Source organism: Gottfriedia acidiceleris, from assembly GCF_023115465.1.
GTDB lineage: Bacteria > Bacillota > Bacilli > Bacillales > Bacillaceae_G > Gottfriedia > Gottfriedia acidiceleris_B.
Window position 1 is genome coordinate 864,342 of the sequence record NZ_CP096034.1, and the last position, 57,671, is coordinate 922,012.

Annotated in this window: 59 protein-coding genes, 2 pseudogenes and 3 other annotated features (2 of these 64 cut by a window edge); of the genes and pseudogenes, 42 read left to right on the forward strand and 19 right to left on the reverse strand. The window is 32.4% G+C overall.

Annotated features, from left to right (window positions below):
- From MY490_RS04055 to MY490_RS04075, 5 genes are all read left to right on the forward strand, one after another.
- A protein-coding gene (locus tag MY490_RS04055) for an AraC family transcriptional regulator (RefSeq protein WP_248268090.1) crosses the window boundary here: on the forward strand, positions 1-197 show its 3' end. It extends 676 nt beyond the left edge of the window; 197 of the gene's 873 nt are visible here — the last part of the coding sequence; its start codon lies beyond the left edge, outside the window; its stop codon occupies positions 195-197.
- 403 nt (positions 198-600) lie between these two features.
- Positions 601-1,017, forward strand: a complete 417-nt coding sequence (locus MY490_RS04060; protein ID WP_248268091.1) for a GNAT family N-acetyltransferase — start codon at positions 601-603, stop codon at positions 1,015-1,017.
- Between the two features lie 106 nt (positions 1,018-1,123).
- Positions 1,124-1,900: an arylamine N-acetyltransferase family protein gene (locus tag MY490_RS04065; protein WP_248268092.1), complete on the forward strand. Its 777-nt coding sequence runs from the start codon at positions 1,124-1,126 to the stop codon at positions 1,898-1,900.
- Between the two features lie 156 nt (positions 1,901-2,056).
- On the forward strand, positions 2,057-2,494 hold the full coding sequence (locus tag MY490_RS04070) for an RrF2 family transcriptional regulator (protein WP_248268093.1): 438 nt from the start codon (positions 2,057-2,059) through the stop codon (positions 2,492-2,494).
- 219 nt (positions 2,495-2,713) lie between these two features.
- Positions 2,714-4,062 (forward strand): IS3 family transposase gene (locus tag MY490_RS04075; protein WP_248268094.1). Its coding sequence is split into 2 segments (ribosomal slippage): positions 2,714-3,158 and positions 3,158-4,062, totalling 1,350 coding nucleotides; the frame shifts between segments, so codons are not numbered across the junction.
- 78 nt (positions 4,063-4,140) lie between these two features.
- Here the strand turns inward: MY490_RS04075 and MY490_RS04080 are convergent.
- The 6 genes from MY490_RS04080 to MY490_RS04105 form a co-directional block, all read right to left on the reverse strand.
- Positions 4,141-4,383: a DUF3953 domain-containing protein gene (locus MY490_RS04080; RefSeq protein ID WP_248268095.1), complete on the reverse strand. Its 243-nt coding sequence runs from the start codon at positions 4,381-4,383 to the stop codon at positions 4,141-4,143.
- Between the two features lie 645 nt (positions 4,384-5,028).
- Positions 5,029-5,214, reverse strand: a complete 186-nt coding sequence (locus MY490_RS04085; RefSeq protein WP_248268096.1) for a hypothetical protein — start codon at positions 5,212-5,214, stop codon at positions 5,029-5,031.
- Between the two features lie 151 nt (positions 5,215-5,365).
- A complete protein-coding gene (locus MY490_RS04090) occupies positions 5,366-5,830 on the reverse strand; it encodes an NUDIX hydrolase (RefSeq protein ID WP_248268097.1) in 465 nt (154 codons plus the stop codon).
- Between the two features lie 272 nt (positions 5,831-6,102).
- A complete protein-coding gene (locus MY490_RS04095; RefSeq protein ID WP_248268098.1) occupies positions 6,103-6,654 on the reverse strand; it encodes a hypothetical protein in 552 nt (183 codons plus the stop codon).
- 166 nt (positions 6,655-6,820) lie between these two features.
- Entirely contained in the window at positions 6,821-7,276 is a 456-nt protein-coding gene (locus MY490_RS04100; RefSeq protein WP_248268099.1) for an NUDIX hydrolase, read from the reverse strand.
- 318 nt (positions 7,277-7,594) lie between these two features.
- On the reverse strand, positions 7,595-7,840 hold the full coding sequence (locus tag MY490_RS04105; protein ID WP_248268100.1) for a hypothetical protein: 246 nt from the start codon (positions 7,838-7,840) through the stop codon (positions 7,595-7,597).
- A gap of 311 nt (positions 7,841-8,151) precedes the next feature.
- Here MY490_RS04105 and MY490_RS04110 point away from each other — a divergent pair, with 311 nt between their 5' ends.
- Complete coding sequence (locus MY490_RS04110) at positions 8,152-8,784, forward strand: LysE family translocator (protein ID WP_248268101.1); 633 nt, start codon at positions 8,152-8,154, stop codon at positions 8,782-8,784.
- Between the two features lie 200 nt (positions 8,785-8,984).
- On the opposite strand, the gene MY490_RS04115 is transcribed toward MY490_RS04110, so the two are convergent.
- Entirely contained in the window at positions 8,985-9,290 is a 306-nt protein-coding gene (locus tag MY490_RS04115) for a hypothetical protein (RefSeq protein WP_248268102.1), read from the reverse strand.
- A 335-nt stretch (positions 9,291-9,625) separates the two neighbouring features.
- Between MY490_RS04115 and MY490_RS04120 the strand changes: the two genes are divergently transcribed.
- The 3 genes and pseudogenes from MY490_RS04120 (at position 9,626) to MY490_RS04130 (ending at position 11,290) form a co-directional block, all read left to right on the forward strand.
- On the forward strand, positions 9,626-10,000 hold the full coding sequence (locus MY490_RS04120) for a DoxX family protein (RefSeq protein ID WP_248268103.1): 375 nt from the start codon (positions 9,626-9,628) through the stop codon (positions 9,998-10,000).
- Between the two features lie 158 nt (positions 10,001-10,158).
- Positions 10,159-10,296 (forward strand): annotated as a pseudogene (locus MY490_RS04125) (pyridine nucleotide-disulfide oxidoreductase); the annotation flags it as partial.
- A 232-nt stretch (positions 10,297-10,528) separates the two neighbouring features.
- Positions 10,529-11,290 (forward strand): DUF2935 domain-containing protein, encoded by a 762-nt coding sequence (locus MY490_RS04130; protein ID WP_432707064.1) that lies wholly within the window; start codon positions 10,529-10,531, stop codon positions 11,288-11,290.
- A 263-nt stretch (positions 11,291-11,553) separates the two neighbouring features.
- Here the strand turns inward: MY490_RS04130 and MY490_RS04135 are convergent, their stop codons facing one another.
- Positions 11,554-12,027: a pentapeptide repeat-containing protein gene (locus MY490_RS04135; protein WP_248268105.1), complete on the reverse strand. Its 474-nt coding sequence runs from the start codon at positions 12,025-12,027 to the stop codon at positions 11,554-11,556.
- Positions 12,028-12,221: 194 nt separating this feature from the next.
- Positions 12,222-12,495, forward strand: a binding site (T-box leader).
- A gap of 53 nt (positions 12,496-12,548) precedes the next feature.
- On the opposite strand from MY490_RS04135, the gene metG reads away from it, so the two are divergent.
- From metG to MY490_RS04160, 5 genes are all read left to right on the forward strand, one after another.
- Positions 12,549-14,186 carry a methionine--tRNA ligase gene (gene metG, locus MY490_RS04140; protein WP_248268106.1) on the forward strand — a complete coding sequence of 546 codons (1,638 nt, stop codon included), beginning with the start codon at positions 12,549-12,551 and terminating at the stop codon, positions 14,184-14,186.
- A gap of 641 nt (positions 14,187-14,827) precedes the next feature.
- Positions 14,828-15,718 carry a PhzF family phenazine biosynthesis protein gene (locus MY490_RS04145; protein ID WP_248268107.1) on the forward strand — a complete coding sequence of 297 codons (891 nt, stop codon included), beginning with the start codon at positions 14,828-14,830 and terminating at the stop codon, positions 15,716-15,718.
- Between the two features lie 18 nt (positions 15,719-15,736).
- On the forward strand, positions 15,737-16,711 hold the full coding sequence (locus tag MY490_RS04150) for an HD domain-containing protein (RefSeq protein ID WP_248268108.1): 975 nt from the start codon (positions 15,737-15,739) through the stop codon (positions 16,709-16,711).
- 55 nt (positions 16,712-16,766) lie between these two features.
- Positions 16,767-17,441 (forward strand): GNAT family N-acetyltransferase, encoded by a 675-nt coding sequence (locus MY490_RS04155; RefSeq protein WP_248268109.1) that lies wholly within the window; start codon positions 16,767-16,769, stop codon positions 17,439-17,441.
- Between the two features lie 155 nt (positions 17,442-17,596).
- Positions 17,597-18,925 (forward strand): Na+/H+ antiporter NhaC family protein, encoded by a 1,329-nt coding sequence (locus tag MY490_RS04160; RefSeq protein ID WP_248268110.1) that lies wholly within the window; start codon positions 17,597-17,599, stop codon positions 18,923-18,925.
- A 62-nt stretch (positions 18,926-18,987) separates the two neighbouring features.
- Here MY490_RS04160 and MY490_RS04165 read toward each other — a convergent pair whose 3' ends face one another.
- Positions 18,988-19,275 carry a hypothetical protein gene (locus MY490_RS04165; RefSeq protein ID WP_248268111.1) on the reverse strand — a complete coding sequence of 96 codons (288 nt, stop codon included), beginning with the start codon at positions 19,273-19,275 and terminating at the stop codon, positions 18,988-18,990.
- Positions 19,276-19,588: 313 nt separating this feature from the next.
- On the opposite strand from MY490_RS04165, the gene MY490_RS04170 reads away from it, so the two are divergent.
- Entirely contained in the window at positions 19,589-19,849 is a 261-nt protein-coding gene (locus MY490_RS04170; protein WP_248268112.1) for a DUF1292 domain-containing protein, read from the forward strand.
- A 214-nt stretch (positions 19,850-20,063) separates the two neighbouring features.
- A complete protein-coding gene (locus MY490_RS04175; protein WP_248268113.1) occupies positions 20,064-21,272 on the forward strand; it encodes a dicarboxylate/amino acid:cation symporter in 1,209 nt (402 codons plus the stop codon).
- A 45-nt stretch (positions 21,273-21,317) separates the two neighbouring features.
- On the opposite strand, the pseudogene MY490_RS04180 reads toward MY490_RS04175, so the two are convergent.
- Positions 21,318-21,650: pseudogene (locus tag MY490_RS04180) on the reverse strand (SDR family oxidoreductase); the annotation flags it as partial.
- A gap of 121 nt (positions 21,651-21,771) precedes the next feature.
- On the opposite strand from MY490_RS04180, the gene MY490_RS04185 reads away from it, so the two are divergent.
- A protein-coding gene (locus tag MY490_RS04185) for an IS3 family transposase (protein ID WP_248268114.1) occupies positions 21,772-23,120 on the forward strand; the annotation gives its coding sequence in 2 pieces (ribosomal slippage) (positions 21,772-22,216 and positions 22,216-23,120; 1,350 coding nt in all).
- 59 nt (positions 23,121-23,179) lie between these two features.
- On the opposite strand, the gene MY490_RS04190 is transcribed toward MY490_RS04185, so the two are convergent.
- A complete protein-coding gene (locus tag MY490_RS04190; protein WP_025671369.1) occupies positions 23,180-24,295 on the reverse strand; it encodes an aminopeptidase in 1,116 nt (371 codons plus the stop codon).
- A 198-nt stretch (positions 24,296-24,493) separates the two neighbouring features.
- On the opposite strand from MY490_RS04190, the gene MY490_RS04195 reads away from it, so the two are divergent.
- The 12 genes from MY490_RS04195 (at position 24,494) to MY490_RS04250 (ending at position 37,851) form a co-directional block, all read left to right on the forward strand.
- Positions 24,494-24,991: a DUF948 domain-containing protein gene (locus MY490_RS04195; RefSeq protein ID WP_025671368.1), complete on the forward strand. Its 498-nt coding sequence runs from the start codon at positions 24,494-24,496 to the stop codon at positions 24,989-24,991.
- Positions 24,957-25,286 (forward strand): bacillithiol system redox-active protein YtxJ, encoded by a 330-nt coding sequence (gene ytxJ / locus MY490_RS04200; protein WP_248268115.1) that lies wholly within the window; start codon positions 24,957-24,959, stop codon positions 25,284-25,286. Before MY490_RS04195 ends, ytxJ begins: the two co-directional genes overlap by 35 nt.
- A gap of 322 nt (positions 25,287-25,608) precedes the next feature.
- On the forward strand, positions 25,609-26,889 hold the full coding sequence (locus tag MY490_RS04205; protein ID WP_248268116.1) for an ABC transporter substrate-binding protein: 1,281 nt from the start codon (positions 25,609-25,611) through the stop codon (positions 26,887-26,889).
- Between the two features lie 148 nt (positions 26,890-27,037).
- A complete protein-coding gene (locus MY490_RS04210) occupies positions 27,038-27,934 on the forward strand; it encodes a carbohydrate ABC transporter permease (RefSeq protein ID WP_248268117.1) in 897 nt (298 codons plus the stop codon).
- Between the two features lie 17 nt (positions 27,935-27,951).
- Positions 27,952-28,782, forward strand: coding sequence for a carbohydrate ABC transporter permease (locus MY490_RS04215; RefSeq protein WP_248268118.1), 831 nt, complete (start codon positions 27,952-27,954; stop codon positions 28,780-28,782).
- Positions 28,783-28,831: 49 nt separating this feature from the next.
- The gene (locus MY490_RS04220; protein ID WP_248268119.1) at positions 28,832-29,776 is read left to right on the forward strand and encodes a glycoside hydrolase family 43 protein; all 945 of its coding nucleotides are present in this window, start codon (positions 28,832-28,834) and stop codon (positions 29,774-29,776) included.
- A 94-nt stretch (positions 29,777-29,870) separates the two neighbouring features.
- Positions 29,871-30,854, forward strand: a complete 984-nt coding sequence (locus MY490_RS04225) for a LacI family DNA-binding transcriptional regulator (RefSeq protein ID WP_248268120.1) — start codon at positions 29,871-29,873, stop codon at positions 30,852-30,854.
- 217 nt (positions 30,855-31,071) lie between these two features.
- Positions 31,072-32,868 carry a glycoside hydrolase family 2 protein gene (locus tag MY490_RS04230; RefSeq protein ID WP_248268121.1) on the forward strand — a complete coding sequence of 599 codons (1,797 nt, stop codon included), beginning with the start codon at positions 31,072-31,074 and terminating at the stop codon, positions 32,866-32,868.
- 241 nt (positions 32,869-33,109) lie between these two features.
- Entirely contained in the window at positions 33,110-34,291 is a 1,182-nt protein-coding gene (locus MY490_RS04235) for a galactokinase (protein WP_248268122.1), read from the forward strand.
- Positions 34,288-35,277 (forward strand): UDP-glucose 4-epimerase GalE, encoded by a 990-nt coding sequence (galE, locus tag MY490_RS04240; protein WP_248268123.1) that lies wholly within the window; start codon positions 34,288-34,290, stop codon positions 35,275-35,277. The genes MY490_RS04235 and galE overlap by 4 nt, the downstream gene beginning before the upstream one ends.
- Positions 35,278-35,289: 12 nt before the next feature.
- Positions 35,290-36,783: a UDP-glucose--hexose-1-phosphate uridylyltransferase gene (gene galT, locus MY490_RS04245; protein WP_248268124.1), complete on the forward strand. Its 1,494-nt coding sequence runs from the start codon at positions 35,290-35,292 to the stop codon at positions 36,781-36,783.
- An 18-nt stretch (positions 36,784-36,801) separates the two neighbouring features.
- Entirely contained in the window at positions 36,802-37,851 is a 1,050-nt protein-coding gene (locus MY490_RS04250) for an aldose epimerase family protein (protein ID WP_248268125.1), read from the forward strand.
- 64 nt (positions 37,852-37,915) lie between these two features.
- On the opposite strand, the gene MY490_RS04255 is transcribed toward MY490_RS04250, so the two are convergent.
- Positions 37,916-38,305 carry a rhodanese-like domain-containing protein gene (locus tag MY490_RS04255; RefSeq protein WP_248268126.1) on the reverse strand — a complete coding sequence of 130 codons (390 nt, stop codon included), beginning with the start codon at positions 38,303-38,305 and terminating at the stop codon, positions 37,916-37,918.
- A gap of 232 nt (positions 38,306-38,537) precedes the next feature.
- Between MY490_RS04255 and MY490_RS04260 the strand changes: the two genes are divergently transcribed.
- Together MY490_RS04260 and MY490_RS04265 are read left to right on the forward strand one after the other, a co-directional pair.
- A complete protein-coding gene (locus MY490_RS04260) occupies positions 38,538-39,488 on the forward strand; it encodes an acetamidase/formamidase family protein (protein ID WP_248268127.1) in 951 nt (316 codons plus the stop codon).
- A gap of 33 nt (positions 39,489-39,521) precedes the next feature.
- Positions 39,522-40,355, forward strand: a complete 834-nt coding sequence (locus MY490_RS04265) for an alpha/beta fold hydrolase (protein WP_248268128.1) — start codon at positions 39,522-39,524, stop codon at positions 40,353-40,355.
- A 151-nt stretch (positions 40,356-40,506) separates the two neighbouring features.
- On the opposite strand, the gene MY490_RS04270 is transcribed toward MY490_RS04265, so the two are convergent.
- Entirely contained in the window at positions 40,507-41,031 is a 525-nt protein-coding gene (locus tag MY490_RS04270) for a DoxX family protein (RefSeq protein WP_248268129.1), read from the reverse strand.
- A gap of 835 nt (positions 41,032-41,866) precedes the next feature.
- On the opposite strand from MY490_RS04270, the gene MY490_RS04275 reads away from it, so the two are divergent.
- Together MY490_RS04275 and ccpA are read left to right on the forward strand one after the other, a co-directional pair.
- Positions 41,867-42,937 carry a bifunctional 3-deoxy-7-phosphoheptulonate synthase/chorismate mutase gene (locus MY490_RS04275; protein ID WP_248268130.1) on the forward strand — a complete coding sequence of 357 codons (1,071 nt, stop codon included), beginning with the start codon at positions 41,867-41,869 and terminating at the stop codon, positions 42,935-42,937.
- Between the two features lie 259 nt (positions 42,938-43,196).
- Positions 43,197-44,195 (forward strand): catabolite control protein A, encoded by a 999-nt coding sequence (gene ccpA / locus MY490_RS04280; protein WP_248268131.1) that lies wholly within the window; start codon positions 43,197-43,199, stop codon positions 44,193-44,195.
- Between the two features lie 453 nt (positions 44,196-44,648).
- On the opposite strand, the gene MY490_RS04285 is transcribed toward ccpA, so the two are convergent.
- Genes MY490_RS04285 through MY490_RS04295 form a run of 3 tightly spaced genes read right to left on the reverse strand, consistent with a single transcriptional unit; the run spans position 44,649 to position 47,130 of the window.
- The gene (locus tag MY490_RS04285; RefSeq protein ID WP_248269318.1) at positions 44,649-45,821 is read right to left on the reverse strand and encodes an acetoin utilization protein AcuC; all 1,173 of its coding nucleotides are present in this window, start codon (positions 45,819-45,821) and stop codon (positions 44,649-44,651) included.
- Positions 45,821-46,462, reverse strand: a complete 642-nt coding sequence (locus tag MY490_RS04290) for an acetoin utilization AcuB family protein (RefSeq protein ID WP_248268132.1) — start codon at positions 46,460-46,462, stop codon at positions 45,821-45,823. The genes MY490_RS04285 and MY490_RS04290 overlap by 1 nt, the downstream gene beginning before the upstream one ends.
- A gap of 35 nt (positions 46,463-46,497) precedes the next feature.
- A complete protein-coding gene (locus tag MY490_RS04295; protein ID WP_248268133.1) occupies positions 46,498-47,130 on the reverse strand; it encodes a GNAT family N-acetyltransferase in 633 nt (210 codons plus the stop codon).
- A 180-nt stretch (positions 47,131-47,310) separates the two neighbouring features.
- Here MY490_RS04295 and acsA point away from each other — a divergent pair, with 180 nt between their 5' ends.
- The gene (gene acsA, locus MY490_RS04300; protein ID WP_248268134.1) at positions 47,311-49,029 is read left to right on the forward strand and encodes an acetate--CoA ligase; all 1,719 of its coding nucleotides are present in this window, start codon (positions 47,311-47,313) and stop codon (positions 49,027-49,029) included.
- 42 nt (positions 49,030-49,071) lie between these two features.
- On the opposite strand, the gene MY490_RS04305 is transcribed toward acsA, so the two are convergent.
- Complete coding sequence (locus MY490_RS04305; protein ID WP_248268135.1) at positions 49,072-49,797, reverse strand: TPM domain-containing protein; 726 nt, start codon at positions 49,795-49,797, stop codon at positions 49,072-49,074.
- Positions 49,794-50,369 (reverse strand): LemA family protein, encoded by a 576-nt coding sequence (locus MY490_RS04310; RefSeq protein ID WP_248268136.1) that lies wholly within the window; start codon positions 50,367-50,369, stop codon positions 49,794-49,796. The genes MY490_RS04305 and MY490_RS04310 overlap by 4 nt, the downstream gene beginning before the upstream one ends.
- A 187-nt stretch (positions 50,370-50,556) precedes the next feature.
- Positions 50,557-50,787: a binding site (T-box leader), on the forward strand.
- A gap of 66 nt (positions 50,788-50,853) precedes the next feature.
- Here MY490_RS04310 and tyrS point away from each other — a divergent pair.
- The 6 genes from tyrS to MY490_RS04335 all read left to right on the forward strand — a co-directional run bounded on the left by tyrS (position 50,854) and on the right by MY490_RS04335 (position 55,896).
- Positions 50,854-52,110, forward strand: a complete 1,257-nt coding sequence (gene tyrS / locus MY490_RS04315; RefSeq protein ID WP_248268137.1) for a tyrosine--tRNA ligase — start codon at positions 50,854-50,856, stop codon at positions 52,108-52,110.
- Positions 52,111-52,114: 4 nt separating this feature from the next.
- Positions 52,115-52,359, forward strand: a binding site (T-box leader).
- A gap of 181 nt (positions 52,360-52,540) precedes the next feature.
- On the forward strand, positions 52,541-53,002 hold the full coding sequence (locus MY490_RS04320; protein ID WP_248268138.1) for a GNAT family N-acetyltransferase: 462 nt from the start codon (positions 52,541-52,543) through the stop codon (positions 53,000-53,002).
- 19 nt (positions 53,003-53,021) lie between these two features.
- The gene (nhaC, locus tag MY490_RS04325) at positions 53,022-54,401 is read left to right on the forward strand and encodes a Na+/H+ antiporter NhaC (RefSeq protein ID WP_248268139.1); all 1,380 of its coding nucleotides are present in this window, start codon (positions 53,022-53,024) and stop codon (positions 54,399-54,401) included.
- 57 nt (positions 54,402-54,458) lie between these two features.
- Positions 54,459-54,593 (forward strand): hypothetical protein, encoded by a 135-nt coding sequence (locus tag MY490_RS22055; protein ID WP_097979132.1) that lies wholly within the window; start codon positions 54,459-54,461, stop codon positions 54,591-54,593.
- 216 nt (positions 54,594-54,809) lie between these two features.
- Positions 54,810-55,391 (forward strand): YdcF family protein, encoded by a 582-nt coding sequence (locus tag MY490_RS04330; protein WP_248268140.1) that lies wholly within the window; start codon positions 54,810-54,812, stop codon positions 55,389-55,391.
- Between the two features lie 133 nt (positions 55,392-55,524).
- Positions 55,525-55,896: a hypothetical protein gene (locus MY490_RS04335; protein ID WP_248268141.1), complete on the forward strand. Its 372-nt coding sequence runs from the start codon at positions 55,525-55,527 to the stop codon at positions 55,894-55,896.
- 265 nt (positions 55,897-56,161) lie between these two features.
- On the opposite strand, the gene MY490_RS04340 is transcribed toward MY490_RS04335, so the two are convergent.
- Positions 56,162-56,968: a hypothetical protein gene (locus tag MY490_RS04340; protein WP_248268142.1), complete on the reverse strand. Its 807-nt coding sequence runs from the start codon at positions 56,966-56,968 to the stop codon at positions 56,162-56,164.
- A 118-nt stretch (positions 56,969-57,086) separates the two neighbouring features.
- Here MY490_RS04340 and MY490_RS04345 point away from each other — a divergent pair, with 118 nt between their 5' ends.
- Entirely contained in the window at positions 57,087-57,458 is a 372-nt protein-coding gene (locus MY490_RS04345; RefSeq protein WP_248268143.1) for a Rha family transcriptional regulator, read from the forward strand.
- A 126-nt stretch (positions 57,459-57,584) separates the two neighbouring features.
- Positions 57,585-57,671 carry the 5' end (the start) of a flavin monoamine oxidase family protein gene (locus MY490_RS04350; RefSeq protein WP_248269319.1) on the forward strand. 1,338 nt of this gene lie beyond the right edge of the window, so the window shows 87 of its 1,425 coding nt (coding positions 1-87); the start codon lies at positions 57,585-57,587; its stop codon lies beyond the right edge, outside the window.

Below are 57,671 nucleotides of genomic sequence, written 5' to 3' on the forward strand. Positions count from 1 at the left end.
CTACATGGGCAGTATTCGAAGCAATTGGTAAATTTCCAGATGCATTGCAAGAAGTGTGGGGACGAATTTATTCAGAATGGTTTCCATCTTCTAATTACGATCAATTAGAAGGTCCAGAAATTTTATGGAATGAACAGAAAGACATCACATCACCAACTTTTAAGAGCGAAATATGGATACCAGTAGCTAAAAAATAAAAAAAGAAAGAGACATACGCTCTTTCAGGTTTCTGAATGATTGTGTTTTATGTGATCTAGTTTATCTGAAATATTTTTAAGAATTTGATTTTTCTCTTGTTGAATTTTTAGGAATTTTAAAAGAAACCAAATCATAAAAACAAAAGGTGCTATGTAAAACAAAATCGGTATGATTGAAAATAGAGGAAAAAACACATTATCCATATCAATTTCACCCCTTTTGGAAGATTATACCATAATTATTAGATTAAAGCCTTCTTAGTATTGAAGGTTTTTTTATTTATAATTTATTCAGTTAGATTTTTGGTTAAGAATGATTTTAAAAGGAAAATAGCATTATTTAGAGAATGTACTATTAATTAAGAAATGCTATAAGTCGAATATAAAAGTAGGAGAAATAAACATGAAAATAGTAAAACAATGGGTACAAGAGGATAGTGATTTTATTAGACAAAAAGTAATTGAATTTAATGCTAAAAAACTTACTGATGAGAGGAAAGCACCGTCTGAAAATATAAGCTTTGTCGTTAGAAATGATCAAGAGGAAATAATAGGTGGAATTACTGGAAGGATGTATTGGCACCATTTATCTATAGACTTCTTATGGGTGTCAGAGGAATATAGACATGAAGGGTTTGGTAGTCAGCTAATCAATCAAATGGAAGAATTTGCTGTCGAAAATGGATGTCGTCTTATTAAAGTAGATACTTTTAGTTTTCAAGCTCCAAAATTTTATAAGAAGCACGGCTTTAAAGTGTTTGGACTAATTGAGAATCATCCAAAAGGGTATAATCAATATTATTTTGAAAAAAGATTATAGGAGACAATCTGATGGTATGAAGTTGCTTTTGCAGCTTATTTTTTTTAGCTTATAAACTTAAATGGTATGATTAATTAAAAGTTTGATGAGACAGGAGGAAACGTTAATGAGCGAGCTTAATTTATTGTTTCGAAAAAGGATTGGATTACATGATAATGAAGAGATTAACTTTCATAATTTAAATGACGTTCTTGAAAAAACGGCTAAAAATATACCTTTTGAAAATCTTTGTATTATAAGAAATAAAACGAATGAGATCAACCGAGAAAATTTAATTAGTAAATTATTAGTAAAAAATGAAGGGGGTCTCTGTTATGAATTGAATTCATTACTTTATTTATTTCTTCTTGAAAATGGGTTAAACGTGAGGTTAGCAAGAGGAGTTGTTTATGACAATACAGCTCAAAGATATCCTACATTTGGAAGAACACATGTCACAATCCTATTAATTCAAAATGAAGAAACATACTTAATTGATACAGGATTTGGGGCGAATCTTCCTTTAAAAGCAGTTCCCTTATCCGGTGAGATGATTACGTCTAATAATGGTGAGTTTCGAATTAAAAAAGAAGACACAGAATTCGGGGATTATGTATTGATGTTAAAACTAAAACATAAAGATCCTGATTGGAGAATTGGATATGCATTTGATTCACGCGATTTCATATCGGATGTGTCCGAATTTAATGAGATTCAAACAATTATTGCTGAGCACGAGGAATCGCCATTTAATAAAAACCCTTTAATGACTCAACTGACAAATGAGGGGAATAAAACTTTAACGAATACATCTTTTACACAATGGATTAACGGTGTAGTTATGAAAGAGGATATTAATGAAATGAGATATAAGGAATTAGCAAAGCAACATTTTGGGCTCTAATTAAAAATGGATTAACTATTATTAGTAAACATCTAAATCATTATTGGTAAAAATTGTTAGTGATTTTCTTCTAACCATTGTATTGCCTATGAAAATTTAATGTTCTATCATTTGCTTATTAAGTAAACAACCAAGTAATTTTAGGAGTGAAAAGCAATGAGTAGTGCAAACAGAGGTGTCAATATTGGTCCACCTCGTTTTAAAATAGCAGTTCATGCAATAGTTTGGTTGGCAAATAGTGGTGGAATGTTATCAAGCGCAATGATTGCAGAGCAAGTGGATTCTCATGCGACATTCATGCGAAGAGTAATGCAATCTTTATCCTCAGCGGGTATTGTAGAATCCAAAGGTGGCCGTGAAGGTGGTTATATTTTAAAAAAGGCGATGGATTCAATTACCTTAGGTGAAATCTATACTGCTGTTAATAAGGGTCCCATAGAACAAGAAATGTCAGTTGACTGTGGTGAAGCTGAAGAACAGCTAGATTTAGAATTAGAAAGAATACTATTGGAAGCGGAACGCCAGGCTTTAGATTATTTAAAGCAATTTACAATTGAAGATGTTATGAATCGAATTGATTTTTTTAAGGATTAAACTTAATTTACTAGTTTGATAAAAAATTATAAGTACTAAATTAATATAGCAGGTAACACTGCTTTTTTATTTTGCCTAAATTTGTGCTTTTAAAAAAAGTTTTTAAAAATAAGGCTCTGTTAGATTAATTTGTTGATTTTTGAACAAAAAATAAGACTACAGAAATGAACTGCACCCCGATTGTTAGACACGGCTAACAATCGGAGGTGTAGTTTTTTTATGGCTAAATTTACATTAGATCAAAAGATAACTGTTGTTAACGAGTACTTAGAAGGTAAAGGATCACTAAGAAGTATTGGAAAAAAATATGGTATTTACCATAAGCATATTCAAAAATGGGTAGCTCTCTTTAATACGCATGGATTGGAGGGATTAAATTCTAGATATACAAACTACTCTGGCGAGTTTAAAATGAACGTATTAACGTATATGAACGAAACAGGGTCGTCAGTCTTAGAAACAGCTGCTGCTTTTAATATCCCAGCACCATCAACCATCTTTAAATGGCAATCCATTTTAGAGGAGAAAGGTGTGGACGCCCTTTATTCAAAAAAACGGGGGCGTCCAATTATGAAAAGAGAAACTAAGAAAAAACAAGTTGTAGAAGGATCACAAGAGGCATTATTAGCTGAAATTGAACGATTGAAAATGGAAAATGCATATTTAAAAAAGTTGAATGCCTTAGTTCAAGAGGAGAGAAAATTACAGAACGACAAAAAGCGAAAGTAATCTATGAATTAAGGCACGAATACAAGGTAATTGATTTAGTAAAAATAGCTGAGATTCCACGTAGTACCTATTATTACTGGGTAAATAAAATTAAAACTCCTGATAAGTATGTTGAAGTAAAGGAATCTATCAAACAAATTTTCCATGAACATCTTGGGAGATATGGGTACCGTCGAATTACTTTAGAATTGCGTAATCAAGGTCTTTTAATTAACCATAAGACAGTTCGTCGATTAATGCTTGAATTAGGATTAAAGAGCCTTGTAAGAGTTAAAAAGTACCGTTCTTATCGTGGAAACGTTGGTAGAATAGCTCCAAATCTACTTAATCGTGAGTTTAACGCATCAAAGCCTAATGAAAAGTGGGCTACTGATGTAACGGAATTTCATTTATTTGGTGAGAAGATATACTTTTCGCCTATCCTCGACCTATATAACGGTGAGATCGTGGCTTATAATTTTGAAAAACGTCCTGTATTTCCATTAGTAACAAAAATGTTAGATAAAGCTTTTAAACGCCTTAATGATGGTGACTCCCCTATCCTACATTCAGATCAAGGATGGCATTACCAAATGAAAAAATATCAGCATCTACTCAAAGAAAACAAAATTATCCAAAGTATGTCCCGAAAAGGTAACTGTTTAGATAATGCAGTTATGGAAAACTTCTTTGGTTTATTAAAGTCTGAATTATTTTATCTTCAGGAATTTAAGAGTATCGAAGATTTCATTTTAGAATTAGAAAATTATATCCACTACTACAATCACAAACGAATTAAGACAAAATTAAAAGGATTGAGCCCTGTACAATACAGGGTCCAATCCTCACTAGTAGCATAATTAAAATATGTGTCTAACTTTTTGGGTCCAGTTCAAAATTGTAGTCTTTTGTTTTTCTTATGCAACTAATGCATTGCGTTAGTTCGTTAAGAAGAAGAAATCTACGAAACTCAACAAAACTACAAAAAAATGAATATAGCTTCTTTTTTTGTTTAATCGAAATTCTCTTATACCTGACTTCAAGAACATTAATCCTAAGAAAAGGAACATATAATGTAGCGCTAATCCCATCTTATTAGTTTTATAACCGTATATACCTAAAACTACGACGATTAAAGGTAATATGCTTATTCCTAAAATTGCTCCTAAAGATTTTAACAATATATTCACCACCTATTAAATACAAACCACTATCCAAACTTATTGATTTAGGATTAATGCATGCGTTAGCCATCCATGAATCCTCAGATTCCCAACAGTGAATGGAAGTTTATATCGTACTCCCATGGTAGTTGAATAAGCAATTATTTTTTTCTTGGGCGATTTGTTTTTCTCTATACAAATTGTATAAACAAAGGTACAGTCGCAACTACAAAACATAATACTCCGATAATCTTGAATTTTTTATCTCCATATATAAGATTCATTACTCCTAATAAAATAAATGTACTCGTTTCAAGTAAATTTGAAATAAGTTCATTTAGGTTTGTGGGATTGTTAATATAATCAATTTTAAAAATTGTCAAAGCAATTATGTCTAATATAAATAAATAAATAAATAAATGGTTTAGGTATTCTTTTTTCCATTTTGATTTACCCCTTCGATGTTAATTGCAGTTAATTATACATCGTAAATCTACTACTGTAACTTGGGGGAATTCAGACTTTTCCACATAATTTTCGGATAATCCTTATTGTACTAAACAGCCAGTTTGTTGAATAAAAAAATCGACTAAACAGCCAATCTTGTTGTTCAACTATTGCATGCTTTAGTTGAATAAGAACTATGTACTTTTACATAAATTCCTATTTCTTAGTAGAAGTATTTTTTCTTAATATACAATAAAGAAAGAGTGCGACTCCTCCTCCAAAAGCGCCAGCAAAATGAGAACTTCTTAAAGTATCATTCATAAGATACGCTGTCACTAAAAAAGCTAATACAAACGAAATACTCAATAAAAAGTTTGTTAAAATGTATTTTCTTGAAAGCATGATTTACTCCAATCTTTTTTATTCTCTCTAAATAAATTCCATATATTTACAGTAAATCCTTCTTCAACTAAACTGCCATTTAGCTCAATAAAAAAAATCGACTTTTCAGCCGATCGTATTGTTCAACATACGCATCAGTTAGTTGAACAGATTATTTTATAATTGGATATCTATTTTCTTCTGCCCAATCCATTATAAATGGTTTTTGACGGGGATTTAAGTTAGCAGGAAGGTCTGTCTTTCTAAAAAATCGATGTTCTCTGCTTTCAATACCTTTTTGTTTTAACTCCCCTGTAAAATGTTTAGATTTGAAAATTATTTGAACACTGAAAGTCTGATCTCCATTAGGATATTGAACAAAACATTTTTCTCCTGAATAAATACCAAACAACTCTAAATCAGTTATCGTTAGCCCTGTTTCTTCAAAAGATTCCCTTTTCGCTGTCTCTTCAAAGGTTTCTCCAATTTCCATAATTCCACCTGGAATACACCAATTATCTTCGTCAGTTCGGTGTTGTAATAATATTTGTTCTTTATCTTCAATAATAATCCCGCAACCAACAGTTAATAAGGTTTTGTTACCAATATATTTTCTCATTTCTGCTATGTAATTCATCGACTTCTCCTTCATTAAAAACCATCTTTATTCAAATAATTTTAACAATAATTCACTATGAATTTCTAAAGCAAATTTTCCTATTTATTCCAGTTTCTTATTCAACTATCCTGCCATTTAGTTAAACAAAAAAGAGCTTCCGAAGCAACTCACGTTGTACAACTAAAGCATCAATTAGTTGAATAAGAAAACATTTATTTTCAAATTTTTTTCTAGATTTTCCAATCATACATCTCTAATATGATTCTCTATTTTTTGTTGGATATTAGGATTTACTTATTTAATCTACTATGAATTACAGAATGTAGCTCGCTCAATCTTTCCTGATACCTAGTTGCTTCTTCAATCTTAGAGTATCTCTCATCATTAAGTGCCCTTTCAATTTCATATAATTTTTCAAGTTCTGGTCTCAGTGACTTTATAGTCTCAATATCATTTTTTTGGACTAACTCTTGTAAATATGAACTATATTCTCCAATATCAACAAACAAATTATCTATATCTACTTGTAGTTCGATAACGACTAATTTATTAAAAGTTGCCTTATCCTTACTTGTGATTCTGGGAATAAAGTTTGGAACAGTAGATAAATAGGAATCAATAAATCCTTTAGCATAATATAAATCTTTTTGAGTATTAGCTTGCGACAATAATTTTGTAATATTACCAAATTGATATAGTGATACTGAGTAATTATGTCGGTAAATTTCATCTAGTGCAACATTAGGACTTGGTTTGTCTATTTTACTAACTTTATCTGATAAACAGCCCGTCATAGTTAAAAACATTGAACAGGAGATTAACACCAACGAAAATTTTTTCACATAATCCCTCCAAAAAAAGAATAAATTTAACATACATTTTCAATATCTTTCTAGCATTTAAATTCTACATTTTTGTAATTTTTTCCTTTTCTATTGGAATATCCTATAAGTTAGCAAAAAAATAGACTGCTAAAGCAGCCTTCTTGTTGTACAACTAACGCATCAGTTAGTTGAATAAAGCATCCTTAAATGATATTATGATTGGAAGTTCAGGTGGACTAATTTCAGATGGTAATTCATTAAAACTAAAAAAGCGTAAATCTTGCACTTCGCTTTCTTCTTTTTCGAATACACCTGAGTATTCAGTACATATATAAGTAGCAATTACATTATATACTTCGTCTCCGTGAGGATATTTATAATAAAATTCTTTTCCAGAAAAAATGTTAAAAAACTCAAGCTTTAATGCTGTTAAACCAGTCTCTTCCTTCAATTCTCTTTTAGCAACTTCCTCTAAATTTTCTCCTAATTCTAATGAACCACCAGGTAATCCCCAAGTATTATTGTCTTTCCTTAATTGTAATAGCACTCTTTTTTGTGAATCTAATAGTATAACATTTGCACCAGCCATTAATAGTGGACGACTACCTACAACTTTTCTTAAATCCATAATATATCCCATTGTTTTTCTCCCCATAAATTATGTTAATGTTTAAAATAACTGTAACAAATGATTACATCTTATTCCACTAATCTGCCATTTAGCTACACAAAAAACGATTCTTCGTTATTGAAAAATCGCATGGGTTAGTTAAATTATTTCTTAGAAGTGAGAAATGGAATGGTTAGATACTTAAATTACCTTTTAAAATTGCACCCAACGCTAAAATACCACCGCTAGTTGAAATCAAAAAAGCCATTTAAAATTCCCTCCAAAAAGTTAAAAAAACGATCCTTCGTTATTAAATTAATCGCACTGCGTTAGTTAGTTAATTCAATCCTATTTTATTAGCTTAGTAAAACGGTTTTGTATAACAAATGCGATAAAAACTGATAGCATTGTAACAATGAATAGAGATACAGAAGAACTTTCCACAAAAATAACCTCATGTGGCAACTTTGATATATTACTCCATTGATCAGCTAAATCAGGCTGATAAAATACCGTTAAAAGCATACCTGAGAATACATTTAAAGCAACAAATAATAGGATAAAACTTATTGAAAACAAAAGAATTTTTTTCATTTTTATTCTCCTTTAGTTACTCAATTTATATTATTCACTAAGAAGATTTTCCTAAGATGATACTACTAACATTAACATATTTTTCCATTTTTAACTACAAGTTTGCAAATACCTGCCATTTACTCTAATAAAAAAGAACAGCTTTTGGCTCCTCTTCATCATTAACTTATGGAGTGCGTTAGTTCAAACCAAATCAAAAGTATTTTCTTTTCATTTGGAAATTACCACAAAATAGAAAATAATAGTTTTAAAATCATATATGATACTGTAATATCAATAAGGGCACCTTAAAAAAGAAAGGGTGCATAAAAGTGTATGGTATTATTCATTTCGAACTATTTTTAATAACAGGAATTTTGCTTAATTTAATTCCAGGTGCAGATACGATGTATATCGTAGGTCGAAGTATTTCTCAAGGGAGAAAAGCTGGAGTATTTTCCGTTTTAGGAATCATTTCAGGCTCATTAATTCATACGCTTTTGGTTGCGTTTGGATTATCCCTTATTCTATTAAAATCTGTTTTCTTATTTAATACGATTAAGATTATAGGTGTTATCTATTTGGTATACTTAGGGATACGTATGCTACTAGATAAATCAAATGCTGCGTTTCGAGCAGCCGAAGTTGACAAATTAAATATCCCTAAAGTATATGTGCAAGGTATTTTAACGAGCTTAACAAATCCCAAAGTATCATTATTTTTTCTTTCGTTCCTTCCACAATTCATTGATACAAAGGCTTCTGGTCCGATTCCTTTTCTGATCTTAGGACTGACTTTTACAACAACTGGGTTGTTATGGTGTTTATTTGTTGCTTATTTTTCTTCTTATGTAACAAAGAAACTAAGAGGAAACCAGAAAATTGGAATGGTTTTAAACAAAGTAACTGGAATAATTTTTATTGGTTTGGGTATTAAGCTCCTTCAAATAAAAGCTCCTAACTAAACTTATTAAAAACCTGATGCCCCCTAAAATATAAAAGTTTATGTGAATGAAAATATAAAGAATTCCTTCAGAAACAATATCTGAAGGAATTTTTTATATTTGTTATGCAAACTAATGCATGCGTTAGCCAACCATGAATCCTCTGTTTCACAAAAGTGAATGGTAGCTTTTATTCTAATCTAATAGTATTTGCATAAGAATTAAAAATTTATCGTTTTTTTCGGTAAAACCTTTGGGTCTTTTATTAGAGATGCAACGTTCTTCCCTTTGTTAAACCTTACATTATTAAGCCAATAAATAAACGCACCTTCATCATAACTCAGTCCATATTTCTCCTTGTTGTCCTCATCAACACCAAAAGATACCCAGAAAGGATGGTCATTATTTCTATCATATAACCATCTAAAAAAATCTTGTTGCAGTTGACGGATATTTCTTCCTACTTTTGCAGGACATCTAATATAAACTGTATCATCTTCGTATTCAAATTCAATTTTTACAAACAACTTTAACTTCCCCCATCCGATTGATCTATCAAGTAATTATAGCATTTCTTATTCAACTAACCTGCCATTTAGTTGTATAAGAAAATCAACAATCTGCTTTAACAGAGACAAAAATAAAGAAATTATATGTATTTAATGGAGGTGTAGGAGGACTAAAGACCCAGTAGGAACGTGAAGGCCTAGCTCATGCTAAAGCGAGCATACTTAGTTGAAATCAACAAGATATTACATATTTAATTAAACATTCTAATCAAAATTTTAGATAGAATAGTTACTTTTGTAGTAATATGTGCTTTTTTCAATTGCATATATATTAGTAAAGGGGTGATAAAAAAATGGATATTTTATCAATTATCTTTCAAATTTTATTAGCTCTTATGTTTTTAATTGCTGGTTTAGGTAAAGTTTTTGGTTCAAAAACGAGTGTTGAAAGTTTTAATCACTTGAAATTAGCACAATGGTTTAGAGTAATTACTGGATTAGTAGAATTAGTTGGAGCAGTTTCACTGGTTATTGGATTTTGGGAAGAAAGTTGGGTTCCAGCGGGTGGTTTATTATTAGGAGTTGTGGCAATCGGTGGAATAATATCACATATCCGTGTTAAGGATTCGTTTAAACAAACTTTTACAATATTATTATTAGGCATTATTGCGTTTGTACTTTTATGGATTAATTATTCTGATCTCTCAAGTTTCCCGGGATTTAATTAATTTGCGAGAATATATACAGGTATTAATAAGGTATTAATAAAAGCCGACAGAATAATAAATACAGTACTTAAATCAATCTTATATGTAACAAGGAGCAATTTTAATAATGTATGATATCGTAATGATCGGCGCTAAGACCGGCTGGAGCAAGTGCTGCTTTATTTGCAGCGGGAACTGTTGTAGGGACTAGTGTTCATACCATCATTACAGCAGGTGATGGAGCAAAAGTTGCGATTAATGTTATTAGTCAATTAGATGGGAAACGATATGTTGATCACGATGTTTTGAAATCATAATTTATGATTAAATAAATAATTTAGCGTTACTTCTATTGAAGTAATGCTTTTTTTTTATAAACTATTTTAAATTTTGATAGACTAATAGCTATTCTATTTAAAAAGATGTATCTGTAATAATTCATTTTTTCATCAATATATTAGAATGAAATGAATTATGTTAGGAGGGGTCCGATTGTCGGATGCATTTATAGCACGTTCCTTAGATGAGATTCTGTTTTGGTCAAGGATCATGAAAGAACATGCACTCTTTCTTAAATTAGGCTTTAATTGTGATGATACTGAGTTAATTCAAGAAGCAGATCAATTTTATCAAGTTTTTGAAGCAATAGGAAATAAAGCCCAATCATTTTCGCTTCAAACGGATCCTCAGCAAATTAAGCAGTTTAATAATGAGGTTCATCAAGCAGCTTCTATGATTTGGGCCTATAAGCGGAAAATCCTTAATTTACTCCTTACTTGTAAAATAACGGGCAATAACTTTCCTTTATTAGTTGACCATACAAGTAGAGAAGCGGCCTATTTTGCAAATCGCTTGACTGAATTAAATAATGGTCAACTCCAACCGCTACCTGCTGCAATTATCCAGGAAAATGTTTTCTTTTTAAGAATTATGGCAGACCATGCAAAATTTATAGGACATTTATTAGACCCATCAGAAAGAAAACTAGTAGATCAAGCGAGGGAATTTAGCCATGATTTTGATCAGCTTTTATATCAAGCCGTAGATTTAGAGTCAATGAGACCACAATCTGAAACAGTTCCGATACTTGACCAATTCCTTGATGAAAACCGAGTATCGGTAAAATCACTTAGAGACTTTAAGAAAACAGCTCGCGACCTAATAGAAGCATGTAGAATTAAAAGTATCATTCACCCACTGCTAGCAGACCATGTATTTAGAGAAGCAGATCGATTTTTGCATATAATTGACGCGTTCGAAGCACAGTTAACAGGGAATGGAAACAGAAATGTTGTACTGGACGACCATTAAAAACAACGCAAGTTAGCAAAATAGAAATGAAAAAAGAATCTGATTAAAGATTCTTTTTTTATTGCGCGTTTGAAATAAAACATAGTTGGAAAAATCTAAAATATAAAACCCTACTCATAAACGGTTCATGGGCAAGTATAAGGGTAAGAAGAAGAATATAGGTTACTCATGAGTGGTTCATGAGTAAGTAAAAAAGAAAAAAGTAGAAATCACAAATCACAAATCACCTTATTCATAACAGTGGGAACTTATTTATGTAGAAATTATTCCCTCTGTCTATAACTCTTTAACAAATCCTCAATTAAAATGCCATTAATTTTCAATCCTGATAAATTGCAATTATTAATTTCGACATGACTTAAATCACAGTCCGTGAACTGACTATTTGTTAAATTGCATTTTTCAAATTTAATAGAATTAGAGTGATCTTCAAGATTTAGATCTTCCGGAATCACAATATTGCGGAAGCTTGATCCAGTTAAATGAACATGATCAATTACTAAGTCTCTTAAATTCCCATTTGTTATTTTTGTATTAGATAAATTAACATCTGAAATTCGAGTTCCGAATAAATTCACGTCATTTAATTCTAGATTTCTCATATTTGCATTTGTAAATTTCGAATTTGCCAAGCTTACATTAGTAAAGTCTAAGTTTTCAGCTCTTACTTCACTAAATGTTGAAAAAGACATATCTGTTTTTTGTAACTCAAATAATGCAGTCTTCCAATTTGACATTACATCTCCTCCTAAAGCTTTGATAATTGAATATATTTAACTTAAAACCCGAGTATCCCTTCACTCTTAATCATTTTTAATTTCGACAAATAGTTGAATCAACTTTTATTTTGTAACTTATACTATATAAAAATCTTCTTTTGAAATAGTTTGACTTTTCGATATTTTTTTTATAAAATCTTTTTAACATTTGAATAAAAGCAATGAAGAGGAAAAGTAGAATAATGTTATTTTTTACAGAGAGCTTCGGTAGCTGAAAAGAAGCAAGAATACTTATTTGAACAATGGCCTCGGAGCTTCGTACTGAACGTATACTTTCTATTAGTAGGCTACGACAAGAGTTGGCACTTGTTACCAAAGTCACAGTATATAAGCATTTTTATGCTTTTTGTACTTGCTAAGACAAATGTATGCAAATACTTTGTGAACTAAGGTGGTACCACGTGGATATTAAACCTCGTCCTTATCTTTTTATAGATAGGGGCGAGGTTTTTTGCATTTATAAATTAGGAGGAATTGGAATGGACATTTTTATTGGAGGAGCTTGGCCTTATGCAAATGGTTCATTACATTTGGGGCATATTGCAGCTTTACTGCCAGGTGATATTCTAGCTCGATATTTTCGTTTGAAAAAAGCGAATGTATTATACGTTTCAGGAAGTGACTGTAATGGTACACCTATTGCTATTAAAGCAAAACAAGAAAATGTAACTTATAAAGAAATTGCAGATCGTTACCACCTTGAATTCGAGGATAACTTTAAGAAATTAGGATTTACCTATGATTTTTATACAAGGACAGACGCAAAACATCATCATAATACTGTACAAGAAATTTTCTTAACTTTATTACAAAATGGGTTAATTTATAAAAAAGAAATTGAACAATGCTATTGTGAAGAATTTGAACAATTCTTACCAGATCGTTATGTAGAAGGAAATTGTCCAAATTGTGGTCAACATGCGCGTGGAGATCAGTGTGATTATTGCTCTGCTATTTTAGATCCTTTAGAATTATTAAATAAAACTTGTAAGCTATGTGGAAATCCTCCATCCGTAAAAAACACAGAGCACTTTTATTTTTCATTAAGTAAGTTACAAGATAAGCTTAATGAATATCTTGAATTTGCTAAAATGAGTGGATGCTGGCGTTCGAATGCTATCCAATTAACAGAACGATATTTAAATGAAGGGCTTCATGACCGAGCAGTATCAAGGGATTTGCCAAATGGAGTAAGCGTACCAGTAAAAGGGTATGAAAAGAAGAAAATTTATGTGTGGATCGAAGCAGTGTCTGGTTATTATTCGGCAAGTAAACAATGGGCACTTAGCACTAATCAAGATGACATTAGCTTTTGGAAAAAAGAAACAACATCATATTATATTCATGGTAAAGACAATATACCGTTCCATTCAATTATTTGGCCAGCTATTTTAATTGGTTTAAAAAAAGATGCTCTTCCAACTCATATTGTTTCAAATGAATATTTGACTCTTGAGAAGAAAAAACTGTCCACTAGTAAAAACTGGGCAGTATGGGTACCATATCTAATCGAAAAATATCATCCAGATTCAATCCGATATTTTTTAACAATAAATGCTCCAGAAAATAGAGACACTGATTTTTCTTGGAGGGAATTTATTTATAGTCATAATAGTGAACTATTAGGCGCATATGGGAACTTTGTAAACCGCACATTAAAGTTTCTTGAAAAGTACTATAATGGTGAAGTCCCAAATGGGGAAATAGAACAATCATTTAGATTCGAAATTAATGGGCTTTATAAGTCAGTTGGTTCACAGATTGAATCGGCTAATTTCAAAAAGGCCATAGAGGAAGTGTTTGAATTTATCCGAACTGCAAATAAATATTTTGATGAAGCTGCGCCTTGGAAACAAGTTAAGGAGAATTTTATCGGGTGCCATAACACGATGGTGAGTTGTATATATGCTATTGCCAATCTGGCGCAAATCTTACATCCAATCTTACCTTTTTCGAGTAATGAAATAAAAGAAATGCTAAATCTACCAAAATTTGAATGGAAGGAAATTTCTCCAGTTTTAGTAAAAATTAACGAGGTAAAGCCTCTTTTTGACAGAATTCATGTAGGTAGAATAGAGGAAGAATTAGAACAGTTAAATAACCAATCTAAAAAGTAAAAGATAAAAGATCCAAAAATAAGAGTTGCGCCTGTTGAAGTGAAATATTCATCAGGATCGATGATTACAGATGTTTTATGCCATCCATCAATATCAGGTGTTGCTTCACCAGTTGTACGAGGGGCAAATTTAATATAAAGCATGAGTAATAGAGCAAATAGACCAACAAATGGTGCAGTAGATGAAAATGGCATTTAAAATAAAGGGCAATTAAAAATGATATAAAATATAAAGCTATAATTGATATACTTAATTTTAAGAATTGTTTAAGCCAGTAATTGCGTCGATTGATTGGTTGGTCGCGTAATACTTCTTTCATTTTCTGTGCATCCTTGTATCGGAAATATAATCCGACTGGCCATGCGATTAAGAAGCAGATTAATGTAAAGGACAAGCATAGTATAAGTTTTCCTCCGAAAGCTGTTATAAATAATGACATATTTTCCTCCAAAATTTTAATGATAATTACTATTTTATCAAACTTTCAAATTAAAAATATTGGGAAAATATAAAATCATATAGAAAATGTAATCGTTTTATTTAACTTGTTTAATAATGTTTATTATAAAATGATTGAATATAAGCACTATTCTAGCAATCTCATAACATTATATGTACCTAAAAACTAAATGAGGTGAAAAATGAAAAAAATTACTGTATACCATTATGATGCTTTTAGTAAAGAGCCCAATAAAGGAAATCCAGCTGGAGTCGTTTTAGATTGCGATTCTTTGACTGATTATGAAATGCAGGATATTGCGAAACAAGTCGGATTTAATGAAACTTCATTTCTATTAAATTCGAAAGTTGCTGATCATAAAATTCGTTATTTTACACCAGGGCATGAAATGGATTTATGTGGTCACGGGACAATGGCAGTAATATATGCTTTGGTTACTAGAGGGATAATTAAGTTTAAAAGTGAGTTAACGATAGAAACAAAAGCTGGGATTTTGCCGATTAAGATTCATAATTCGAATAATGAAATCTACATAAAGATGAAACAAAAAACACCAGAGTTTGTAGAGTTTAAAGGATCGATTGATGAAGTAGCGTCTTCAATTGGTCTTAGTGTAGAAGAAATCGATAAAAGTCTACCAACTCTTTACGGAAGTACAGGTGCCTGGAATTTACTTTTACCGATAAAAAGTTTATCTTCATTTGAAAAGATGAAATCTAATAATCAACTTTTTCCAAGTATTTTGTCTGAAATTCCAAAAGCGTCCGTTCATCCATTTTGCTTAGAAACATACGATTCAAATGCAGATTTTCATGCTCGCCATTTTTCCTCTGCATTTTCGGGAACGATTGAAGATCCGGTTACAGGTACTGCCTCTGGGATTTTGGGAGCTTATTATGCTAAATATATTAGTAATGATGTTAATGATGCAATTGAATTAGTTGTTGAGCAAGGAACTGAAATTCAAAAAGACGGACGTGTAAAAGTAAATGTAAAAAGAGTTAATTCGACTTATGATATAGAAATTACTGGAAATGCTGTTTATGTTAAGGAAATGGAATTTCAAATATAAAATGAAATGGAGTACAGTATGATTTTGAACGATAGGCTATATGGACAATACAATATTGATCAAGTTCTTGTTGAATTAATCGAAACAAAACCAATTCAACGGTTAAAAAGAATTCATCAAGCTGGTGCTACTGTTTTAGTGGATCATCATTTTAATGGAACCCGATATGACCATTCTATTGGCGTTATGTTGTTAATAAAAAGGTTAGGGGGTTCTATCAAGGAACAAATAGCAGGTTTATTACATGATGTTTCTCACACAGCATTTTCTCATGTTATTGATTTTGTTTTTGATAATAGTGAAGAAAATTACCATGAAACAATCTTTGAAAAAGTAATTTTAGATTCGGAGATACCTTCTATACTTGAAAAATATCAAATCGATATTAAAGAAATTTTTGATATAGATAAATGGGAAATACTTGAAAAGGAGCTTCCGAAGTTATGTGCAGATCGAATAGATTATACATTAAGAGATATGCACACATATTTTGGAATACCTAAAAAAGAAATTGAATTATTTTTAAATTCATTAGTTATTGTAAATGGAGAAATCTGTGTAAACTCTATTGAAATGGCGGAGTGGTTTACAGTGATTTATTACAAACTTGCTATAGATTATTTTTTAGGACCGATTAGCATTTATTCATATGATTCACTTTCAAAGATTATTAAACTAGCATTACAAAAAGGAATTAGTAAGTTAGACGATTTATTATTGGACGATATGCAGTTAATGACATTAATTCAAGAAAGTAATGATAAAGAAATTCAAGAATTAATAAACAGTTTATATGCAAAAGTTGAGCTCGAAGAAAATGAACAGGATTATGATATTCATCGTAAAGGTAAAAGAAGGATTATCGATGTACCTGTATCATTAGACGGAAAAACTGTCCAACTGTCATCTCTTTTATCAGACAATATTGCTAAAATGAATAAGATCGCAATTGAAAAGTCTGAAAAAGGAACATTTGTAAAAATTAAAAGATAGAGTAAAAAAAATTTGAAGTTGTAAATTAAGTAGTTTGAAGCTAGGGGGAGTCCTTTTGAAATCAGAGCTAGAACTTATGGAGATGCATATTAACGTATTATTTAAACACAATGAAGTTGGAAAAATAACACAAATAAATGAACCACCATATACAGAAGCACCACGATTTTATATAGGAAGCACCAAAATGGGAAATGTGAAAAGGTTTTTAGATAGTCTTAAAAATGAGGAACTAATCGAAATAGAGAAAGCCTTAGACACGAACTCTAGTATACCTTTAATAAATATCATGCAGATTTTAAGTAAAACTCATCAGATAGACAGTTTATGGATGGGTCCAGCATATGTATTTCAAACAGTTGGCAAAGTATCATCGAAAGCAATAAAAATTACCCAGGCAAATAAACAATACTTATTACCAAACTTTCCTTATACATATGAGGAGCTAGAATTTAAAGAACCATGTTACGCAATTATTGAAAATGACATTGCTGTGTCGATTTGCTGTAGTGCCAGACAATCAGCCGAAGCTGCTGAAGCAAGCGTATATACACTCGAGGATTTTCGTGGAAAAGAGTATGGATTAATCGTTTCAAATGCATGGGCTGCGGATATCCAAGGCCAAGGACGAACTGCTTTGTATAGTACATCATGGGATAATTATGCATCTCAAGCAGTCGCACGAAAATTAAAATTAGTTCAATATGGAACGGATTTACATTTTAGTTAAAAGCAACTATATTTTTGTGCAAAAGCATTGCTTCTTATATTGAAGTAGTGCTTTTTAATTGAAATATATGTGTATTATTAATTGAAAGCTAATATAATTAATGATGATATTTAATCAATTTTATGTAATAAATCTGTTTGAAAGAAGGGGAAGTGTTGGAGAACCAATTTTCAGTTAAACAGGCAAGTTTCCTAATATTAGTAACTTTGGCTGGAATAATTAGTTCCGTCATATTACATATCTCTCTCGTATTTGGAATTTTACCAGGATTAATTTTTTTAGTCGTATTAAGTTTAAAAAGAGGATATGCAGTTAGAAATATTATGAAATTAAGCTATCAAGGAATGGGAAAAGTTAAAATTGTTCTGTTTATCTTATTTTTAATTAGCTTTTTACTTCCATCTTGGTATTTATCAGGAACGATCACATCGATGGTATCGATTACTTTACAGGCAATTAATCCACATCATTTTTTTGTGTTTTGTTTTTTAACGACGATGATTTTTTCAATGATTTTGGGTTCGTCGATTGGAACATTAAGTGCCTTAGGAGTTCCTCTTATTAGTAGTGCCATACTATTACATATACCTGTGGAAATATCGGCTGGAGCGGTTATTTCGGGTGCATTTGTTGGTGATCGAACGTCACCTTTTTCAAGCGCACATCAACTTTTAGCTAATATTCTTGAAACAACTGTCAAAAAACAAGGTAAAGCGATGCTTTTTACATCAATTACTGCTGTATTCGTAACAATCATATTTTTTAGTGTAATGGATTTACAGTTTGCGCAAGGAATTACCCAGACACATCATGAAATCGTGAGCAATAAGGGGATTTCATTCATTCAATTTATTCCACCGATTTTATTAGTTGTACTTGTTTTATTTCGAATTAACATTATTTACTCCTATGTCATTAGTATTTTATCTGGAAGTTTAATAGCTTTGTTTAATGGAATTTCTTTTAGTAAAATTGTGCATTCGTTTTGGCACGGAATCAATGGACTTGGTGGAGGGCTAAGTCATATGTATAGCTTGTTATTGTTTATTGCTATAGCAGGGATTTATAATGCATTGTTGGAGGAGCTTAATATCATTCAGCCTATGCTAGATAAATGGCTTCAAACTTCAACTTCAATGCTATCCGATTCTTTGAAAACAATTGGTGCAACAGTAGTTATTTGCGTAATAGCCGGTAACCAAACGATGCCTATTATTTTAACAGGGCGCTCTTTTTTATCGCATTGGTCAAATAAATATAACAAAGAAGAATTGGCGAGGTTAATGGCGGATACAACTTTATTATTTCCAGCGATGATTCCCTGGAATGTTCTTGCAATCATGAGTAGTACCGTCATTAATATGAAGTTACATGAGTATTTACCTTATGCAATATTCTTATGGATTCTCCCATGCCTAACGGTTTTCATTAATGTATTTAAAAAAGTTAAGACTTACGAAACGAAGTATGAGGTCAGTTCTTAACCAACAATGGTAAAAACATAGAAAAAGAGATAAATAGCTAATATGCTATTTATCTCTTTTTTTCATACAACACTAGCAGACTGTATTTCCTTTAATTGTCTAACAGTAATACTGTATTTTGTACGTATAGCTTCTAATTCCATAATAGCAACATCAATGTATTCGGGATCGGCATAAATAAAATTAATTTCTTTTAGTTCTAAAAGTTTTTGTAAGCTTCTTAACTCATTATGTAAAAGTTGTGATGGCGTTTCATCAATTAATTGGTTTTTAGTAAAACGTTGAAAGAATGATTTAAAATTGACAGTTTTTCTTTTAGTTTGTTCTTGGCCCGTTATTAATTTTGACATTCAGTAATCCTCCCTAAATATAGAAAATATCTACTATTTGAAGACAAAAGGCTTGTCCAACTTAATAAACTTGAAAGAAACTTAAGAATTGGTTGTTCTAAATCTTATTACAGGGTTCGTAAGAATATTCATGTAAATTTTTAAAATTTTTTTTTTTACTAAAATTGATTCTCACAAAAAAGATGGTTTAAAAGTTGAACGATTTAGAAAAGCTTTAATTGTATTTAACGTTTTGCATCATTCTGTTACACTTAAGGAACATAAAGGTTTATCTTTATGCAAAATGAATTTGAAATAAGTGAGGTCAAGATTTATGGAAAAGATTGAAGTAGACGAAATTCTTACACTTAGCTATGATGAAGGAGACGAGCAAGATTACGAAGTACTAGGCTCAATTACGATTGAAAGTCATGAATACATAGCAGTAGGTTTACTAGAAGAAGTAGAAAAAGAAAGTGAAGAGGATATTGACGTTTTCTTCTTAAGAGTTGAAGAAGATGGCGAGTTTTACGATATAGAAACAGAAGAAGAGTTTGAAAAAGTTTCAGCTGCTTTTGATGAAGTCTTAAAATAATAAGATTAAAAAAAGTAGGATTAAAGCATTGGAATACGGGTAAAAGCATAGGTAGTATCTCTTAATTACAATAAAGATAGAACACTTGTAGATAATACAAAGTGTTCTTTTTTGTATCTTTATGTAGAAATATGTAAGTTTTATTAAAAAATTGGAGTACAAACTATTAAATTTTCGGTATACTACAAATAGCAATTATATTAGGAGGAAGCTTATGCAATTATCATTTAGAAATTACGCTTTCCCTTTGATTTTACTTAGTTGTATCATCATTGGTTCAGTCATCGGTTTTACTCATGAAAGCGTAGGAGTTGCCCTTAAACCAATAGGGGATTTATTTTTAAATTTATTATTCGTAGTAGTTGTACCACTTGTGTTTTTCTCTGTAGCTTCAAGTTTTGCAAATGGCGGAGGAGAAAAATTCGGTAAGATTATGCGAAATATGTCAGGGGTATTTTTATTTACAGGTATTATCGCAGCGATCATAATGCTTGTTGTTATGAAAGTTTATCCACCTGCTCATGGAGTTCATATTCCAATTGTTAAACCAGATGCAACTGATAAAGTATCAGTAGCGGAGCAAATTGTAAATACATTTACGGTGAATGATTTCTCAGGGTTGTTTACTAGAAGCAATATGTTAGCAATTATCGTTTTTGCTGTATTAGTTGGTTTAGCAACGAATAAAGCTGGCGATAAAGCCGACATTGTTAAAAAATTATTAGCAAGTGGTAATGTAGTGATTATGAATATGGTTAACTATATTATGTATCTTGCACCGGTTGGACTTGGAGCTTATTTTGCTTATCTTGTTCCGACATATGGTAAAGAATTAATAGGTTCATATGAGCGAGTTTTTGTTTTATATTATGTAACTGCTATTCTATTTTATTTTATCGTTTATAGTATTATTGCTTATATGGCTGGTGGTAGTTATGGATTTAGAATTTATTGGAAAAATGTATTACCTTCAACGTTAACCTCTTTAGGAACTTGTAGTAGTGCAGCAACGATTCCAACAAATTTTGAATCAGCTGAAAAAATGGGCGTATCTAAAAAGATTAGAGAGACTGTTATTCCTTTAGCTAGTGCATTACACAAAGATGGCTCTGTTATGGGTGGAGTCGTAAAAATTGCTTTTGCATTTGGTGTATTTGGAATGAATTTCTCTGGTTTGAATATTTATCTTGTTACAATCGGTATTGCATTACTAGTTGGTATGGTAATGGGAGCGATTCCGAATGGTGGAATGATTGGGGAAATGTTAATTCTTTCTCTGTTTGGTTTACCGGTAGAATCTTTACCAATTCTTGCAGCAATTAGTACGTTAATTGATCCGCCTGCAACAATGTTAAATGCAACAGGTGATTTATCTGTGAGTATGTTAGTTGAGAGATTGACTAACGGGAAAAAGACTGCATAAAAACGAAGACTGGGAATCTCCCAGTCTTTTATTTTAGTAAGAGTTTCAAGTTTCAGTCATTATTCCACCATTTACATAAAGTACTTGGCCTGTTACAAAAGAGGAGTCATCAGAAGCAAGATATAGATAGGTTGGGACATGTTCGAATGGTTGACCTGCACGTTTCATAGTAGTATCTAAACCAAATGTTTTCACATACTCTGCTGAGTAGCTTGAGACGATTAGCGTAGTCCAAATTGGTCCAGGGGCAACTGCATTTACACGGATTCCTTTTTTAGCTAATTGATTGAACTACCTTCTTTTAAATATGGAAGCAGCTTTCGTTAAGTAAAACATAGGAAAAATATTCGTTTGATCAGTAAGTTCTATTTGTTCATTTAAATTTCGTTTTTCCTATTGACCATTTTATAATTTAACACTTAGGAAAAAGAACACATAGCTTAATTGAACTGCACCCCGATTGTTAGACACGGCTAACAATCGGAGGTGTAGTTTTTTTATGGCTAAATTTACATTAGATCAAAAGATAACTGTTGTTAACGAGTACTTAGAAGGTAAAGGATCACTAAGAAGTATTGGAAAAAAATATGGTATTTACCATAAGCATATTCATAAATGGGTAGCTCTCTTTAATACGCATGGATTGGAGGGATTAAATTCTAGATATACAAACTACTCTGGCGAGTTTAAAATGAACGTATTAACGTATATGAACGAAACAGGGTCGTCAGTCTTAGAAACAGCTGCTGCTTTTAATATCCCAGCACCATCAACCATCTTTAAATGGCAATCCATTTTAGAGGAGAAAGGTGTGGACGCCCTTTATTCAAAAAAACGGGGGCGTCCAATTATGAAAAGAGAAACTAAGAAAAAACAAGTTGTAGAAGGATCACAAGAGGCATTATTAGCTGAAATTGAACGATTGAAAATGGAAAATGCATATTTAAAAAAGTTGAATGCCTTAGTTCAAGAGGAGAGAAAATTACAGAACGACAAAAAGCGAAAGTAATCTATGAATTAAGGCACGAATACAAGGTAATTGATTTAGTAAAAATAGCTGAGATTCCACGTAGTACCTATTATTACTGGGTAAATAAAATTAAAACTCCTGATAAGTATGTTGAAGTAAAGGAATCTATCAAACAAATTTTCCATGAACATCTTGGGAGATATGGGTACCGTCGAATTACTTTAGAATTGCGTAATCAAGGTCTTTTAATTAACCATAAGACAGTTCGTCGATTAATGCTTGAATTAGGATTAAAGAGCCTTGTAAGAGTTAAAAAGTACCGTTCTTATCGTGGAAACGTTGGTAGAATAGCTCCAAATCTACTTAATCGTGAGTTTAACGCATCAAAGCCTAATGAAAAGTGGGCTACTGATGTAACGGAATTTCATTTATTTGGTGAGAAGATATACTTTTCGCCTATCCTCGACCTATATAACGGTGAGATCGTGGCTTATAATTTTGAAAAACGTCCTGTATTTCCATTAGTAACAAAAATGTTAGATAAAGCTTTTAAACGCCTTAATGATGGTGACTCCCCTATCCTACATTCAGATCAAGGATGGCATTACCAAATGAAAAAATATCAGCATCTACTCAAAGAAAACAAAATTATCCAAAGTATGTCCCGAAAAGGTAACTGTTTAGATAATGCAGTTATGGAAAACTTCTTTGGTTTATTAAAGTCTGAATTATTTTATCTTCAGGAATTTAAGAGTATCGAAGATTTCATTTTAGAATTAGAAAATTATATCCACTACTACAATCACAAACGAATTAAGACAAAATTAAAAGGATTGAGCCCTGTACAATACAGGGTCCAATCCTCACTAGTAGCATAATTAAAATATGTGTCTAACTTTTTGGGTCCAGTTCAAATATGTGTTCTTTTTTCTAAAGATTATTTTAAGTTTTCAGGGTTTAATCCTTTTAATTCTTCGATTACGAAAAGACCGTCTTTACGGATTAAAACGTCATCGAAATAGATTTCTCCTCCACCGTATTCAGGGCGTTGGATACAAACCATATCCCAGTGGATATTTGAGTTGTTACCGTTGTAAGCTTCATCATAAGCTTGACCTGGTGTAAAGTGGAAGCTTCCATCGATTTTTTCATCGAATAAAATGTCTCCCATCGGGTGTAAGATGTATGGATTTACACCAATCGCGAATTCACCGATAAAGCGTGCACCTTCATCTGTATCAAAGATTTTGTTGATACGCTCAGTGTCGTTAGCAGTTGCTTCTACAATTTTACCTTCTTTGAATTTAAGTTGAACATTTTCAAAAGTAAATCCATTGTTAGGAGATGGCGTGTTATAAGAAAGTGTACCATTTACTGAATTACGAACAGGTGCTGTAAATACTTCACCATCCGGAATATTCATTTCACCAGCACATTTAATAGCTGGGATATCTTTAATTGAGAATGTAAGATCAGTTCCAGGACCTTTAATTTGAACTTTATCCGTACGGTTCATTAATTCAACAAGAGCATCCATTGCTTTGTCCATTTTACCGTAATCTAAATTACATACATTAAAATAGAAATCTTCAAATGCTTCAGTGCTCATTTTTGCTGATTGAGCCATTGAATCAGTTGGGTAACGTAGTACAACCCATTTAGTTTTTGGAACACGAATTGCTCTATGTACTTTTTGACCTACAGTTTTACCATGGATCTTAGTTTTTTCGTCCGGTACATCAGAAAGTTCATTAATATTAACACCTGAACGTAAACCGATATAAGCATCCATATCTTTCATTACATTTGCTTCGTATTCAGCTACTTTATTAAAGTGTTCTTCTGTAGCACCCATTAATAATGCGCGATCTACTTTATGATCCTTGATTGATACGAAAGGAAAACCACCAGCAGCATATGCTTCTTTAACTAAAGCTGTAACTAATTCAGTTTCTAGCTTAAAGTTTTCAATTAAGATTTTTTCTCCTGGTTGTAATTTTACTGAGTAATTGATTAAGTTTTTAGCTAATTTTGAAATACGTGGATCTTTCATTGAAAATTCCCTCCAATAATTATAACTATATACCTATTGTAAACTATTTAGTCAGTTTTGTTTACTATAGTATTCTTTTTTTACTAAAGAATTTGAAAACTTGTTTTACGACTAGTTTAGTGTTTGGTAAAATTTGTAGTATAATACGAAATAAGTGATTAAATTTGTGGAAGGCTAGAAGGAAAGGGGTTTTTTCGAATGGATTTAATTTCTATTAGTGCATTAATCGCAGCAGTTGCATTTGTGATTTTAGTTGTATTTATTAGTCGTACTTTATTCAGACTAGAAAGGGTATTTAGAGGTGTAGAATCTACTATTGCTGAAACACAAAAAGATTTACATAATGTTTGTGTTGAAGCCGTCCAATTAGTACATACTTCGAATCATTTAGCAAATGAGGCTAAAATTTTTGTGAATAATTCGAATGAACTTACGAAAGATATGCGAGAACGAGCAAAATCCCTTGATGTATTAGCTAAATCAGTCGAAGAAGTCGGAGTAACAATCTCAGAAATGAATGAAAAAGTACGAGATACTGCTAATAATGTCTCGAATACTGTAAAAGTTAGTACTGAAAAAATGTCCCAATTGGTAAATTGGGGAAATACAGCAATGGATTTATGGGAAAAGTACAAAACGAAGCGTGAGGGAAAAAAGAGAAATGGTAAATCGAATATCAACGATTCAACAGTTTGATGAACTAATTAACAACGATGAGAAATTTGTGTTTTTAAAGCATAGTACAACATGCCCAATTAGTCATGCAGCTTATACTGAATTTTTAGCTTTTGCATCTGCATATGAGAATGTCCCTTTGTATTTTTTACAAGTTCAAGATGACAGAGAATTGTCTAACTATATTGCTGAGAAAACAGCAATTAAACATGAATCTCCACAATTATTTATTTTTGAAAATGGAGAAGCAGTATATAATACTTCTCATTTTTCAATTAAGAAAGATGAAATTGAAAAAGCATTTTCAAAAAAATAAATCCTATTCATTTTATTATAAAAAGAACTCCAATTTGTACATTGGGGTTCTTTTTGTTTGGCTCTTTTTAATGATTAGTAAGATGAAGTAGATTCTATGTTAAATAAAAACGACTACAAATTTAATATTTTGACAATGATTTCAGAAGTAATGAAGGTGAGTAAAGAAAATAAATAAAAAGACTGTTAAATCATTTACTAAAAGTGAGTTAATATTTTTAGTTAAAATTTTAGTAAAATATATTGACTGTAAATTAAGAATATACTATCCTTACCTTGAAGGCGCTTTCAGAATTGTGCTAATAAAAGGAAGGAGAAACAAAATGAAAATCTCAAAGATATTTGCTTTAGTGGTTTCAGTATTTTTAGTACTTGCTGGTTGCTCTGGTGGTAAATCTACAAATTCAGATGCAAACACAAATGGTGATGGTAAAGTTAAGATTTCCTTTATTAATGGATTTACTGGTGGAGATGGTGTTTATATGAAAAAAATTACTGACGCCTTCAACGCCTCTCAAGATAAGTACGTTGTTACAGAGTTACAAGAAAAAGATCATTATACTAAATTTAAATCAGGTGATTATGACCTTGTTGTAATCCACGGCAATAACCTTAAAACATATAAACAAGATGGACTAATACAAGATATTAAGCCAGTTCTTGATAAAGCTGGAATAAAAGAAACTGACTTCCATAAAGCGGGAATGGATATTGTAAAAATAGATGGTGAAATTACCGCTGTACCGCTGGATATTCATCCGTTAACAATGTTCTACAATAAAGAGTTGGTAAAAGAAGCTCCAAAAACATATGAAGATTTACTAAAAATAAATAAAACACTTCAAGCAGAGAATAAAGACCTTTATGCTCTTGGAGTTCCTGCAAGTGGATTAGTTGAATTCTACATGCATATGATTGCTGTTCAAAATGGCATTGAATTAAAAGATGGGAATCACTTAAATTTTGCTCAGTCTAAGTATGCAGATGCACTAATGAAGTTTCATGATATGGTTTGGCAGGATAAAGTTTCTCCACCTGGGTTAGGATTAGACGGTGAATTCCAAACTTTCATGAAGGAAGCGAAGGGTGGAAAAGCTTATCAAACTGCTGTAGCACTCACTGGCCCTTGGTTCTATGGTGCAGCTAAAGAAAAGTATGGAGAAAATTTAGGGGTGGCTCCAATTCCTCAAATTGGGACTAAACTAGCTGCTTATGGAAATGCACATACAATTGCTTTATCTTCAAAAGTAAAAGACAAAAAGGTTTTAAATGGTATCTCCGAATACTTAAAATTTATGTTTACACCTGAAAACTTAATTCATTGGGCTGAAGGTGGCCAAGCTCCAGTGCATCTTGCTACGCTAGAAAAAATTAAGGCTGAGCCAGATAAGTACCAAATCGCTTATCAAAACTCTCAACAATTTGATCACTATGTGAGTCCACCAGCTGTTTATCAATTTGGTGAACAAATGAGATATATGAATGAAACTGTATTTAGTAAACTAGTAAAAACTAAAGATTTTACAAACGAAGATTTAATGAAAGAATTAAAAAAGGCAACAAAAATGGCTAAACAAATCGCAGATACAGCACCACAAAAGTAAAAATGTGCGAAGAATGACTCTGGTATTAAAACGGGGTCATTCTTTCTAATAACCTATTAAAATTAACTTAAGATTGGTTTTTGCAATGAAAAAGACTAAATAATTAAAGAATTAGTGAATATTTAGGGTTCACATTGGAGGTCAAAATATGTATAAAGGAGCATCCTATAAAATTTGGTCATTACTAATGGTATCCCCTTTTGTAATTTTATTTTTACTTTTTTGGGCGATTCCGTTAGTTTTAGGAGTCTGGATAAGCTTCCACAATTGGAATATATCCTCAGGGAACTTGGGGTTTATTGGCCTAGAAAACTATAAAACTATTCTTACACCGGATACAATTTATAATGAATTATTTATAAAAGGTTTAAAAAACACTCTTTATTTTGTAGTACTTAGTGTTCCGCCACTAGTAATTATTAGTTTAGGACTTGCGCTTATTATTGATAAACTCCCAAAAAAGTTTAAAGCGATTTACCGAACAATCTTTTTTATTTCATACTCTGTTTCAGTTACAGCAGTATCGTCAATATTTCTTTGGTTACTAAATAGTAACGGAGGCTATGTAAACAATGTACTTCTGTCTATTGGGGTCATAAGGGAGCCAATCAATTGGTTAGGTGCTCAGCCATTTGCGTGGATTGGAGTATTAATCGCTACCATTTGGTGGACAATTGGATTTAATATGATGCTATTTATTAATGCATTAGACGAAGTTGATTATTCATTATATGAGGCTGCAGATTTAGATGGTGCGGGTAATTGGGCGAAATTCCTCTATATTACTTTACCACAAATAAAAAATGTTGCTTTCTTTATACTAATCATGACTGTGATTGCTTCCTTTAACCTTTATGGACAAACAAAGTTAATTACTGCCGGAGGTCCTGAACAATCAACAAATACACTTATCATGAATATTCAAACATCAGTATTCGGTATGAACCAGCTTGGAATTGGTTCATCAATGGCAATTCTCATGGGACTAATTATGATGTTGATTACTGGGATCCAATATTGGGTTTCCTATCGAAAGAAAGATTGAAAAGGAAGTGATAAAAAATGAGTACAACTACAAAGAAAGCACTCCCAATTCTAATTATAGCTACTATAATAGCTATTTTATTTCTCTTACCACTAATATGGATGGTCTTTACATCTTTTAAAACGTTAAGCGAGTCAATGTCAAGTTCAGGTATTTTACCAACGAAGTGGACATTTGAAAATTACACTAGTATTTTTAGCTCGGTATCAGATACGCCAATTTTAAAATGGTTGTTTAATACAGCTTTTATTACAATTATTGGCACGATTTTAGTTGTGTTCGTGGATATTTTAGCAGCTTATGCACTAGCAAGATTAAATGTTCCGGGTAAAAAACTTATTATGGGAATGGTCTTTTTTTCGCTAGCAGTTCCTGGAATTGTCACTCTTTTCCCTGCATTTTATCTGTTTAAGTCTTTAAATCTTTTAAACTCGTTTATCCCTTTGATTCTTCCATATACTGCTAGTACAATGGGAGTGTTTTTAATCTATAATTTTCTAATTTCATTTCCAAAAGATTTAGAAGAAGCAGCTCATATTGATGGAGCAACGCAATGGCAAATTCTTTTTCATGTAATATTACCTGCGATTAAACCTGTGGCGATGACGCTAGGTGTAATTACGTTCTTAGCAATTTACAATGATTTCCTTTGGCCATCTTTAGTAACGAATTCAAATGAAATGAAAACTATTACGCTAGGGGTCGCAACACTAATTCAAGGCTCAAATTTTGTTAATCCTGCCAAAATGATGGCATCAACTGTAATCGCAACAATCCCAGGGATTATTGTTTTCTTAATAGCGAATAAATACATTGTAAAAAGCGTTACAAACACAGGTATTAAATAAAAAAATGAGTTTTGTATTAGTAGTTTAATATAATATAAAGGAGACGAATATGAAAACTGGATTTCGAACAATTAGTAAATTTAAAACTGATATGATTCATATGAGAGATCCTTTTATCTTTACATATCCTAAAGAGCAAAAGTATTATCTATATGGTACAACTTTTGCAGATGGATGTGGTGATAAAGATCCAGTTTTTGAAGTGTTTGTTAGTGATGATCTAGAAGAATGGGAAGGTCCATATGTGGCATTTAATCCACCAAAGGGTTTTTGGGGAGTTAGACAGTACTGGGCTCCTGAAGTCTTTGAAATAGATGGTTTATTCTATATGTTTGCATCGTTTAAAGGTGGGATTGGCGAGCATCGTGGTACTGGTATTCTAGTAGCAGAACACCCAGCTGGTCCTTATATTCCCCATAGTGAAGGGTCTATTACTCCCAAAGACTGGGAATGCTTAGATGGAACGTATTATAAAGATGATAATGGTGTACGTTGGATGGTTTTTTGTCACGAATGGACTCAATTATATGATGGCAGAATAAAAGCGGTAAGATTATCCGAGGATTTAAAAAAATCGGTTGGTGAGCCAATTGACATATTAAATGCTGCAGATATGCCATGGATTCGTCATTTTGGCGATCCAAGAATTGAAAAAAAGGGTTATTTAACTGACGCACCATTTATGTATAAGGCTAAAAATGGCGAACTAATAATGACGTGGTCCAGTTATTCTATTCCTAACTATGGAGATGTTGGGATGGGGGGATATACAGTAGCGATTGCAAGATCAAAAAATGGTGAGATAACTGGTGAATGGGAACATGACTTAAAACTACTTTTAGATCGAAATGCAGGACATTCTAGTCTTTTTCGTGATCTGCACGATCAGTTATATATTTGCACACATTATCCCGATACTCCTCATGGAAGTGAAAGACCTTTGTTTATAAAAATGGTCGAAACAGAAGATGGTATAATGATTGCAGAAAATTAAATAAATGGGAGAATTTCTTAATTAAGAGATATCTTTTAAAAGCTAAGAGGAAAATGATTCCTTTTAATTAGATAAAATTGTTAAGGGGTATAATATGGCAACCATTAAAGATATTGCTGAACGTATAGGTGTCTCTATTGCGACAGTTTCAAGAGTACTGAATTATGATACAACTTTATCAGTAAGTGACGAAACAAAACAAAGAGTATTTGAAGTGGCTGAAGAGCTTTCCTATAGAAAGAAAAATGGAAGACGTCCTACGTCCTATAAAATTGCAATTGTACACTGGTATACTGAAAAAGAAGAGTTAGATGATATGTATTATATGTCAATTCGACAAGGTGTGGAAACTCAGTGTGAATTGCAGAATATACAAACAACAAAGATGTATATGGATGCTCAAAATACGAATGAAGAGTTTCATGGGATTATAGCGATAGGAAAATTTAGTACAAAGCAAGCAGAAGAGTTAAGTAAACGAACAGAAAACATTGTATTTGTAGATTCTTCACCTGATGAGGATCGATTTGACTCAGTAGTTAGTAATTTTACTAAGGCAACAGAAAATGCACTTCAATATTTTATTGATCATGGTCATACGAATATAGGGTATATTGGTGGAAAAGAAACATACAAGGATCAGACTTCTGATATTGATGATCCACGAAGAGTTAGTTTTGAGAGATTTCTATCAGAAAAAGGACTTTATAATGATTCCTCAGTCTATATTGGAACATTCTCTGTAAATGATGGATATAAACTTATGAAGCAGGCAATACGTCAACAAAAAGAAAATTTACCTACTGCGTTTTTTGTAGGTAATGACTCAATTGCAATTGGTGTCTTAAAGGCTCTTCATGAGGAAAATATTAAAGTACCTGATAGAGTAAGTATTATTGGGGTAAATGATATCAGCGTTTCCAAATATGTACATCCTCCTTTAAGTACAGTTAAAGTTTTTACTGAAATTATGGGAGCAACTGCTGTTGATTTATTATTAGAAAAATTGGCAGATCGACAAGTCACAAAGAAGGTTTGTATTTCTACTAAATTAGTGATTAGAGAAAGTAGTAACTAGTTAAAAGCACATGGTTTAGGCATTTTAGCCAAGTATCATGTGTTTTTTTTATTTGTTTTTCAATAGTTTGTTAAAAATTCATTATTTTTTTAGTTAAATTTTTAGTAAAAACATTGACTGTTTTTTACTTTTTTAATAAAATTAATTAAAAGCGCTTTCAATAATATGTAATTAGAAAAATATATTTTTACTAAATGATGATTAGGAGAGATTGTTTATGACCCATCGCCAAGAATATCCAAGACCGCATTTAATTCGTAAAGAATGGCTTAACTTAAATGGAACGTGGAGCTTTGTATTTGATGATGATAATGTAGGTTCTAAACAGAAATGGTACAAAAACAATTGTACTTTTGATAAAGAGATTGAAGTACCATTTGCTTATCAATCTAAACTAAGTGGAATAAATGACAGTACTTTCCATGATGTTGTTTGGTATAAGAGAGAATTTGAAATACCTGAAAACTGGAATGGTAAAAATGTCATTCTACATTTTGGTGCTGTAGATTATCGTGCCTGGGTTTACGTAAATGAACAATTCGTTGGTTTCCACGAGGGTGGGAATACTGCATTCGAGTTCGATATTACAAACTCTTTGACGATTGGTAAACAAACAGTAGTGGTTAAAGTAGAGGATCCTTCAACAGATGAAACGATACCACGTGGAAAACAATATTGGTTAGAGCAATCCGACAGTATCTGGTACACACGCACAACAGGGATTTGGCAAACAGTCTGGCTTGAAACGCTAAATCCCACTCATCTTTCTAAGTTACGATTTACACCTGATATAGATAAAGGTGAAATCAGTGTTGAATTTGAGCTTGAAGGTAATATTTTTGATAAAGAAGTTCAGTTTGAGATTGAATTTAAAGGTCAAAGAGTACTTAAAGATAAAATATTAATTCATGAAAAGTATAATAGGAGATCATTTAACCTATATAGTCAAAAGATTTTTCGTACAAGTTTTCACCATGATGGGTGGAACTGGACACCTGAAAACCCTAACCTATTTGATGTGAAAATTACATTATTTGAAGGAGATAATCAACTAGACGAAATCAAAACTTATTTTGGAATGAGGAAAATTCATACGGAAAACAAAATGATCTATTTGAATAATCGTCCTTATTATCAAAAGTTAGTTTTAGACCAAGGTTACTGGCCAGATGGATTATTGACTGCTCCAACTGATGAAGATTTAAAAAAAGATATTATTCTTTCAAAGGAAATGGGCTTTAATGGTTGTCGTAAGCATCAAAAGGTAGAAGATCCGAGATTTTTATATTGGGCAGATAAACTAGGGTTTCTAGTTTGGGGAGAATGCGCTGCGAGTCCATCTTATAGTGAGGATGCTGCAGCACGGTTAATGAAGGAATGGGTTGAAATTGTTGAAAGAGACTATAATCACCCATCAATAGTTGCTTGGGTACCGCTAAATGAAAGCTGGGGTATTCCTAATGTTAGAGATAACCGTCAGCAGCAACATCATTCTTTAGCAATGTACCATTTAATTCATTCAATTGATCCAACTAGACTTGTTATTTCAAATGATGGCTGGGAATTAACAAAATCAGATATAGTAGCAGTTCATAATTATAATCATGGAAATAAAGATGAAGGTTTAAAATACGAGAGATTTCTAGAGGAACTAGCTACGGAAGATGCTATTCTTTCATCAATGCCAGCAAAAAGATCAATATTTGCAAACGGATTTGATTATGAAGGTGAGCCGATATTATTAACAGAATTTGGAGGGATAGGCTACAAAGTTGGGGCTGATGCAGGATGGGGATACACATCAGTAGCAAATGAACATGATTTTATTAATGATTATTCAAGAGTTATGAAAGCAGTGTATAGTTCTAAAATTCTGCATGGGTATTGCTACACACAATTAACAGATGTTGAACAAGAGATAAATGGATTACTAACTTATAACCGTGAACCTAAATGCGATTTAAAAGAAATTAAGAAGATAAATGATATGTGGCATTTAGAAATTGTTAAGTAATAGATTCTATTCTGAGATTAATAATGTATATTTTGAATGAACTTGAGAATAAGGTTAGCATTTCTTGTCAAAAAATTATTCCCTTCATTTTAATTATTTGTATGATTGTAATTCGTTTTTATATCTTTCTACTAATTAATAATAATAATTCAACTAGACGTCCATTAACGATTTATAAACATATTTTGAGATAAAGTAAGAGATTCAATAGAAATTGGAAGTAACCTTTGGAGGAATTCGGATGGATTTATCACCTTTAAGAAAAAAATTCTCTGATATATTTGCTATAACTCATACACGATATTTCTTTGCCCCTGGTCGAATAAATTTAATTGGAGAACATACCGATTATAACGGTGGAAATGTGTTTCCATGTGCTATTACATTCGGGACTTATGGACTGGCAAGAAAAAGAGAAGATAATTTGGTAAAGCTGTATTCAATGAATTTCCCAGAAAGTGGGATTATTGAATTCAGCCTCCAGGATTTAAATTATAATGAAGAACACAATTGGGCGAACTATCCTAAAGGAATAATTAAGTTCCTTTTAGAGGACAACTACAAGATTAATTCTGGTGTAGACATTTTATATTACGGTAATATTCCCAGTGGAGCTGGATTGTCATCATCAGCATCAATTGAACTAGTAACAGGTGTGATAGTAGATTCTTTGTTTGAGCTAAATTTGGATCGCCTACATTTGGTAAGGCTTGGTAAAAAGGTTGAAAATGAATTTATAGGTGTAAATAGTGGGATTATGGATCAATTTGCAATTGGAATGGGCTCAAAAGGTTGTGGAATCCTTCTAGATTGCCAAACACTAAAATATGAGTATGCACCCGTTCATCTAGAAAATCACCATCTTATTATCATGAATTCGAATAAAAGGCGAGAATTAGTAAGCTCTAAGTATAATGAGCGTAGAGATGAGTGTCAACAGGCACTCGCTGATATACAAAAACATATAGAGATAGAATCATTAGGACAATTGTCAGAACAAGAGTTTGAAGTACTTAAAAATACGATTAAAAATGAAACAGTTAGAAAAAGAGCAAAACATGCTGTTTATGAAAATCATCGTACATTAAAAGCTTTAAATGAATTAAAGAATAATAATTTAAAAGAATTTGGGGAACTGATGAACCAATCACATATATCTTTGCGTGATGATTATGAAGTTACGGGAATGGAGCTTGATACTCTAGTAGAAGTTGCTTGGCAACAACCAGGTGTAATTGGTGCTAGAATGACGGGAGCAGGTTTTGGCGGTTGTGCAATTGCGATTGTAGAGAAAGAAGGTACTGAAGAATTTATTGAAAATGTTGGTATGGCTTACAAACAGAAAATAGGATATGAAGCATATTTTTATATCGCCGGTATTGGTGATGGTGCGAAAGAAATTACAATGGAGGTTCTGCAATGAGTATTCTAGTTCTTGGAGGTGCTGGGTATATTGGCTCCCACGCTGTGTATCAATTAATTGATCAAAAATATGATGTTGTTGTCGTTGATAATCTTCAAACAGGTCACCGAAAAGCAATCCATCCAAATGCTAAATTCTATTATGGAGATATTCGTGACAAAAGTTTTTTACAGAAGGTTTTTGAAAATGAGAAAATAGAAGGGGTTTTACATTTTGCTGCTAGCTCTTTAGTGGGGGAATCTATGATCCAGCCTATAAAATATTTTGATAATAATGTTTATGGAACTCAAGTATTACTTGATGTCATGGTCGAGTTCGGTGTAAAAAATATTGTTTTCTCTTCAACAGCTGCGACGTATGGTGAACAAGAAATTATGCCAATTACGGAAGAAATGAATACAGTTCCTACAAATGCTTATGGAGAAACAAAGTTAATGATGGAGAAACTAATGAAATGGTGTGATATTGCCCATGATATCAAATTTGTTTCTCTAAGATATTTTAATGTTGCTGGTGCTCGACTAACAGGAGAGATTGGTGAAGATCATAATCCAGAAACCCATTTAATTCCTTTAGTACTTCAAGTGGCATTAAATCAGCGCGAATTTATTTCAATTTTTGGGGACGATTATGATACAAATGATGGAACTTGTATCCGAGATTATATCCACGTTGAAGATTTAATTAATGCACACATTCTTTCATTACAATATTTGCAAAATGGTGGAGCAAGCAATATTTTCAATCTTGGAAGTAGCCAAGGCTATTCTGTAATAGATATTATTGAATCTGCAAGAGAGGTCACTGGACATGAAATCCCTACTAAAATAGTTGAACGAAGAGCGGGTGACCCTAGTAAGTTAATTGCATCCTCTACCAAAGCAATTGAAGTATTAGGTTGGCAACCTAAACATGCCTCAATCAAGCAGATCATTCAAGATGCTTGGAACTGGCATCGATCACATATTGATGGATACAATGACTAGGGGTGATTAACTATGAATATCTATGCTTCGATCCAGGGACTGTTGCATCAAGTTATTTCAGTAGAATTAATTCCTTCAGAAGATGAGATTTACTCCCGAAACAAAATCATGAGCCTATTAGCTTTGGATGCATTTCCTAATCAAGTGACCTTTGATAGGAATAAGGATATTCCAGATTTTCTAGAAGAAATTGCTTACTATGCAATAAATGAGGGGTTTATTAAGAATCAGACTGATGAAATAGAGATTTTTTTAAGTGAATTGATGGATATATTTTTACCAAGACCCTCAGACTTGAATAATAGGTTTTATCAAAAATATTCAAAAGATCCAATAACAGCTACTAATTATTTTTATAAATTTAGCCAAGATAGCAATTATATCAAAACGAAAGATATATCTAAAAATATTAGCTATAAAGTCAATACTAATTATGGTGAATTAGATATCACAATAAACTTATCTAAGCCTGAGAAAGATCCAGTGCAAATTGCTTTTGAACGTAAATTGAAACCATCAACTTCTACCTACCCAAAATGTCTTTTATGTATCGAAAACGAAGGATATAGTGGAAGAATTGGACATCCTGCTCGTTCAAACCATCGAATGGTTCGCGTAGAAATAAATGACGAGAAATGGTTATTACAATACTCACCTTATGTTTATTACAATGAACATTGCATCCTTTTAGCTAATACTCACCGTGAAATGAAAATAGATCGTGAAACTTTTACTAGATTACTAGACTTCATAGAAAAGTTTCCTCATTATTTCATTGGGTCAAATGCTGATTTACCAATCGTAGGAGGATCTATTCTCTCGCATGATCATTATCAAGGTGGAAATTATGAGTTTGCGATGGCAAAAGCAGTAGATGAATATGAATTTAAGATGGAAAGTTTTCCGTTAATATCTGCCTCAATTCTTAAATGGCCAGTGTCTGTCATACGTCTTAGAGGAGTAAATAAAAGCGACCTTATCAGTGCATCAGAGTATATCTTGAATAAGTGGAAGAACTATAGCGATCCTGAAGTTAATATTGTCGCGTATACAGGAGAAGTTCGCCATAATACAATTACTCCGATAGCTCGTATTAAAAATAAGAACGAATTTGAAATCGACCTAGTATTACGTAATAACAGAACAAATGAAGAGCATCCAATGGGAATCTTTCACCCTCATGAGGATGTTCACCATATTAAAAAAGAGAATATTGGTTTAATAGAAGTGATGGGATTAGCTGTCCTCCCCGCTAGGCTCGATCGAGAAATTACTGAAATTGAGAAATATTTACTTGGACAAGCAAATGAAATAGAGCCCTACCACTTAGCTTGGGTCGAGGATATGAAAAAACGTTACGTAGGAAAAATTTCAACTCAAACAGTGTCTGAAATAGTTCGGAATGAATTAGGTAGAAAATTTCTAAGCGCACTAGAAGATGCTGGAGTATATAAGTGGGATCAAAAAGGATTAGAAGCATTCAGACGATTTATTGATATATTATGATAAATAGGAGTTAAAATCATGAGAGGATATAAGGAGAAGTTTGGAGAGTTAAATGGGTATACAATTTCAGCATATACAATAATAAATTCTCATGGAATGAAAGTAATCTGTTTAGATTATGGATGCATAATTAACAAAATCATAGTTCCTGATAAATATGGAAAGTTTGAAAATGTCGTTCTTGGGTTTGATTCAATTAATGAATATGTTGAACAGTCCCCTTATTTTGGAGCGGTAATTGGGCGAGTAGCAGGAAGGATTAATAAAGCTAATTTTGAATTAAATAATCAGGTTTATCAACTTGCTATTAATAATAAGAGTAATCATCTTCATGGTGGTCTTAAAGGTTTTGACAAGGTTATATGGAATACAGAGATGATAGAAAATAAAGATAATATTAGTTTAGTATTTACTTATCAAAGTCCAGATGGTGAAGAAGGTTATCCAGGGAATATAGATATGAAGGTTGTCTATACTCTAAACAATAAAAATGAGTTAAATATAACTTATGAAGGAAAATCCGATCAAAGAACATTGTTAAATGTAACAAATCATTCTTATTTTAATTTATCAGGTGATTTAAAAAGAGATGTTTTAAATCACACCTTAAAACTTAAAAGTAAACGCTTTGTGGAACTTGATCATGATTTAATTCCAACCGGAAGATTAGTAGATGTTGATAATACACCATTTGATTTTACAGTAGGTAGGAAATTGATTGATGGAGTAGAATCTTCCCATCCTCAAAATATTTTAGCAGGAAATGGATATGATCACCCCTTTCTTTTAGAGGAAAATGATACTGAGCAGATTATACTTAGTGATGAAGAAAATGGTCGTGTACTAATGATTGAAACGAATCAACCTGGGGTAGTTCTTTATACTGGAACACAACTTTTAAATGATTTCACAATCAGAAGCATTCAATCTAGAAAGTATCTGGGACTTTGTTTAGAGACTCAAGGACTTCCTGACTCTATTCATCACGATAACTTCCCATCCTGTATAATTGAAAAGGATGAGGATTATCATGCTTTTACTAAGTTATCGTTTTTAATTAATAAGTAAAAAAATTATGAAAACGTGTAGGTTATCTACACGTTTTTTAAAATTTGTTTACTTATTTATTTAGTTATTCTACGTCAAAACCAGCAGCTTTCCACGCAGCAGTACCACCATCGATATATGCAACATCAGTGAATCCCATTTTTTTCAGTAAATATGCTCCTAAAGATGCTTGGCCACCTGCACCACATGTAACAAGAACAGGACGGTTTCGATCTGCTAATTTAGGCTCGCGTAAATGATCTGGTAATTCTAAATCAGCACGGATTGGTAGCATTCCAAGTGAGATATTCAAACTGCTTGGTATTAATCCGCATGCACCTGCATCAGCTGCGTCTTGAACATCAATTACTAATGTTTCAGGATTAGAATTAATTTTTTTACGAGCATCCGCTGAACTGATTCCTTGTACATTGTCACGTGCTTCTGCAACCATTTGTTTAAAAGTAATTGCCATTATTACTCCTCCAATATAATGAATTTAGAAATCCCTAAATTTGGAAATCTCATCTATACAATACACCGAAAGTCTTGTGCAATTCAAATTGATGGAGCAATTCATAGAATTTATAGGAAAAAAGTAATAAAAAATTAAAAATAAAACAAGGGAAATTATTTTATGTGCAGAAATTATTTATAGTTAAATTATTTTTACATACTAAAATTGAGCGTTGAAAGAAGGAGTAAATATGCCAGAAACATATAAATTCAAAACAACAGATCAGCATTTGCATGCATCATTTAGTAACGAATATGATCCAATTCAAATTATTCGTTCTGGTGATTCGATTGAATTTGATACGATTGATATCGGGTGGGGTTATTCGCATCAAAATGGAGAAAGAGTAAGATTCGAGTCAAGAGAGAAGGAAAAAGAATGGGGTCATCCTATGATTGGTCCAATTTTTGTAGAAGGTGCTAAACCGGGGATGACACTTGAAATTAAAATAAACGAATTAAAAGCTGGCTGGTACGGATGGAATTGTGCAGGTGGTAAAAAGAATTGGCAAAATAATGCATTAGGTATTTCTGAAGAATTAGAAGTGACTTTAAATTGGCTAATCAATGAAGAAAACAATACAGCGAAAACTAAAATCAGAGATAAGGAAGTTTCGGTACCATTAGTACCATTTTTAGGTGTCCTAGGTACTGCGCCTTCTGAATCAGGTGTTCATTCGACTATACCACCGAGATATTGTGGAGGAAATATCGACTGTAAGGAGTTGGTTGAAGGTAGTACTTTGTATTTACCTATAGCTGTTGAAGGAGCACTTTTTTCTGCGGGTGATGGACACGCGGCACAAGGTGATGGTGAAGTATCTGGTCAAGCGATCGAATCTCCATTTGATAAAGTGAATCTAACTCTTAGAGTAAGAGAAGACATGCAGATTAATATGCCACGAGCTAACACACCAGCAGGGTGGCTTACATTTGGCTTTGATGAAGACTTAAATATAGCAACTAAAACTGCATTAAACGGTATGGTCGAGTTAATTCAAGAGCTATATGCTATTGAAAAAACAGAGGCAGTTGCTTTAGCTAGCGTTTGTGTTGATTTGAGAATAACTCAAATTGTTAACCAAGTTAAGGGTGTCCATGCTGTTTTGCCTCATAATATTAATATCACTTCAATTTATTAAAATGAATAGATTTGAAAATTGGAGGTTAATAAAATGCCTTTTTGTACTTTAAATAATATTGACATAAACTACGAAATAATTGGAGAAGGAAAACCAATCGTTATGATTCATGGGTTTACTCCAGACTCAAGGTTAATGCAAGGGTGCATGGAACCGATTTTTACTAAGAAAAACGGTTATAAAAGGATTTACTTTGACCTTCCAGGTATGGGGAAAACAAAGGGCGGAACAAACATTAATACGACAGATGATATGCTGAACATCGTCATAAAATTTATTGATACGATCATACCAGGTCAATCATTTTTATTAGCCGGGGAATCTTACGGGGGATATTTAGCAAGAGGAATAATTGCTAATAGACCTGAAAAAGTCAAAGGTGCAGTATTTATTTGCCCTATGATTATTCCACAATTTGAGAAAAGGTCGTTACCAAGCCATAACGTAATAGTAGAAGATAAAAATTTTTTAAATCAATTAAATGAACTTGAGGAAACTGATTTTCGTTCAAATAATGTAATTCTAGACGAGAAAACTTGGGTTCGCTATAAAGAGGAAATTGTTAGCGGATGTACAATCGCTGATCAAGAATTTTTATCTAAAATTAGGAATAACTACGGATTTTCATTTGAAATAGATAAAATTAAGTTCAATGAACCTAGTCTATTTTTAGTAGGTTTACAAGACTCGGTCGTTGGCTATAAAGACGCATTTACTATTCTTGAAAATTATCCAAGAGCATCATTTGCAATTTTAGATAAAGCTGGCCATAATCTACAAATAGAACAAGCGAAACTATTCAACTCGCTGATCAATGAATGGTTAGACAGAGTATTAGAAGCAGAAGAAGGACGTACTTTTACTTAAGATTAGGCTACCCTGAAAATTAACTTTAAAAAAGGCAACACAAAATAAAAAATGCCACGAAATATTCGTGGCATTTACTTGACGTAGTCTTTTTTCAACAGCGATAAAGGGCTATCAATTGATAGCCCTTTATCTATATCATTATTTTTAATTAAGCTGTTTTTTTCAAAAGATAACTGTTTTCATTTAACTCGTTTATTTTTGAATATTTTTTAGTACCAAATTTTGTAATGAAGTAATCTAAACCAAATCGACCTGCATTTGTTCCAGCAACAATGATGAATGTACTTAATAATACTAATTGTGGGTTGATGCTTGTTGTACCACTAAACATGAATGCAAAGTTCATCATTAAAGCGAAGAATGTTGCAGTTTTAGTAAAGCAACCAAGAATTAATCCAAGACCGATTGCAAATTCACCAATTGGCACTAAGAAGTTAAATAAATCAACATGTGGGATTGCAAAATTTGTTAAAAAGTCTGCCCACCAACTTTGTACTGCCGGATGTTCACCTGTTGCACTTTTTACTGCAAATCCTAAAAAACCTGAAGCGTCAAAACCACCAGCCGATAACTTACCCCAACCTGCATGTATGAATTCATAACCTACATAAAGACGAAAAATAGTTAATATAGCAGCTGCCACTTTATTCGTTCTTAAGAAATTGATAAACATATATATTACCTCCGCAAGTTTTATTTTAATTAACTTACTTCTGTTTTTTTGTTTCTTGTTGCTATGTTGTTTCTTGATTACATACTTATTGTACACAATATTTGTGACTTTTTTCACATGGAATTTGAACATTTTGTGTCACTAAATGATTCACTTTGATTAATAAGTTTATTTCACTACTTTCCATGTATCAAAATTGAGTTGCATGAAGATTATGAGAAATTCTAAGTTTTATTTAGCATACTATTTGCTCTTTAAAATCATAAAGAAAGTTAGATATCTCGAGAAAAAGAATACAACCGTCTAATCGAACTTACAATTAAGCCTAAGATTAATATGAAGAGTTCTTTGCTAGCTCTTCTTTTCTAAATTTAGTGGAATAGTATTGATGTTTAACATTTTTTTATTTAATAACATTTTAAATGTTAAAGTGTTTCAACAATTTTAATTTACCAAAAAACACTATAGTAATTATTTTTTTCGGAAATTAAAAATATTAAGAACAAATTTTAGATAGATCGTTTTAAATTTTGATTAGGTTTTTATTGTAAACTTTTTTTGATGAATTAGTTGATTGGAATGGAGGGATGTCGACTCCTATGGGATTAGCGGGAAGGCTAATGAAATAACTAAAAGATCTTTTTTCACAGCTTGACTAAGAAGTGTTATTTTTTATAACTCTTCTTTTTGATTTAATCTCGCAACTATTCCCAATAAAAATACAAAATATTCACTAAAAAAACATTTTTTTAAAATAATGCTCATGTTTTGATTAGCTTTCAATAAAGTGTCATAATAACAAATGAGATATTGGTATTTGCAAGGAGGATTTAATTTGACTAAAAATGATTTAGAACAACTTAGAATTGAAATAGACGAGATTAATCATCAAATATTTGAGTTATTAAATAAAAGAGGCGAAATCGCAAAGAAAATTGGAATAGCAAAAATTGATCAAGGTGTTAAACGTTATGACCCAGTTAGGGAACGTAAGATGCTAGATCATATTGCCGAAATTAATGAAGGTCCTTTTAGTACGGCTACCCTCCAACATATTTTTAAAGAAATTTTTAAAAGTAGCCTAGAGCTTCAAGAAGAAGACGATAAAAAAGTTCTTCTTGTTTCAAGAAAAAGAAAATCAGAAAATACAATTGTAAATGTAAATGGTGTTAATATTGGTGATGGAAGCCCAATTATTATTGCTGGCCCATGTGCAGTTGAGAGCTATGAACAAGTTGATTCCGTAGCGAAAGTGTTAAAGGAACAAGGAGTAAAAATTATGCGTGGTGGTGCATTTAAACCACGTACTTCGCCTTATGACTTCCAAGGACTAGGTGAAGAGGGATTAAAGATTTTAAAAGAGGTTGGTAAAAACCATGGGTTGGCAATTATTAGTGAAATAGTTAGCCCAGAACATATTGAAATGGCATTAGATTATGTTGATATCATTCAAATCGGCGCAAGAAATATGCAGAACTTTGAATTACTCAAAGCTGCAGGTTCTGTAAATAAACCAATTTTATTAAAAAGAGGTTTATCAGCGACAATCGAAGAATTTATTTATGCAGCTGAATACATCATGTCAGAAGGCAATCAAGAAATCATTTTATGTGAACGTGGCATAAGAACTTATGAAAAAGCTACGAGAAATACATTAGATATAACAGCTGTTCCAATTTTAAAACAAGAAACACATTTACCAGTATTAGTAGATGTTACACATTCGACAGGTAGAAGAGACTTACTAATACCTGCAGCAAAAGCGGGACTAGCAATTGGCGCTGATGGTATTATGGCAGAGGTTCATCCAGATCCTGCTACTGCTTTAAGTGACTCATCTCAGCAAATGAATTTTGATCAATTTGACCAATTTATGTCTGAAGTTAATTCTTTCATAAATCGATAATCAACATAAAAGCGCTGACTGAATAAAATCAGTCGGCGCTTTTTGAATAATTTGTGAACGTTTGTTTTAAATTAGCAATATATAGTGATAAAATACGAATAATTTACATTTTTTTCTAATAGGTGTATTGAACGAAGATTCGTTTCACTATAAGATAGAATGAAGCACTATTTTTGTGGAATATGACGTTTTATGACTATTTTACCTAAATAAAAAACAAACTACATAATAGATAGAATAAAATAGAGGAGTGATGAAAATGACGGTTACGATTTATGATGTAGCACGTGAGGCAAACGTTTCCATGGCTACAGTTTCACGAGTAGTTAATGGTAATCCAAATGTTAAACCTACTACTCGAAAAAAAGTAAACGAAGCGATCAGCCGTTTAGGATATAGACCAAATGCAGTTGCAAGAGGACTAGCAAGTAAAAAAACAACTACTGTTGGTGTAATTATTCCTGATATTTCAAATACTTTTTATGCAGAACTAGCACGTGGTATAGAAGATATTGCAACAATGTATAAATACAATATTATCTTAAGTAACTCAGATGAGAATATTGAGAAAGAAATTACATTAATAAATAATATGTTAGCAAAACAAGTTGACGGAATATTATTTATTGGTGGAACAATTACGGATATTCATCAAGAAGAGTATGAAAAGGCTGGCGTTCCAATTGTATTAGCAACTACATATGATGAAACTAATAAAATCCCTTCAGTAAATATTGACTATGCTCAAGCGGCATTTGATGCAGTAGATTATTTTATTAAAAAAGGTCACCGAAAGGTAGCATTCGTAAACGGACCTACTGAAACGAATATTATCGGATTAAGTAAGTTAGAAGGATATAAACGTGCTTTACAAGAAAATGGAATCGAATTCGATGAAGAGTTAGTCACTTATGGTGATAATACGTATGAATCAGGCAGTGAAGCTTTTGAAGCTTTCCATGAGCGTAATATTATTCCGAGTGCGATTTTCGTAGCATCTGATGAAACTGCGATTGGTGTAATTCACAGTGCCCAAGACCATGGAATATTAGTACCGAATAACCTTGAAGTTTTTGGATTTGATAATACAAGACTGGCATTAATGGTCCGTCCAAAATTATCATCTGTTGCTCAACCAATGTATGATATTGGTGCAGTTGCAATGAGATTATTAACGAAATATATGAATAAAGAGACAGTGGAAGATCATACAGTCATTCTTCCTCATCATCTTCAAATTAGACAATCAACAAAGTAAATGATGAAAGTAGCTTAGAATTTTAGTAATTCTAGGCTTTTTTGTTTTTATGGGACCTTATCAAAAAATAAGGAATAAACATTGCGCTGCAAATAAACTTGAGAGGTGTGCAAATTAAGTTTAAATAACTACAAATAAAAAAAGAACGGCAAATAGAATCCGATAATCGCAATAAAAAATAGCAAAACTACAATTAGAATCCAAGAACCTTAATTAAAAATAGTAAAACAACAAATAAAACTTTGTATACTGCAAATAAATCAAAAGAATACATATACCCGTAATTGTTTTTTACATCTTTATTAACAGGATAGTTTTAGTATTAAACTAGCAAAATTGCTCTGAATCTACTTAAAATCGAGCTGTATATGAATTGAAGTTTACTAATTCATAATCAAAAATCTACCAAAAATAAAAAACGCCGTCGAGATCCCCTCAGGCGGCGCGTATTATTTAAATAAAAGGCTTTTTTTGCTGAATTTGCAATGGCTCAAGTGCACGGTATAAGACTTGTTCATTGTATTCCTCTATTTCCTTTTTCCTTGGAATAGGTTTTACAATAGAGGGATTGTCTGTCCATGTTGTAGGTAACTTAACATTAGCAATTTTCTGCCATTTTTCTATCCAGCTATCTGGTATTAGGTTAGAAGTTGGTTGTTGATTTGTCATAGCTAGCCATACTTGTGACCAAGCTCTTGGTACTACTCTCCAGTAATCATACCCACCTCCAGCAACAGCAATCCATCTGCCATCGCAATATTTGTGAGCGATTTCGTGTGCGATTTTTGGGATTTCCTCGAATGTTTTCATTGTCGTACATAGATGAGTTAATGGATCATAACAATGTGAATCAGAGCCATTTTGAGTGAGAATTACATCTGGTTTGAAGTATTGAGCTATATCGTTTATTGCTTTTTTATAGCTTAATAGAAATGATTCATCCTCGGTGAATGCATCAATTGGAATGTTAAATGAGTATCCGAAACCTTTACCTTGTCCTCTCTCGGTTACCGCACCTGTACCTGGAAAGAGATATCTACCAGTTTCATGGATAGAAAGAGTGCAAACAGTCGGGTCATCATAAAATGCCCACTGAACTCCGTCTCCATGGTGTGCGTCCGTGTCTACATATAACACCTTTAAACCGTATTTTTGTTGAATATATTTTATGGCGATTGCACAGTCATTATAAACACAAAAACCAGAGGCTTTTCGTTTAAAACCGTGATGTAGTCCACCACCTAAATTAAAAGCATGATTAGATTTTCCTTCTAGAACGGTATCTACTGCAGTTAAGGTGCCACCAACAATTAAAGAACTGGCCTCGTGCATATTTTTAAAAATGGGTGTATCTTCAGTTCCAAGTCCAAATTGTTCAGCGATATTTGCACTAACTGGTTCGCGGCTTGCTTTTTTAACTTGTTCGATAAATTGTAAATCATGAAAAAGGAGTAGCTCGTCATCAGTTGCTATTCTTGGTGGAATAATTTCAGTATCATTTAATAGATTACTAGATGTTAATAGTTCATAAACTAATTGAGAGCGAATCGGATTAAATGGATGTTTTTCGTTGAATTGATAGGCATGGTATTCTTCGCTATATACTAAGTAGGCATCCTTTTTCATCATGATTCACTCGCTTCATTTGGCCAAAGAATTTTATATCCTTCAGTTTTTAAAGTTTGAATAATCGAAAGTGGATTCATCGTTTGAATTCTAAATACAAGAACCTTATGATTCGCTTCTTTTGCAGGATAAACAAGGACACTAACAATATTAATGTTTTCTTTTGAAAATACGTTAACAACATCACTTAAAATGCCTGGATGATCATGGACTAAGATTTCTATTTGGGAGCTAGGTTGATATGCTCCTGTTAACGTTACTAGAGTGTGTAATACATCAATTTCGGTCACAAGTCCAATTAATTTTCCGCTAGATACGACAGGTAAACAGCCTATTTTATATTGATAGAAATAAGTTGCTACTTCTTCAACAAAGTCAATTGGGCTGCAAGTAATGACATTAGTAGTCATAATTTTTTCCACAGGAACCTCAAGTACAGATGAAAAAGCTTGTGGAAATAATGTTGAAGGTAAAGCATCGCGTACATCTCGGTCAGAAATGATTCCAACCACTTGATCATCTTCATTAATGATTGGAATATGACGTACATCACCTGTTCGAAAAATGGTTACTGCATCCCCGATTGTATTTTCTTTTTTTAAAGTAATGTTTGAACTGCGCATAATATCTTGAATAAGCATTATTTTGAATCCTACCTTTCGAGATTAAAGTTCAATTAGTACATATATCTTTGTAAAAAGCGTAGTGCGTCAAATGCTTGAATTTCTTCAGTTGTTACTCGTTTTCCCATTCTTACCATTAAACAGTTTGCTGGATGGGAGCAGATTTCAGGATCATCAGTTGCAAATTGGATGAGTCCACCGGCATTCATCATTTTTTCCATCATTTTTCGATATTCCCATACATTTAAACCAGTACCTTTTAAATCCCAATGCCAATAATACTCTGTTGTGATAATGATATAGTCTTCCATTGCATCATCTAGCATTGAGAGAATTAACATATTTTTAGCAACTGAAAAACCGCGGAATTCAGGGATTACCTCAATTGCTCCAAGCTCGATTAAATTTTCTAGAGTTGTTTTTGACCATCTTTCAAGTGGGTCTGGATATAAATAGGTAACATAACCTACAATCGTTTGATCAAGTCTAGCAATAATAATTCTAGCTTCAGGTAGACTAGCAATTTCAACAATTGCTTTATGTTGCTGTGCTGGCTGTCTAAAAGATGTTAAATTTTCATGGAAATGATATGTTTCAAGTAAGGCAGATTCGACGGGTCCCTCTATCATTAATTCACCATGCACAGTTTGAATTGTTTTTGAAAAATATTTTTTTGGGTGATCCAATATTTCTCACTCCCTTTAGAAAACACCTTTTTTATAATCATACTAAAAAATGCAGGAAAGACATACAGGAAAAAAAACAGTAGGTGTCTAATACATATAAATGGTTAATTTATTAAAAATACTGAAAATTAAATCTTATCATTGTATAATGATAGTAGAGAATATCAAGGAGGGATTTATATGAAGGTGGAAGCGCTTCCTGTAAAAAACGGACAATTTAATTTAAAAAACTATGAGGAAACTTATAAAAATTTTAAGTGGGAAGATGTAGAAAAAGAATTTTCTTGGTATACAACACAAAAGTATAATGTGGCTTTTGAAGCTATCGATCGTCATGCAAATTCTGATCGAAAAGATAAAGTTGCTTTGTATTACAAAGATGATAAGCGAAATGAAAAATATACGTTTGAAGAAATGAAAAATAATTCAAATAAGGCTGCGAATGTTTTAAAACAATTCGGTGACGTTGAAAAAGGTGATCGAGTATTTATTTTCATGCCTCGTCAACCAGAATTGTATTTTGCACTTTTAGGAGCTTTAAAATTAGGTGCTATTGTTGGACCTTTATTCGAGGCATTTATGGAAGGCGCTGTTAAGGATCGTTTAGAGGATAGTGAGGCAAAGGTATTAGTCACAACGCCAGAATTATTATCACGTGTGCCGGTTAATGATCTACCTGCGTTAAAAACAATTTTCCTTATAGGTGAAGACGTTGAGGAAGGCGGTAAATTTGTAGATTTTAAAGCTCGTTATAAAGAAGCGAAATCAGATTTTGAGATTACATGGTTAAATCGCCATGATGGTTTAATTTTACATTATACTTCTGGGTCAACTGGAAAGCCAAAAGGTGTTCTTCACGTTCAACAAGCGATGATTCAACACTATCAAACTGGTAAATGGGTGACGGATCTACAAAAAGATGATGTATATTGGTGTACAGCGGATCCAGGTTGGGTAACTGGAACTTCATACGGTATTTTTGGACCTTGGTTAAATGGAGCTTCTAACGTGATATTAGGAGGCCGTTTCAGTCCAGATGCTTGGTATGATACAATTCAAGAATTCGGTGTTACGGTTTGGTATAGTGCTCCAACAGCATTCCGTATGCTTATGGGTTCAGGGGAGGACATTATTAAGAAGTATGATTTAAGTTCACTTCGACATATTTTAAGTGTTGGTGAGCCTTTAAATCCAGAGGTAGTTCGTTGGGGAGCAAAAGTATTTAATTTACGAATCCATGATAATTGGTGGATGACTGAAACTGGAGCTTCATTAATTAGTAACTATCCATGTATGCCAATTCGACCAGGTTCAATGGGTAAACCATTCCCTGGAATCGAGGCAGCTATTGTTGATAATAACGGTAATGAGGTTGCTCCATATACGATGGGAAATCTAGCAATTAAAAAGGGTTGGCCATCGATGATGAACACAATTTGGAATAATGAAGCAAAATTCCAATCATATTTCTTAAATGATGAGTGGTATGTTTCAGGTGACTCAGCTTATATGGATGAAGATGGATATTTCTGGTTCCAAGGTCGAGTAGACGATGTCATTATGACTTCCGGTGAGAGAGTAGGTCCATTTGAAGTAGAAAGTAAGCTTGTCGAGCATCCTGCGATTGCAGAAGCTGGTGTAATCGGTATACCAGATCCTGTAAGAGGTGAAATTATTAAAGCGTTTGTTGCGCTAAGAGATGGTTATGTTGCTTCAGATGAATTGAAGGAAGAAATCCGTAACTTTGTAAAATTAGGACTAGCAGCTCATGCAGCACCTAGACAAATCGAATTCCGTGATAAATTACCAAAAACTCGAAGCGGAAAAATTATGCGAAGAGTATTAAAAGCATGGGAGTTAGACCTTCCAACTGGTGATTTATCAACGATGGAAGATTAATAATAAAAAACCATTGGAAAGATCCAATGGTTTTTTGTTGTTCTAAAATTTTCGATCGGAGCCACCGCCTCCGGAGCTTCCTCCGCCACCGCCTCTTGGACCACCGCCACCTGATGAGTTTAATAGTGCAGGTAATAAATTCAAAATGAAATAAGTAAGTACACCATTAAAGAACATCATATCAATGATGATGATCGCGATTACAATCGCAATGATGATAAATACTTTTAAATTGTCCCATAAATTGCTTGTTTTAGAATGACCAGTTTGTTCAGATCCATTTAAAATAACATTATAAAGTGATTTATATGTGTTTGTTATTGCAAGAGATTCTTCACCTTTTTTCAAATATGGAATAGCGCTCTGGTCCAGAATGTTACCGGATCTAATATCTGTTACAACTCCTTCTAAACCATATCCAACTTCGATTCTTATTTGTCTGTCTTTTTTAGCATATAACAAAAGAACTCCATTATTTTTCTCTTTATTACCTAAACCATATTTTCGAAACGCTGTATTAGCGTATTCTTTAATATCATATCCTTCCAGACTTGGGATTGTTAATACCGCAAGTTGAGCGGAGGTAGTGTCTTCTAACTTTTTCCCTAATTGAATTAGAGTTTGTGTATCTTCTCTGTTAAGAACATTTGCATAATCTTGTACATAAATGTCTCCTACTTGAGAAGGTACTTTAATTTCAGCATTTGCTCCTGTAGCAAATGAAAAAAGCAATCCTAATAGGAATATTGATGAGAGAAATTTTCTCATTTATTACCATCGCCACTGAAGTCAACCTCAGGAGTAGCTTTATCTTTTTCAGATACTTCAAAGTAATCCTTCTTCTCGAATCCAAAAGGTCCAGCTACTAGTACACCTGGGAATTTTTTGATTTTTTGGTTGTAAATAGTTACAGCATCATTATAATCTTTACGAGCAATAGCTAGTCGATTTTCAGTTCCTTCTAGGCTATCCATTAATGCTTGGAAGTTTTGATTTGATTTTAAATCAGGATAGTTTTCTACGACTACTAATAGACGACTTAGTGCGCCAGACAATTCTGCATCAGCTTTACTTTTATCAGCAGTCGTTTGAGCACCAGCTAATTTTGCGCGTGCATCTGTTACTGAAGCAATCACATCTTTCTCTTGTTTAGCATATCCTTTTACTGTATTTACTAAGTTTGGTATTAAATCTGAACGACGTTTTAGTTGGTTATCAACTTGCGACATTTTATTTGTTACATTTTCTTCTTGAGTCACAAAGCTATTATAGCTTCCGACACCCATAAAGATTAGAACGACTACAATAATTAAAGCAACCCATATTCCTTTATTCTTCAAGAAAAAACACTCCATTTCCAAAATATGTATTTTTAAAGATGTTAGTATTATTATTTAACCATATTATTTGATATAAAGCATTTTTATTCAAATATTGAATGACAATTTAAATAAAATTAATAAAAAATTAATTATCTATTTGACTTAAACGTTTTATTTATGATATAAATGTTTCATAACATTTCAATAGTGAGCGTTGAAAGGCTTAGTAGTGTGAATGGTTTTGGATCAGAGAGCTAATGGTTGGTGAGAATTAGCACAGACATTGACATGAATTACACCCTGGAGCATTCTTTTTCGATATTTGTTTAGTGCAAATTAGGATTAGAACGGTTAACAGCCGTTAATTGTAAGAGAGGTAGCTAGTTTATTAGCTACAACTAGGGTGGTACCGCGATTATAATTATTCGTCCCTACTGTTTATCAGTAGGGACTTTTTATTTTGTTCAAACGACGTATAGATCATAGAAGGGGTGGGCTAAAAATGGAAAATATCTTACAAGATTTAGAATTTCGTGGATTAATTAATCAAATGACAGATGAAGAAGGTCTACAAAAATTATTAAGCGAAGAATCTGTTTCATTATATTGTGGTTTTGACCCAACTGGTGATAGCTTACACATTGGTCACTTATTACCAGTGTTAATGTTAAAGAGATTCCAAGTTGCAGGTCATAAACCGATTGGTGTAGTAGGTGGAGCAACTGGAATGATCGGAGACCCTAGTGGTAAGAAGGCAGAACGTACGTTAAATACTGCTGATACAGTAAAGATGTTCAGTGAACGAATTCGTACACAATTATTACCATTTTTAAACTTCGAAGGTGAAAATGCTGCTAAAGTAGTTAATAACTTCGATTGGACAGGAGAATTAGATGTTATTACATTCCTACGTGACATCGGTAAAAACTTCGGATTAAACTACATGCTAGCTAAAGATTCAGTTGCATCTCGATTAGAAGCAGGTATTTCATTTACTGAATTTAGTTACATGATTTTACAATCATATGATTTCTTGAAATTATACCAAGATCATAACTGTAAATTGCAAATTGGTGGTAGTGACCAATGGGGTAATATTACAGCTGGTATGGAATTAATCCGTAAGACAGAAGAAGATTCAAAAGCTTTTGGTCTTACAGTACCTTTAGTAACAAAAGCTGATGGTTCTAAATTTGGTAAAACAGAAGGCGGAGCAGTTTGGTTAGATCCTGAGAAAACAACTCCATATGAATTCTACCAATTCTGGATTAATACAGATGACCGTGATGTAGTTAAATACTTGAAATACTTTACTTTCTTAACGAAAGAAGAAATTTTAGAGCTTGAGAAACAATTTAATGAAGCACCTGAACAACGTGTTGCTCAAAAAGCATTAGCTGCTGAAGTAACAAAACTAGTTCACGGTGAAGAAGCTCTTGATCAAGCGATTAAAATTACAGAAGCATTATTTAGTGGCTCTGTAAAAGAATTAACGGCAGCTGAAATCAAACAAGGTTTTAAAGACGTACCTTCATTTAATTTAAGTGAAGCGGAAAAAGGATTAGTAGACTTACTAGTTGAAGCAAAAATTTCTCCATCAAAACGTCAAGCACGTGAAGATGTACAAAACGGTGCAGTTTATGTAAATGGAGATCGTATACAGGACGTTGCAACTGTCTTAACTAAACAAGATGCAATTGAAGAGCAATTTATTATTATCCGTCGTGGTAAGAAGAAATACCACTTGATTACATTATAATATTGAATAAACAGTGAACGAAAAAGCAGTAGTTTGATTGGTAGTAGTTAAAGAGAGCGAGTGGTTGGTGAAAACTCGTCTACACAATCAAATGAATTACATTTCGGGAGTTTTCTTTTCGTAGTTAGTTGATCTAATGAAGGGAAGAACGTAAATCTACGTTACAGATTCGAGTGATAAGGAATTTTTCTTATATAAGCATTTATTTCTTATAACTAGGGTGGTAACGCGATCGAGGTCGTCCCTATATTTTATAGGGGGCCTCGATTTTTTATTGCAATTTAAGTGTATAAATTGGCAGCGATGATCCTTGCTCGACGTAGTAGCCAAATTTAGGAATAAAGTATAAGTGCAACTTCGTCTCTACCATCGCCCAAAAGGCTCGTCAATCAACGAGTTTTCTTTATCTATTTTTGAAAGGGTGAAAATTATGGAGATATTTGCAACGAAAGATTACCGAATATTGGCAAAACTTAATGAAGGTGTTCAAAACCTACATGCTGATTTATTTCCAGAGTTTTTTAAAGTTCATAATCCGGCTGAAATAACAGAGTTTTTCAAGAGTGTAGTTGATAAACCAGAGCATCATTTTTTCGTCGTTAAAGATGTCGGAGAATTAGTCGGCTATGCTTGGATTGAAATAAAAAATATTCCTGAAGGACCGATAAAAAAGGCTTTTCGATTAGGGTATGTTCATCAGATAAGTATTAATGAGGAAAAAAGAAATAAGGGATACGGTTCATTCTTAATCCATAAAATTGCTTCATTTGCTCGTGAGAATAATCTTTCTAGAATTGAGCTAGATTACTGGATCGACAATAAAAATGCAAAAAGCTTTTATGAGAAACTTGGGTTCGTAAAGTTTCGTGAACACGTATATATGGATGTATAAATAAGGGAGAGTATATAAAATGAAAAATATTGAATTAGGTGCGTTAATCGTACTGTTTGCAGTTATTATGTCTAGTTGTCTAGTTATATTAAAATCAGATCCACAAATTCCACTTCTTTTATGTGTTGTTTGTTTAGCAGTATTTGGATTATTTAAAGGATTTAAATGGGAACAGATTGAAAATGGGATGAAAAAGGGTATTCAAAATGGGTTGTCCCCTACATTAATCTTAATGATGATCGGTCTATTAATCGGTTCTTGGATGCTAAGTGGTACGGTACCAACTTTATTATTTTACGGAATTTCTGTTCTTTCAGCTAAATGGTTTGCTATAAGTGCAATTTTTATTACAATCATTGTTGCTAGTTTTACAGGTAGTACATTTACAACTATTGCTACAGTCGGTGTAGCGTTGATGGGAATCGCTCATATTATGGGGATTCCACCAGCAATCGCAGCAGGTGCAATTATTAGTGGAGCGTGTTTTGGTGATAAGATGTCACCGATCTCAGATACAACGAATTTCGTTCCAAGTATTTTAGGAATAAAGGTTAATGAACATATTCGACACATGGCATATACAACAATTCCAGCATTAATTGTTACAGTTATCTTATTTTTAATCATCGGTATGGGTCATGGAAATACAAATATGGCGCAAGTTATAGAAATGAAAAAAGCAATTTCATCTAGCTTTGAAGTGAATCCGTTATTATTAATCCCATGTTTAATTGTTTTTATTATGGCATTTAGAGGTTTTTCAACTTTACCAACAATGTCGGCTGGTATTGTTAGTTCATTAGTTTTAGCATTTTTCATTCAAAAGGATATTACACTTGCAAAAGTGTTTACAACATTACAAAATGGATTCCAAACTGATACAGGAAATGACATGCTTAATTCGATTGTTAACCGTGGAGGGTTACAATCGATGATGTGGTCTGTGTCATTAATATTTATTGCACTTGCTCTAGGTGGATTATTACAAGAGCTACGTGTATTCGAGACATTAATACAATCGTTATCTAATTTGAAACGTAAGGGGAATATTGTGATTGCAAGTACATTATCTGCAATGAGTGTAAATCTTTTAACAGGTGAACAATACTTATCAATTCTACTTCCTGGGCAATTATTAAAGGATGTATTTATTAAAAAAAATATTCCACTTAAAAACTTATCACGTGCATTAGAAGATGGGGGAACTCTTTTTAATCCAATCGTTCCTTGGAGTGTAAGTGGAGCATTTTTTGCTTCAACATTAGGAGTACCTGTTATTGATTACTTACCGTTTTCATTCGTATTATTTATTACACCATTATTCAGTATGTTAGCCGCTTTATTGGGTAAAGGATTAGAAGAAAAAAATAAAGGTGAAAGTTCAAGAAAAGTCGCATAAACAAATTATTTCTACGTAAACTAGTTTTTGTACGAACTGGTTAATGGAGGGAAAAAAATGAGTCATGCAGCAGGTGGTTCAAAGAAAAATCGTCCTAGTGATGCAAATCATGTAGATGCGAAAACGAAAGCACATCAAAAGAGACTTTCAAAGGATCAACATAATCCTATGGGCGATAAGTATCCTAGATAATTAAATAAATAATGTTGAATCAATCCCTTATACGGAAAAAAGGACAAGCATTTCTTTTCGTATAGGGGATTTTTTATTTGCAGTTTCACTGATAAGTCAATATTATTATAAGGAATAATGTTAAGTATTTGTGGAATATTCAAAAAATTAGTGAAATCCACTTTATTTTTAGATAAAATAAAAGTTAAAGTAATTTTATTTAAGGGGATATAGGTAATGAGCTTTTTTAAAATAATTACATATACAATAATGATTGGGATACTAAGTTATGTATTCTGTATCGTTTTTATCGGTGTAAATAGCATTTTACAATATCAGCATAAAGTACCTAAAAATGCGGATTATGTCATTGTGTTAGGTGCTGGCTTGAAAAAGGATAAACCTACTAGAGCTTTACGCTATCGAATTGAAACAGCAGCTAAATATGCTAAGGTAAATAAAAGTGCAAAAATGATTGTTTCAGGTGGAAAAGGTAATGATGAATTGATTTCAGAAGCTGAATGTATGAGGGGTGAATTAATCAAATTAGGAATCGAAGAAGATAGAATCATTAAAGAAGATTTATCAACAAATACATACGAGAATATGAAATTCTCAAAAAAACTCATTCACAACGATCAAGCTCAAGGAATCGTTGTGTCAAATGATTATCATTTATTCAGATCTTTAAAATTGGCTAAAAAACAAGGGTTAAATGTAGTGGGTCTTCCTGCAAAAACACCAAAAGTAATCATACCGACAGCATATTTTAGAGAATGTTTATCTATTTTAAAAGCTATTTACTATAAACAAATGTAATCATTGTGGGCTATCTATCATTTTCATAAAAACGATGAATTAATTTGTACCAATGTCCGTTTCATTTCTACTGATTGAAACATTTTATATTATATGGATTGCTTGTCCAAATAATATGAAAGGAGTGACGTTGATGTCGTCAAAATTTCTATCAACTGGCGTATTAAGAAGACATTCAAGTACTCAGTTTTTAACAGTAGAAGCTCTTAATGTTGACCCGGATGACGCTCGTTCTGTGAGTGTTTTAATGTTTGACTGGTCAAGTGGTTCACCAATTATTCTTCCTATGGTTGATCCATCTACAGTAACAATTCCACCAAATCAATATAGAACATTTAGATCTTTCCAACTTCCAGTAAATCTATTTGCTTATGAAATAAGAATACTTCATCCAAAAGATCGTGATGTTGTAGTAAATGTATTTGGACTTAGTGACATTGCATTTGATCCCCAAGAAGGTAATAATGCAATGCAACATGACTTAGCGGTAGTGAAATTAAAATAATATAAAAGTTTATTTTAATACACCTCTCCCGCATAAGTAGCCCTTCGAGTAAAGTCGAGGGCTTTTTTTATTTATGTAAAAAATAAAGAGGAATAAATAAACAAACTCCCTATCAAGTCTGGTAGGGAGTTTATGGCGTATGCATTATTAAGTAAATCTAGGTAACATATAATATTTAGGATTCTTTTTTGGTAGTAAATTTTTACCTAAAACAGGAAAGTTAAATATGGATGAACTATTTAATCGCTGAATATGTAAAAGCAATTCAAACAGGTCTTTTATATTTACCGGATGATTCTTTTTTGTCAGTTCCAATCCACGGATCATTCCATACTTCAAAATTATATATCTTTAAGTAATCTTTTGCAGTGATACGATAATTTTTACCGGCTGGAACACTTACTTCGTAGGTGTCAGAAATAGAATAGCTGCTTTTATAAGTAATTCCTAATTCCCCAGCTATTGCTTTAATAGGTAAACCTGCTGTACCAGAAACCTCTATCTGTCTTGACTCAGTTATAGACATTGTTGCGGTACATTTACCTTTATAAGAACTCATACGAATAACTTCACCATTCCCATAAGTAGTGTTTCCTTTTTTCACGTATAACCCGTTACCCCATCTAGCATTAATAGGAGTTTCAACTTCCTTATCGAGATAACTGTCAATTTGGTCCTCTTTAATAATTACAGTGTATCCAAGAATATTTTCATCTTCTAATGGATTAATGACACCTGACTTTTGGAGATCGTTTAAAACATCTTGGTTTGACACATCTATTTGTAGGTCCCCAATTTCATTAACCCCTATTTCAACTCCAGGTTCATCTTTTGAAACTACAACATTCTGACCTATTTCAAAAGTATTTTTCTTTGCTAATTCCTCATTAACTTCTTTTAGTGAATCTATATCTGTGAAAAGTTTAATAGAAGGAGAATTCAAAACTTTTTCCTTTACTGTAAAATTTTTAATTTCTTCAGCTACGACATTCTCGGTCTCTTTGGATAAAAATGGATATGTAAATGTAAAAGCTAATACTAGAGAAAGAATAACGACAAAAGCTTTCTTCATATCAAACCCCCGAATTTATAGTATGTAAATATGTTCACAATGTAAGTGTATAATAAATTTTGAGATTTGAGTGTGTCTAAAAAAAGTCTTTTTGTTTTAAAAAATGGATTCTGCTAGGATGCAGTTCTTTTCAGTTTTACTCTGCTTTTTGACACTTCACTCGGCAAATCTTCCTAGTGAAAATTTCTTTGTATCAAGTGAATGCCTAAATTCAAGAAATCAAACACAACCATGTTTTTTAATTACTAAAAAGGGTTGTGATATGGTAGCTAACAAAATGAACGGTGAAAAAGGAATTTTATTTTCAGTAACAAATGTTGAAAAATTTCATGATATGGAAAATGGTGTGTTCTCACAAGTGTTAACAAGTGGTTCACCGTCAGCATCAATTCTGATGTCAGCGATTGGTTCTAAAATGTTAACAATTTTAGCAACTGAATCAGGCAAAACGCAAATAATATATGAAGTGGCTGCTGTTAAAACTGCTTAAGGCAAGGGTTTAGTTATACATTAAAAGTCTAGTTAAACTTGCGAGTGAATAACCTTTATAGATAGTTTATTTTTTTCAAAAAGAGGAGGTATTCTATTGGTACAAGAAGTCCTCTCAATTGATCAAATGATTAATATTATTCAAAATGGCTTAACAAAAACGGGTTCGTCAAAGAGTGTAATAATTATCGGTGGTGGAATATCAGGATTAGTT

Bases quoted from the DNA above. Each gene is read 5' to 3' on its own strand.
- MY490_RS04060 (WP_248268091.1), top strand. From the start codon at position 601: ATGAAAATAGTAAAACAATGGGTACAAGAGGATAGTGATTTTATTAGA.
- MY490_RS04065 (WP_248268092.1), top strand. From the start codon at position 1,124: ATGAGCGAGCTTAATTTATTGTTTCGAAAAAGGATTGGATTACATGAT.
- MY490_RS04070 (WP_248268093.1), top strand. From the start codon at position 2,057: ATGAGTAGTGCAAACAGAGGTGTCAATATTGGTCCACCTCGTTTTAAA.
- MY490_RS04085 (WP_248268096.1), bottom strand. From the start codon at position 5,214: ATGCTTTCAAGAAAATACATTTTAACAAACTTTTTATTGAGTATTTCG.
- MY490_RS04090 (WP_248268097.1), bottom strand. From the start codon at position 5,830: ATGAATTACATAGCAGAAATGAGAAAATATATTGGTAACAAAACCTTA.
- MY490_RS04100 (WP_248268099.1), bottom strand. From the start codon at position 7,276: ATGGGATATATTATGGATTTAAGAAAAGTTGTAGGTAGTCGTCCACTA.
- MY490_RS04105 (WP_248268100.1), bottom strand. From the start codon at position 7,840: ATGAAAAAAATTCTTTTGTTTTCAATAAGTTTTATCCTATTATTTGTT.
- MY490_RS04120 (WP_248268103.1), top strand. From the start codon at position 9,626: ATGGATATTTTATCAATTATCTTTCAAATTTTATTAGCTCTTATGTTT.
- MY490_RS04130 (WP_432707064.1), top strand. From the start codon at position 10,529: ATGAAAGAACATGCACTCTTTCTTAAATTAGGCTTTAATTGTGATGAT.
- MY490_RS04135 (WP_248268105.1), bottom strand. From the start codon at position 12,027: ATGTCAAATTGGAAGACTGCATTATTTGAGTTACAAAAAACAGATATG.
- metG (WP_248268106.1), top strand. From the start codon at position 12,549: ATGGACATTTTTATTGGAGGAGCTTGGCCTTATGCAAATGGTTCATTA.
- MY490_RS04145 (WP_248268107.1), top strand. From the start codon at position 14,828: ATGAAAAAAATTACTGTATACCATTATGATGCTTTTAGTAAAGAGCCC.
- MY490_RS04150 (WP_248268108.1), top strand. From the start codon at position 15,737: ATGATTTTGAACGATAGGCTATATGGACAATACAATATTGATCAAGTT.
- MY490_RS04165 (WP_248268111.1), bottom strand. From the start codon at position 19,275: ATGTCAAAATTAATAACGGGCCAAGAACAAACTAAAAGAAAAACTGTC.
- MY490_RS04170 (WP_248268112.1), top strand. From the start codon at position 19,589: ATGGAAAAGATTGAAGTAGACGAAATTCTTACACTTAGCTATGATGAA.
- MY490_RS04175 (WP_248268113.1), top strand. From the start codon at position 20,064: ATGCAATTATCATTTAGAAATTACGCTTTCCCTTTGATTTTACTTAGT.
- MY490_RS04190 (WP_025671369.1), bottom strand. From the start codon at position 24,295: ATGAAAGATCCACGTATTTCAAAATTAGCTAAAAACTTAATCAATTAC.
- MY490_RS04195 (WP_025671368.1), top strand. From the start codon at position 24,494: ATGGATTTAATTTCTATTAGTGCATTAATCGCAGCAGTTGCATTTGTG.
- ytxJ (WP_248268115.1), top strand. From the start codon at position 24,957: ATGGTAAATCGAATATCAACGATTCAACAGTTTGATGAACTAATTAAC.
- MY490_RS04205 (WP_248268116.1), top strand. From the start codon at position 25,609: ATGAAAATCTCAAAGATATTTGCTTTAGTGGTTTCAGTATTTTTAGTA.
- MY490_RS04210 (WP_248268117.1), top strand. From the start codon at position 27,038: ATGTATAAAGGAGCATCCTATAAAATTTGGTCATTACTAATGGTATCC.
- MY490_RS04215 (WP_248268118.1), top strand. From the start codon at position 27,952: ATGAGTACAACTACAAAGAAAGCACTCCCAATTCTAATTATAGCTACT.
- MY490_RS04220 (WP_248268119.1), top strand. From the start codon at position 28,832: ATGAAAACTGGATTTCGAACAATTAGTAAATTTAAAACTGATATGATT.
- MY490_RS04225 (WP_248268120.1), top strand. From the start codon at position 29,871: ATGGCAACCATTAAAGATATTGCTGAACGTATAGGTGTCTCTATTGCG.
- MY490_RS04230 (WP_248268121.1), top strand. From the start codon at position 31,072: ATGACCCATCGCCAAGAATATCCAAGACCGCATTTAATTCGTAAAGAA.
- MY490_RS04235 (WP_248268122.1), top strand. From the start codon at position 33,110: ATGGATTTATCACCTTTAAGAAAAAAATTCTCTGATATATTTGCTATA.
- galE (WP_248268123.1), top strand. From the start codon at position 34,288: ATGAGTATTCTAGTTCTTGGAGGTGCTGGGTATATTGGCTCCCACGCT.
- galT (WP_248268124.1), top strand. From the start codon at position 35,290: ATGAATATCTATGCTTCGATCCAGGGACTGTTGCATCAAGTTATTTCA.
- MY490_RS04250 (WP_248268125.1), top strand. From the start codon at position 36,802: ATGAGAGGATATAAGGAGAAGTTTGGAGAGTTAAATGGGTATACAATT.
- MY490_RS04255 (WP_248268126.1), bottom strand. From the start codon at position 38,305: ATGGCAATTACTTTTAAACAAATGGTTGCAGAAGCACGTGACAATGTA.
- MY490_RS04260 (WP_248268127.1), top strand. From the start codon at position 38,538: ATGCCAGAAACATATAAATTCAAAACAACAGATCAGCATTTGCATGCA.
- MY490_RS04265 (WP_248268128.1), top strand. From the start codon at position 39,522: ATGCCTTTTTGTACTTTAAATAATATTGACATAAACTACGAAATAATT.
- MY490_RS04270 (WP_248268129.1), bottom strand. From the start codon at position 41,031: ATGTTTATCAATTTCTTAAGAACGAATAAAGTGGCAGCTGCTATATTA.
- ccpA (WP_248268131.1), top strand. From the start codon at position 43,197: ATGACGGTTACGATTTATGATGTAGCACGTGAGGCAAACGTTTCCATG.
- MY490_RS04285 (WP_248269318.1), bottom strand. From the start codon at position 45,821: ATGAAAAAGGATGCCTACTTAGTATATAGCGAAGAATACCATGCCTAT.
- MY490_RS04290 (WP_248268132.1), bottom strand. From the start codon at position 46,462: ATGCTTATTCAAGATATTATGCGCAGTTCAAACATTACTTTAAAAAAA.
- acsA (WP_248268134.1), top strand. From the start codon at position 47,311: ATGAAGGTGGAAGCGCTTCCTGTAAAAAACGGACAATTTAATTTAAAA.
- MY490_RS04305 (WP_248268135.1), bottom strand. From the start codon at position 49,797: ATGAGAAAATTTCTCTCATCAATATTCCTATTAGGATTGCTTTTTTCA.
- tyrS (WP_248268137.1), top strand. From the start codon at position 50,854: ATGGAAAATATCTTACAAGATTTAGAATTTCGTGGATTAATTAATCAA.
- MY490_RS04320 (WP_248268138.1), top strand. From the start codon at position 52,541: ATGGAGATATTTGCAACGAAAGATTACCGAATATTGGCAAAACTTAAT.
- nhaC (WP_248268139.1), top strand. From the start codon at position 53,022: ATGAAAAATATTGAATTAGGTGCGTTAATCGTACTGTTTGCAGTTATT.
- MY490_RS22055 (WP_097979132.1), top strand. From the start codon at position 54,459: ATGAGTCATGCAGCAGGTGGTTCAAAGAAAAATCGTCCTAGTGATGCA.
- MY490_RS04330 (WP_248268140.1), top strand. From the start codon at position 54,810: ATGAGCTTTTTTAAAATAATTACATATACAATAATGATTGGGATACTA.
- MY490_RS04335 (WP_248268141.1), top strand. From the start codon at position 55,525: ATGTCGTCAAAATTTCTATCAACTGGCGTATTAAGAAGACATTCAAGT.
- MY490_RS04340 (WP_248268142.1), bottom strand. From the start codon at position 56,968: ATGAAGAAAGCTTTTGTCGTTATTCTTTCTCTAGTATTAGCTTTTACA.
- MY490_RS04345 (WP_248268143.1), top strand. From the start codon at position 57,087: ATGCAGTTCTTTTCAGTTTTACTCTGCTTTTTGACACTTCACTCGGCA.